Origin of the sequence: Burkholderia sp. JKS000303, assembly GCF_002563755.1 — a bacterium.
Classification (GTDB): Bacteria; Pseudomonadota; Gammaproteobacteria; order Burkholderiales; family Burkholderiaceae; genus Burkholderia; species Burkholderia anthina_B.
Genome location: NZ_PDBZ01000004.1, coordinates 402,309 through 458,034 on the forward strand (window position 1 = coordinate 402,309; position 55,726 = coordinate 458,034).

Sequence of the window (55,726 nt, forward strand, 5' to 3'; positions counted from 1 at the left end):
TGGCCGCCGGCGCTGGCGCCGGCATGGCCCGCGTGCTGCGCGCTGTCGTCGCGGACCGCGAGGGACAGCGGTGCGAGCGAGGCGTTGAGACGCGCCTCGATCAGCGCGATGCGCTCGTCGGGCGATGCGTGGAGAAAGGTGTCGCTCATGTTACTCGTCCTTCAGGTACTTCGTGAGCCACAGGCTCTGCAGAATGATGAACACGACCATGGCGCCCGTCGTGCCGAACAGCTTGAAATTCACCCACTGCGATTCGGTGTAGTTGCGCACCACGTACAGGTTCGCGACGCCGAGCACCGCGAAGAACAGCGCCCACGCGACGTTCAGCTTGTCCCACACGGGATGCGGCAGCGTGAGCTGCTTGCCCATCATCTTCTCGATCAGGTTGTTGCCGAACGCATAGCGCGCGGCGAAGAGCCCGATCGCAAACAGCCAGTACAGCACAGTCGGTTTCCATTGAATGAATTTTTCGTCATGCAGGACGAGGGTGGCGCCGCCGAACACGACGATCACGCCGAGGCTGACCCACAGCATCGTGTCGACCTTCCGGTGCCGGAAGGCGACCCAGGCGACCTGGGCCAGCGTCGCGACGATCGCGACGGCAGTGGCGGTGAAGATGCCCCAGACCTTGAAGGCAGCGAAAAACAGGATGATCGGAAACAGATCGAACAGGAATTTCATGGCGCTCGCAGCTGCGTGAAAGGTCGCATCGCGCGGCCTTTCACCGTTGTAGGGACCCGCCAGGCGCCACCGTCGCGGATCGCGGCAGCCGGGGAGGCTGCCGTCGGATCCGTCCGGCGCCGCTTATTCGTTTTCGGGTCGGGACTCGAAGTTTAACGCAGCCGAATTGATGCAGTACCGCAAACCGGTCTGGTCGCGCGGGCCATCCTCGAACACGTGGCCGAGATGCGCGCCGCAATGGTTGCAGCGGACCTCGACACGCACCATCCCGTGCGAGCGGTCGATCTTCTCGTCGATCACTTCGCCGTTCAGCGGCTTGAAGTAGCTGGGCCAGCCGCAACCCGAATGGAATTTGGCGCCGGATTCGAACAGCGGGGTGCTGCAGACGACGCATTTGTAGATGCCGGCGTCTTCCGTGTCGGTGTATGCGCCGGTGAACGCGCGCTCGGTCGCCGCGTGCTGCGTGACTTCATACTGCATCGGCGTGAGGCGGCGGCGCAGTTCGGTGTCGTCCTTCTGGTACGGGAAGGTCTTGTCGTCGGAATCGTGTGACATGTGGGGGTTCTCCTGATCGGTCGGTCGGGTCGCGCGGGTCACGATGAGCAGCTCACTTCGAGCGACCCGGCCCAGTCGGGCGGCAATGCCGCATACGCTTCATGTTCCGGTTGTTCGTCGAACGGGCGGCGCAGCACCTGCGCGAGTCGCTCGACTTCGGAAAAATCCTTCTCCTTCGCGCGCCGGATCGCGACTTCGGCCAGATGGTTGCGCAGCACGTATTTCGGGTTCACGCGGTTCATCGCGGCGGCACGTGCCGCGTCGTCGCGCGTTTCGTCGGACAGCCGCGCGCGGTAGAGGTTCGCCCACGCATCGAACGCGTCGCGATCAATGAACAGGTCGCGCACCGGCGCGTCGCGGCTCGCATCGTGTTTCGACAACTGCGCGAGCCGGCGGAACGTCAGCGTGAAGTCCGCGTGGCTCGTGTGCATCGTTTCGAGCAGCTTGTTGGCGAGCTCCGCGTCGTTCTCGCGTTCGAGTTCGAGGCCGAGCTTCGCGCGCATCAGGCGCTCGAGCGCGGGGCCGAAGCGCTCCGGAAACTTCGCGAGCACGGCCTGCGCGTCTTCGACCGCACGCTCGGCGCGTGCATCGTCGTCGGCGATGCCGTGCTGCAGCCCGATCAGCGGCAGCAGCGCCTGCGCGAGGCAATAGCAGTTCCAGTGCGCGATGCGCGGCTGCATCCGGTACGCGTAGCGGCCGCTCGTGTCGGAGTGGTTGCAGATGTGATTCGCGTCGAACGCATCGACGAAACCGAACGGGCCGTAGTCGATCGTCACGCCGAGGATCGACATGTTGTCCGTGTTCATCACGCCGTGGCAGAAGCCGACCGCCTGCCATTGCGCGACGACGTCGGCCGTGCGGAACATCGCGGCTTCGAGCAGCGCGAGGTACGGATCGTCGGCCTCGCGGCACGCCGGATAAAAGCGGTCGATCACGTGATCGGCGAGCTGGCGCAGCAGGTCGGGGCGATCGTTCGAGAAGAAGTGCTCGAAGTGGCCGAAGCGCACGAAGCTCTCCGACACGCGCGTGACGACCGCCGACGTCTCGATTTCCTCGCGCACCACCGGCTGGTCGGAGCCGATCACCGTGAGTGCGCGCGTGGTCGGGATGCCGAGGTGATGCATCGCTTCGGAACACAGGAATTCGCGGATCGACGAGCGCAGCACCGCACGGCCGTCGCCCATGCGCGAGTAGGGCGTGCGGCCGCCACCCTTGAGCTGCAGTTCGTAGCGCCGGCCGTCGGGGGCGGGAAGCTCGCCGATCGTCAGCGCGCGGCCGTCGCCGAGCTGGCCGGCCCAGACGCCGAACTGGTGGCCGGAATACACCGACGCGTACGGCATCGCGTTCGCGGGCCAGTCGCGTGTCGGGTTGCCGGCGAACAGCTCGGCGAAGCCGGGCTGCGCGACGATCGATGGCGGCAGGCCGAGCAGTTGCGCGACTTCGTCGGAAAAGCCGACGACGTACGGCGCGGGCAGCGGCGCGGCCGGCAGCCGCGTATGAAACGCATCGCCGAGCGTGACGAACGCGCCTTCGGCGGGCGCGCCGAGCGTGGCGGCGAGGTCGGGGAGAGTGTCAGCCGCATCGGCTGCGCTTCGGGAAAACGACATGTTGAGCGCCTCTGGGTAAGTCGATATTGTAAGGCGGCGCCGCGCCGCCCGCATGGCGGCCCGCGCGCCTTGCGCCAGGCCCGTCCGGGCCGTGGATGGGTCGTACGCTGGCGGACTGCTTCGAGGCGGGTCACCGATTCGCGTCCTTCCGGGAGAACAAGACGATGGGTAAGCCGTTGCTGGGCCAGATGATGGACATGCCGTTGCTGGTGTCGTCGCTGATCGCGCATGCCGCGCGGCATGCGGGCGACACGGAGATCGTGTCGAGGCGCGTGGAAGGCGACCTGCATCGCTACACGTACCGCGATTGCGAGCAACGCGCGAAGCGGCTCGCACAGGCGCTTGCCCGGCTCGGCGTCGAATCGGGCGAGCGGGTCGGCACGCTCGCGTGGAACGGCTACCGGCACCTGGAAGCGTATTACGGGATCGGCGGGATGGGCGCCGTGTGTCACACGATCAACCCGCGGCTCTTTCCCGAGCAGATCGCGTACATCGTCAATCACGCGGAAGACCGCTACGTCTTCTTCGACCTCAATTTCGCACCGCTCGTCGATGCGATCGCGCCGCAGTGCCCGCACGTGAAGGGCTGGATCGCGATGACGGACGCCGCCCACCTGCCGTCCGGCGCGACGCCGTACCTGTGCTACGAAACGCTCGTCGACGCCGAGGACGGCCGCTACGACTGGCCGCGCCTCGACGAACTGCAGGCGTCGGGCCTTTGTTATACGTCGGGCACGACCGGCAACCCGAAGGGCGTGCTGTACTCGCATCGCTCGACGGTGCTGCATGCGTACGGCGCCGCGCTGCCCGATGCGATGAACCTGTCGGCGCTCGATGCCGTGCTGCCCGTCGTGCCGATGTTCCATGTGAACGCGTGGGGGCTGCCGTACGCGGTGCCGCTTACCGGCGGCAAGCTGGTGCTGCCCGGCAAGGATCTCGACGGCAAGTCGCTGTACGAGCTGATGGAAGCCGAGCGCGTGACGTTTTCCGCGGGCGTGCCGACCGTGTGGCTCGGGCTGCTGAACTACATGCGCGAGGCCGGCGTGCGTTTCTCGACGCTGAACCGCACGGTGATCGGCGGCTCCGCATGCCCGCCCGCGATGCTGCGCACGTTCGAGGACGAATACGGCGTGCGCGTGATCCACGCATGGGGGATGACCGAGCTGTCGCCGCTCGGCACGCTCGCGAAACTGAACTGGGCGCAGTCGCAGCGCTCACCCGACGCGCAGCGCAAGCTGCTGGAAAAGCAGGGTCGCGTGATCTGCGGCGTCGACATGCGGATCGTCGGCGACGACGGGCACGAGTTGCCGTGGGACGGCGTCGCGTTCGGCGAGCTGCAGGTGCGCGGGCCGTGGGTGATCGACCACTACTTCAGGAGCGATACGTCGCCGCTGTCGGATGGCTGGTTCCCGACCGGCGACGTCGCGACGATCGACCCCGACGGTTTCCTGCAGATCACCGACCGCAGCAAGGACGTGATCAAGTCGGGCGGCGAATGGATCAGCTCGATCGACATCGAGAACGTCGCGATCGCGCATCCGGGCGTCGCCGAAGCGGCCTGCATCGCCTGCGCGCACCCGAAATGGACCGAGCGGCCGCTGCTCGTCGTGGTGCAGCGCGAAGGCGCGAACCTGACCCGCGAAGCGCTGCTCGCGTTCTACGACGGCAAGGTGGCGAAGTGGTGGGTGCCCGACGACGTCGTGTTCGTCGACTCGCTGCCGCACACCGCGACCGGCAAGCTGCAGAAGCTCAAATTGCGCGAAACGTTCCGCGACTACGTGCTGCCGACGGCGGTCTGCGAGTTGTAAGCCCCCGCGGCCGGAGACGGCCTGCCGCACGGTTGCCCGATCCGGCCCCCGGATCGGGAAAAATTCAAATTGAACGACCGTGCTTTTTCGTTGTATGCTGCCTCCGTTCGATCCGGACATGCGGCCGTTCGACCGCGCACAATGAAGCGCAGCCACCCTGGCGCGCGATGCATGGAGGCAGGCAGATGGCAGTGGATTACTCGACTCGCGACGGCGTGGCCGTCATCACGCTCAACAATCCGCCCGTCAACGGGCTCGGCCTGTCGACCCGGCTCGGCGTCATGGACGCGCTCGAGCGCGCCGCGCAGGATCCGTCGGTCACGGCGATCGTGCTGACCGGCGCGGGCCGCGCGTTCTCGGGCGGCGCCGACATCACCGAATTCAATACCCCGAAGGCCCTGCAGGAGCCGACGCTGCACACCGTGATCCGCGCGGTGGAGGCGAGCGCGAAGCCGGTCGTCGCGGCGCTGCACAGCGTCGTGATGGGCGGCGGTCTGGAACTCGCGCTCGGTGCGCACTATCGCATCGCCGCGCCCGGTACGCAGGTCGCGCTGCCCGAAGTGAAGCTCGGCCTGTTGCCGGGTGCGGGCGGCACGCAGCGGCTGCCGCGTGCGGTGGGCCTCGAAACCGCGCTGAACATGATCGTGTCGGGCACGCCGGTGCTGTCGGAGCACCTCGCGAAAAGCGGGCTGTTCGACGCGATGGCCGACGGCGACCTGCTCGACGCGGCCGTGGCGTTCGCGCAGAAGGCCGGCGCGCAGAAGGGGCCGTATCCGCGCGTGCGCGATCGCAAGATCGTCCACGAGAATGCCGCGGGCTTCATTCAGTTCGCGCGCAATTCCGCGCGGGCCGCCGCACCCAATTTCCCCGCGCCGCACAAGTGCATCGACGCGATCGAGGCCGGCGTGCTGAACGGTTTCGACAAGGGCAGCGTTGCCGAGCGCGACGGCTTCGTCGCGCTGATGATGACGCCGGAAAGCCGCGCACTGCGGCACACGTTCTTCGGTGAACGCGCAGCGAGCAAGATTCCCGACGTGCCGTCGGACACGCCGGTGCGCGAGATTCGCCGCGTCGGCGTGATCGGCGCCGGCACGATGGGCGGCGGGATCGCGATGAACTTCGTCAACGCGGGCCTGCCCGTCACGCTGCTCGAGACGAAGCAGGACGCGCTCGATCGCGGGCTCGCCACGATCCGCAAGAACTACGACGCGCAGGTGAAGAAGGGCAAGCTCACGCAGGAGAAGCTCGACGCGCGCATGGCGCTGATCACGCCGACGCTGTCCTACGGCGACCTGAAGGATGCGGACCTGATCATCGAGGCCGTGTTCGAGGAACTCGGCGTGAAGGAACAGGTGTTCGGCCAGCTCGACGCCGTGGCGAAGCCCGGTGCGATCCTCGCATCGAACACGTCGACGCTCGACGTCGACAAGATCGCCGCGTTCACGAAGCGTCCGCAGGACGTCGTCGGCATGCACTTCTTCAGCCCCGCGAACGTGATGAAGCTGCTCGAGGTCGTGCGCGGCGCGCAGACCGCGAAGGACGTGCTCGCCACCGTGATGGCGGTCGCCAAGAAGATCCGCAAGACGGCGGTGGTGTCGGGCGTATGCGATGGTTTCATCGGCAACCGGATGATCGAGCAGTATATCCGCCAGGCGCTCTTCATGCTCGAGGAAGGCGCGCTGCCCGCGCAGGTCGATCGTGCGATCGAGAAGTTCGGTTTCGCGATGGGCCCGTTCCGGATGAGCGACCTCGCCGGCAACGACATCGGCTGGGCGATCCGCAAGCGCCGCTATGTCGAGCAGCCCGACCTGCAGTACTCGAAGATCGCCGATCGCCTGTGCGAGCTGGGCCGCTTCGGCCAGAAGACGGGCGGCGGCTGGTACGACTACGTGCCGGGCGAGCGCAAGGCGAAGCCGTCGGCGCTGGTCGACGACATGGTCGTCGCGTATTCGAAGGAGCGCGGCGTCGAGCGGCGCAAGATCGGCGACGACGAGATCGTCGAGCGGCTCGCGTTCGCGCTCGTCAACGAAGGCGCGAAGATCCTCGAGGAGAAGATCGCGTCGAAGGCGTCCGACATCGATATGGTCTATCTGACCGGTTATGGCTTCCCGCTGTGGCGCGGCGGCCCGATGCTGTACGCGGACATGGTCGGCCTCTACAACGTCGAGCGCGCGATTCGCCGCTACGCGGCGGCGCCGAACGGCGACGCGTGGCAGCTTGCGCCGTCGATCGTCGAGCTGGCCCGAGCCGGGCGCGGGTTCAACGGCTGACGACGCCGCGTGACGGCGCGCTCGACCCCCTCAGGAGAAACGCAATGAAACGCACCGACGACGTGCTGCTCGTGATCGACGTGCAATACGACTTCATGCCGGGCGGCGCGCTCGCGGTGCCGGACGGCGACGCGGTCGTGCCGGTGATCAACGCGCTCGCGCAGCGTTTTGACCAGGTCGTGCTGACGCAGGACTGGCACCCGCGCGAGCACGTGTCGTTTGCCGCGAACCATCCGGGGCGCGAGCCGTTCTCGACGCTCGCGCTGCCGTACGGCGAGCAGGTGCTGTGGCCCGCGCACTGCGTGCAGGACACCGAAGGCGCGGCGCTGCATCGCGACCTCGACATCCCGCATGCGAGGCTCGTGATCCGCAAGGGCGGCGATGCGCAGGTCGACAGCTATTCCGCGTTCGTCGAAGCCGACCGCACGACGCGCACGGGGCTTGCCGGCTATCTGCGCGAGCTCGGCGCGAAGCGCGTGTGGTGTTGCGGGCTCGCGACCGACTATTGCGTCGCGTGGTCGGCGCTCGATGCGCGCGCGGCGGGCTTCGACGCCGCAGTAATCAACGATGCGTGCCGCGCCATCGACCTGAACGGGTCGCTCGCGCACGCATGGCAACAGATGCAGGCGGCGGGCGTCGCACACGTGACGTCCGCGGGCGCGCGCCCGACGGCGTAGCGCATTCCCATCCGATTCAGCAGGACCGAAGGAGACTCGCATGACCGAAGCCGTAATCGTATCGACCGCACGCACGCCGCTCGCAAAATCGTGGCGCGGTGCATTCAACATGACGCACGGCGCGACGCTCGGCGGCCACGTGGTTGCCGCCGCGCTCGAGCGCGCGAAGCTCGACCCCGCGCGCGTCGAGGACGTGATCATGGGCTGCGCGAATCCCGAAGGCGCGACCGGTGCGAACATCGCACGCCAGATCGCGCTGCGCGCGGGGCTGCCGGTCAGCGTGCCGGGGATGACGGTGAACCGTTTCTGCTCGTCAGGGCTGCAGACGATCGCGCTGGCCGCGCAGCGGATCATCGCGGGCGAGGGCGACGTGTATGTGGCGGGCGGCGTCGAATCGATCTCGTGCGTGCAGAACGAGATGAACCGGCACATGATCCAGGAAGGCTGGCTCGTCGAGCACAAGCCCGAGATCTACTGGAACATGCTGCAGACGGCCGAGAACGTCGCGAAGCGCTACGGGATCGCGAAGGACCGGCAGGATGCCTACGGCGTGCAGTCGCAACTGCGCGCGGCGGCCGCGCAGGAAGCCGGGCGTTTCCGCGACGAAATCGTGCCGATCACCGTGCGTGCGGGCATTGCCGACAAAGCGACGGGGCGGCTGTTCACGCAGGACGTGACGGTGTCGGCCGACGAAGGCATTCGGCCCGACACGACGCTCGAAGGCGTGTCGAAGATCCGTTCGGCCGTGCCGGGCGGCGTGATCACCGCCGGCAATGCGAGCCAGTTTTCCGATGGTGCATCGGCGTGCGTCGTGATGAGCGCCGATGTCGCGCAGCGCGAAGGGCTGCAGCCGCTCGGCGTGTTCCGTGGTTTCGCGGTCGCTGGCTGCGAGCCGGACGAGATGGGTATCGGCCCGGTGTTCGCGGTGCCGAAGCTGCTAAAGCAGGCGGGGCTGAAGGTCGACGACATCGGCCTGTGGGAATTGAACGAAGCGTTCGCAGTGCAGGTGCTGTATTGCCGCGACACGCTCGGGATTCCTGACGAACGCCTGAACGTGAACGGCGGCGCGATCGCGGTTGGCCATCCGTACGGCGTGTCGGGCGCGCGCCTGACGGGCCACGCGCTGATCGAAGGGAAGCGCCGCGGCGTGAAATACGTGGTGGTCACGATGTGCATCGGCGGCGGGCAGGGCGCGGCCGGCCTGTTCGAAATCGTCTGATCTTTGTCCGCCGGCGACCGCGGCTTGGTAGGATGGAAACCGCGGCCGCCGCGCGAATCCGCGACGGTCGGGCGCAATTCGTAACGAAGAGACGATAAACGGCGTCCGCCGGGTGATGCCGTTTCCCCTTACTTGTCAAACGAATTGCCGCCCCTATACTTGCTCTGTCATTTGTCTTTCGGCGGGATGGGCCCGCGCGTGCGTCGCTCCGACGTACGCGACGCGTTCCCGGCAGCCGGCGCAGATGCATCGTGCGTTTCCGGCGCCGTGGACGTTCGAACCACGCAGCAGACCGAACGGGGACCGAATTGAGTACGACCTATGCCGCCGGGGAACCGCCGCGCGTCGTAAGCGCGGCCGCGAGGCTCTACGCAAAATGCCTGCTGGTCGGATTTGCCTTGCTGCCGGCCTATCTGATCGCCTATCTGTGGTTTTTCAGCGACCCGCGCGTCGTGTTCGAGAGCCATGCATTCCATGAACTCGCGATCGCGGCCGCGACCCTCGAGGGCGCGTTCGTCACCTACGTGACATGGGTCTGCTACCGGTCGTCCGGCGAGCCGTTGCTGCGCTGGCTCACGCTGGGCTTTCTCGGCTTCGCGATGATCTACGCGTTGCACGGTGCGTTCACCGGGATGGCGCACCACAATATCTGGTTGTTCCTGCTGTACGGGCCCGCGTCGCGGCTCGTGATGTCGATCCTGCTGCTGACCGGATTGCTGTCGTATTCCCAGCCGCCCGATCGCATCGAGAAGCGCACGCGGGCGCGCACGTGGCTGCCGTGGATCGTGTTCTTCGTGATCGTCAACCTGGCGGTCGCGTACATCGCGTATTCGCCCGTCGCCGGCGCGCTCGGGACGCGGATGTCGATGGAAGGCGGCGCGCTCGTGTTTTCCCTGCTCAACGTCGGCGTGCTCCTCGCGCGGCGCATCCGTTCGCCGCTGATGGTGATCTACGGCGTGTCGATCATGGCGTTCGCGCTGTCGTCGCTCGCGTTCATTCTCGGTAAGCCGTGGAATCACATGTGGTGGCTCGCGCATGCCATCTTCGCGGGCGGGTTCTTCCTGCTCAGCTACGGCGTGGTGCAGGCGTTGCAGACGACGCGTTCGTTCTCCGCGATCTACAGCCAGGAAGACCTGATGAGCCGGCTGTCGGAATCGATGGCGCGCACCGAGAGCGCGCTGCAGGAACTGCGGCGCACCAACCAGAAGCTCGAATACATGGCCGCGACCGATCCGATGACGGGCGCGTCGAACCGTCGCCAGTTCATCGCGCAGGTCGAGCGCGAGATCGTGCGCGCGGAACGCGACGGCACGCCGTTCTGCCTGCTCGCGCTCGATCTCGACAATTTCAAGAACATCAACGACGCATACGGGCATCAGATCGGCGACGAGGTGCTGCGCGGCGTCGTGCGCCAGTGTCTCGAGGCGATTCGTCCGGCGGGGGCGCTCGCGCGGGTCGGCGGCGAGGAGTTCATGGCGCTGTTGCCGGAGATGCCGCTCGAAGGGGCGCGCATGACGGCCGAACGCGTCCGCTCGTCGATCGCGAGCTCGCCGTTCGGGCTGGATTTCAAGCGCGTGCAGGTGACGGTCAGCGTCGGCGTGGCGCAGTACGGCGTCGACGGGAGCACGGTCGATGCGTTGCTGAGGGTGGTCGACGAGCGGTTGTATCAGGCGAAGCGGGACGGACGGAACCGGGTCGTGTCGCGGTGAGCCGCGCGGGCCGATGCTGCGGTGTGGCGGTGTGGCGCTTCTTGGACCGTATCATGTTGGTCTGACGAGACCGGACATGCTGTATGAGAGACAAGAGCAAGCCTGACGACAACCCTATCGCGAATGTCGATACCGGATACGCCCAGCGCGACGCCGGGCAACGCAGGGCACGCAGGACTTCAACACCTCACCCTGCCGATGTGGGCGCGGCCGGCGCGACACGCGCATCGACATGCCGACGCGTGAACGGGTTCTTGCTGGTCGGCGTTGCTCTTCTGCTGAGTGCCGCCGTCTGGGTCTATGCGTCAATCTCGGCGACGTCGCGCATGACGGAGACCGAAGCCGTCGTCGTCGGGTTTTCACACGACGGCTACGACGTCGGCCACTACCGGACCGTCTATCGGTTCGTCACCGCGAGCGGCGAAACCGTTGACGTGACGGGGCGGCTGGCCACGACGTCGCCAAGCGCCGATCCGGGCGACAAGGACCGGCTCTACTACGACCCGGCTCATCCGGCCGACGGCGTGATATTCGCGGGTTTTTTCGAGCGATGGTTCGGCGTCGGGATCCTGACCATTCTGGGCACCGTGTTTGCCGGGATCGGCGTGCTGGTCGGGCGGGAGGGTTCGTCGTCGACGGAGCCCGGGCAAGCTGCCGGGCATGCGTCCGGTGCGAAATCCGGATCCGAAGCAATGAGCATGATGGCCGGGCTCGCGCTCTTCGCCGGATTGCCGTTGTTGCTGGGTAGCGGCCTGCTGGGCGGCGCGGGCGCACTTTACGTGCACAACCAGAAGCAGGTCCGCGATTACGTCCACACGACCGGACAGGTCGTCGAGATGGCAGAACGCAAGCGCAGCGATCGGGGCGCCGGCAGCATGTACTCGGCGATCGTCACGTTCCGGACGGATACCGGCCGGGCCGTCACCTTCGCGCAGGGTTCGTCGTCCAGCGATACGCTGAATACCGGGGACACCGTTCGCGTGCTCTACGATCCCCGCAACCCCGACCGCGCGGTCGTGCGCAGTTTCGGCGAGCAGTGGGGGGCCGTCCTCATCCTGTGCGCGATCGGATTGCCGTTTGTCGCGGTCGGCGTGGGCTTTGGCGGCTGTGCTGCACTGGACGCGTGGCGTTATCGCCGGAAGAAGCGCAAGGTCCACTGAGCGACGAAGCGGATTGCGGTTGGGCACGGCGGTACCGGTCCGGTGCGCGCCGTGCCGGTCGAGCGACAGTGCGTAGAATGTCAGCGCGGTGTCCGGCGCGGCGCCGGGCGGCACGCCGCACGATCGGCCCATCGGAGCCGTCAAGTTTGGTAGGCTTGGTGCCTGCCGTCGCTTGCCGGGCCGTGTCGCCGAATGTCGACGCGGTGAAAAACGCGTATCGTCGCCGGAAGACCGGACGACAGCCGGTTCCTGCCGGCTTCGCGCCGGCCGCCTGCGACCGCGGGCAAGCGGTGCAGACCGACAAATGACATGACGGGGGCGCATCGCCCGCCGGCCGCGGCGAGCCGGCGTCGCGAACCCCAACGAACAGGAGCAACGGAAGTGATCAGACACATTGTCATGTGGAAGCTGAAGGAATCGGCGGAAGGCGGCACGCGCGCGCAAAACGCACTCAGGCTGAAGGAAAAGCTCGAAGGTTGCCGCGATCTCGTGCCCGGCATCCTGCAGCTCGACGTCGGCGTGGCGACGCCGGGTCTCGATGCGACCAGCGACGTCGTGCTCGTGTCCGATTTCACGGACCAGGCCGCGCTCGATGCTTACCAGGTACACCCCGTTCACCAGGAAGTGAAGAAATTCGTCGTGGCGGTGGCCGAATCGCGCCAGTGCGTCGACTACCTGTCCGACAGCGCACGATGAGCGACGCGGCATCCCCGACGGACGGTCCGTCGATCGAAAGCCCGTTCGTCGACCTGCTCGGCGTGCGGCTGATATCCGCGAAGGACGGCGCGAGCGAGATCGTGCTGCCGCTCGACGAACGGCACATGAACACGTGGAGCATCGCGCACGGCGGCGTGACGATGACGCTGTCGGACATCGCGCTCGCGATGGCCGCGCGCAGCCTGACCGATGACGGCGTCGGCGTCGTCACGGTCGAGATGAAGGTGAACTTCATGCAGCCGGGGCGCGGCGAGTTGCGCGCCTACGGGCGCGTGATGCATCGGTCGACGACGATGGCGTACTGCGAAGGCGAAGTGCGCGACAGCGACGGCAACTTCGTCGCGAAGGCGCTCGGCACGTTCAAGTACATGCGGCGGCTCGCGGTCGGCCGCGACATCAAGCGGCAACGCACGCGCACGGTGCCGGACGCACAGCCAGGCCCGAGCGACGCGTAAGCGCTGCCGAGCGCGGCCCTGCCTGGTCACAGGCAGGGCCGTTTTGTTTTGGGGCGTGGAGGCGCGGGCTTGCGCCGCAGCAACGCCGGGTGAATGAAGCGAAGGAGGCAGCAATGAATACGGTCAACCGCCAGATCCTGCTCGTGTCGCGCCCGCAAGGTGCCGCGAGCGCCGACAACTTCCGGCTCGTCGAGACGCCGCTCTTGCCGCTCGCCGACGGTGAACTGCGCGTACGCAACCATTTCCTGTCGCTCGATCCGTACATGCGCGGACGGATGAACGACGCGAAGTCGTACGCGGTGCCGCAGCCGCTGAACGAAGTCATGATCGGCGGCACGGCGGGCGAGGTGGTCGAATCGCGGCACCCGGATTTCGCGGTCGGCGAACACGTGGTCGGCCAGTTCGGCTGGCAGGAATACGGTACGTCGAACGGCAGCGGACTGCGCAAGGTCGATACGTCGCGGGTGCCGCTGTCGGCATGGCTCGGCGTGACCGGCATGCCGGGCGTGACCGCGTGGGTCGGGCTGAACCGGATCATCGTGCCGAAGGCCGGCGACACCGTCGTCGTCAGCGCGGCGAGCGGTGCGGTCGGCAGCGTCGTCGGCCAGCTCGCGAAGCGCGCCGGGTGCCGCGCGGTCGGTATCGCGGGCGGCCCCGACAAGTGCCGTTACGTGATCGACACGCTCGGCTTCGACGCGTGCGTCGACTACAAGGCCGGCCGGCTGGCCGACGACCTGGCCGCCGCGACGCCGGACGGCGTCGACGGCTGCTTCGAGAACGTCGGCGGCGCGGTGCTCGACGCGACGATGGCGCGGATGAACGCGTTCGGCCGCATTGCCGTGTGCGGGATGATCTCCGGTTACGACGGCGCGGCCGCGCCGCTCGCGAATCCCGGACTGATCCTGCGTTCGCGGCTGACGATGCAGGGTTTCATCGTGTTCGAGCATCCCGACGCATGGCCGCCCGCGCTGGCCGAGCTGGGCGAACTCGTCGCGACGCGTCAGCTGCATTACCGCGAGACGATCGCACATGGGCTCGAGCGTGCGCCCGATGCATTCCTGGGGCTGCTGAAGGGCCACAATTTCGGCAAGCAGCTGGTGCAGCTCGTCTGACCCGCGCATGGCATCATGTGACGCTTGTCCGTTCACGGCGCCGAGTGCGCCGTCCTCACCGATGCCGCTGAATCCGAAGATCGCCCAGGTGCTCGACATGGTCGAGCGCGCGAAACGTCCGTCCTATCACCAGCAGACGCCGCAGCAGGCGCGCGCCGCGTACGAGAAGAGCGCGCCGATCCTCGACGTCGCGCCGGCGCCGATGCATTCGGTCGAAGCGTGCGTCGTGCCCACGCGCGACGGCCGCACGATCGGCGCGCGGCTGTACCTGCCGGTCGAGCCGAGCCTCGCCGAACCGCTGCCCGCGCTCGTCTACTACCACGGCGGCGGCTTCACGGTCGGCAGCGTCGATACGCACGACGCGCTGTGCCGGATGTTCGCGCGCGACGCGCAGTGCGCGGTGCTGTCGGTCGACTACCGGCTCGCGCCCGAGCACCGGTTTCCGACCGCGGTGAACGACGCCGACGACGCGTTGCGCTGGCTGCATCGCGAGGCCGCCGCATTCGGCATCGACGCCACGCGACTCGCGGTCGGCGGCGACAGCGCCGGCGGCACGCTGGCGACCGTCTGCGCGGTGCTCGCCCGCAACGCGGGCATCGAGCTTGTGCTGCAGATGCTGATCTATCCGGGCGTGACGGGCTACCAGGACACCGAATCGCACGCGCGGCTCGCGAGCGGCTACCTGCTGACGCAGGACACGATCCAGTGGTTCTTCGGACAATATGTCCGCGATCGCTCGGATCGCGACGACTGGCGCTTCGCGCCGCTCGACGGCAAGCGCGATGCGCCGTCGTTCGCGGGCGTCGCGCCGGCATGGATCGCGACGGCCGAATACGATCCGCTGAGCGACGAAGGCGCCGCCTACGCGGACAAGCTGCGCGCGGCCGGCAACACGGTCACGCTGGTCTGCTATCCGGGGATGATCCACGAGTTCTTCAAGATGGGCGGCTATGTGCCCGAAGTGCGGGCCGCGCATGCCGACGCGGTCGCGGCGCTCAAGGCCGCATTCGACGACGTTTGACGGCGGTGGCGCGTGTGCCGCGCGGAGGAAGCGATGACGGACAGCTGGGTGGAAACGGGCGACTGGACGGCGCTCGGCGGCGATGCCGCACGTATCCGCGATGCAGTGTTCGTGCGCGAACAGCGGATTCCGCCGGAATGGGAACTCGATGACGAGGATCTGCTGTCGTTGCATGCCGTCGCTTACCGGGTCGACACGGCGACCGGCGCGCGTCGCGCGATCGCAACCGGGCGGCTGTTGCCGTCCGGTACGATCGGCCGCGTCGCGGTGCTGGCCGACGCGCGCGGGCAGGGCACCGGGTCAGCCGTGCTGCACGCGCTGCTGGATGCGGCGCGGCACCGCGGCGAGCCGGTCGTGCGGCTCTATGCGCTGGATGCCGCGGTGTCGTTTTACGCGCGACACGGCTTCGCGGCCGTCGGCGAACCGTTCGTCGAAGTCGGCGTGCGGCACGTCGAGATGGCGCGCGCGCCGTAGCATCGCGCGCCGCGCTCAGCGCGGCTTCGTCGCGTCGATGTCGAACGTGAACGCGCGCTCGAACGTGCCTGGTCGCACGGTGCGGTGCGAGCCGTCGTCGTCGCAGCGCTCCTTGATGTCGACCGTCAGCCGCACGCCTTCCTTCATCGTCACGCGCAGCGCGGTCGTGCCGCGCGTGCCGTATTCGGGCGTTTCGATGAACGCGGCCGACAGCGCACGTTCGCGCTCGATCGGAATGCCCGTGTGCGGCAGCGCATCGTCGTCGGCGACGTGCGTGTCGCGCATCAGCTCGATCAGCTCGTCGAGCGACGGCGTCGGGTTGTCGGTCAGCAGCGTGCCGAGCTCCGCGCGCTTGCGCACGACTTTCGGCCAGGGCGTGTCGAGCCGCGCATTCGACAGCGCGTGCACGCCGGCGCCGATCGCCACCGGCGCGGCGACGCCGGTTTCGCCTTCGACCGCGCGGTTGCAGAACCAGGCGAGCTCGCGGCGCTTCCAGTCGCCGACGAGCAGGTTGAAGCCGTTGTACACGGCCGCATGCTCGGCCAGTTCGCCGAGGTAATCGAGCGGCGCGACGGACGGGCCGCCGAGGAAGTCGGAGACGAGCTTGCCGCGGGTCGGCGCGCCCGCGCGAATGTCGAACGGCGCGCGGTAGTTCGTCAGCGCCGCGAAGCGGCCGTCGCGCGACACGCCGAGCCACGTGCCGCCGGCCTCGAGATCGCGGCCGGCCAGTACGCCCGGCACGTCCTCCCACCATGAAAGCGGCGCACTCGTACGACGGAAGAACTCGTCGCGGTTGGCGGTGAGGGTAAAGACGGGACCGGCGGCGGCATCAGGCTGCCAGTCGAAGGCAATCAGACACATCGGGCGAATCTCTCGCAGGAAACATCGGGCGCCGGCTGCGACGTGCGAACCGGCGCGCGAACGGGTTATCAGTGCATCACACTTCCGTCGGCCACGCGTACGGCAGCGCGTCGAACGCGAGCGCCGGACCGTCGGCCGAACCGAGGTGCACCGTGCCGCCGTCGAGCGCGGCCAGCTTGATCTCGACGAGCGCATCGACGCCGCCCGCAGGCGCGGCCGCCGCGTTGACGATCATCCCGCACGGCTGGCCCGGATCGTCGCTGTGGAACAGCTCGATGCCGGCGTGCACGGTGTCGGTCTCGCCGGCGACGTGCGCGAGTGCAGTGCGGCGCTTGATCGTGCCGCGATACTGGCTGCGCGCGACGATTTCCTGGCCCGGGTAGCACCCCTTCCTGAAGTTAACGGCGCCGATCACGTCGAAGTTGACCATCTGCGGCACGAACTGTTCGACGGCCGGCTGCGTGATGCGCGGCTCGCCCGCGCGAACGTCGAGCCAGTCCCACACGGCGGGAGACACCACCGGCAGCGTGCCGGCGAGCGCGGCGAGGCGCGCGTCGACTTCCGCGCGCGGCCCGATCCACAGGTAGCGCTTGCGGCCAGCGGCATCCGGCACGCGAATCAGCGCGCCGGCCGGGCCGTCGACCTTCACGTGCACGCCGTCCGGCAGCGCGTCGAAGATGCCCGACAGCGCGTCGCGCACGTCGCCGGCGAAGCCGACCACCGCGAGCGTGTCGGTCGCGTCCGTGAGCTTCGCCTTGGCGCGCAGCACGAACATCGACAGCCGTTTCTGCACGGCAGCCTGCACGTCCTTCGAAACCAGCAGGCGCACGCCGTGACCGGCGCGCCACGTGAGGAACGATGCGAGCAGGCGGCCCTTCGGCGAGCAATAGCCGGACAGGCGCGCGCTCGCGGCATCGAGATGCTCGATGTCGTTGGTGAGCTGGCTGTGCAGGAACGTCGCGGCGTCGTCGCCGGCCACGTCGATCACGCCGAACTGCGGGAGCGGCATGCAGGCGCCCGGCGCATCGAAATCGGCGGCGGACGGGCGGGGGAAAACGGGGAGCGAGGCAGATGCGGCCTGGGCAGCCGGTGAAGCGAACGGTGTGCTCATGGAATGAGGGAACAGTCAACCCTGACTTTGACGAAGGCGAGCAAGTATTATATGGGTCTTACCTGAGTCACGTTTCCATGTCCCTACTGAAGAAATGCGCCGCGACTGTCGTGGCGCTGGCCGTCGTTGTGGCCGCTGCCGGCGCGGGCGGCGGGTATTACTGGGCGAGCCGGCCGTTGTTGCTGGGCGCCGCGTCGCTCGACGTCACGATCAAACCGCGCAGCAGCGTGAAAAGCGTCGCGGTGCAGCTCAAGCGGGGCGGCGTGCCGATCGAGCCGTTCGGATTCGTCGCGATGACGCGATTGCTCGGGCTGTCGAGCCGACTGAAGTCCGGCAACTATGAATTCAAGACCGGGATCACACCCTATGACGTGCTGCAGAAGATCGCGCGCGGCGACGTGAACGAATACGTCGCGACGGTGATCGAGGGCTGGACCTTCAAGCGGATGCGGGCGGAACTCGACGGCAATCCCGATCTGGTGCACGCGACGGCCGGCATGAGCGATGCCGAGTTGCTGCGCGCGATCGGCGCGTCGGACACCGCGATCCAGCGCGGCAGCGGCGAAGGGTTGTTCTTTCCCGACACCTACCTGTTCGACAAGGGCACGAGCGACCTGAACATCTACCGGCGCGCGTACCACCTGATGCAGACGCGCCTCGACGAAGCATGGGCCGCGCGTGCGCCGGGGCTGCCGTACAAGACACCTTACGACGCGCTGACGATCGCGTCGATCGTCGAAAAGGAAACGGGCCATGCGGCCGATCGTGCATTCGTCGCGGCCGTGTTCGCGAACCGGTTGCGCATCGGGATGCCGCTGCAGACCGATCCGTCGGTGATCTACGGCCTCGGCGACGCGTACGATGGCCACCTGCGCAAGCGCGACCTGCAGGCGGACACTCCTTACAATACCTATACGCGCCGCGGGTTGCCGCCGACGCCGATTGCCCTGCCGGGCGTTGCCTCGTTGCAGGCGGCGATCAATCCGGCCCCGACGAGCGCACTTTATTTCGTCGCGAAGGGTGACGGCACGAGCGTGTTCTCGGACACGCTCGGCGATCACAACAAGGCCGTGGACAAGTACATACGAGGTCAATAGATGGCGAGCGGTAAATTCATCACGTTCGAAGGCATCGACGGGGCGGGGAAGACCACCCACCTGCAATGGTTCTGCGAACGCCTGCAAGGCAAGCTGGCCGCGAGCGGCCGGCAGGTCGTCGTTACGCGCGAGCCAGGCGGCACGCAGCTCGGCGAGAAGCTGCGCGAGATCCTGCTGAACCAGCCGATGGATCTCGAAACCGAAGCGCTGCTGATGTTCGCCGCGCGCCGCGAGCATCTCGCACTCGTGATCGAGCCCGCGCTCGCGCGCGGCGACTGGGTCGTGTCCGATCGCTTTACCGACGCGACGTTCGCGTACCAGGGCGGCGGCCGCGGGCTGCCGCGCGACAAGCTCGAGACGCTCGAGCGCTGGGTGCAGGGCGGTTTCCAGCCGGACCTGACGGTGCTGTTCGACGTCGCACCGCAAATCGCGAGCGAGCGCCGCGGCGCCGCGCGCATGCCCGACAAGTTCGAAAGCGAGTCGGACGCGTTCTTCTCGCGCACCCGCAGCGAATACCTGCGCCGCGCGGAAGAGGCGCTGCACCGCTTCGCGATCGTCGACGCGACGCAGTCGATTCCCGAGATCCGCCAGCAGCTCGAACGCGTGCTCGCCGCGCTGTAACACGCAAGGAACGCACCACATGATCTATCCGTGGCAGACCGACGACTGGACCCGCCTGCAGCAACTGCGTGCGCAATGGCCGCATGCGCTGCTGCTGCACGGCCAGGCCGGGATCGGCAAGCTGCAGTTCGCGCAGCATCTCGCGCAGGGCTTCCTGTGCGAAGCGCCGCAGCCGAACGGCGAGCCGTGCGGCACCTGCGCGGCCTGTACGTGGTTCGCGCAAGGCAACCATCCGGACTACCGGATCGTGCTGCCGGAGGCGCTCGCGGGCGAAGCGCCGGGCGCGGCCGACGATGCAAAGGCAGCCGACGCGGACGACGGCGGCAAGAAGACGCGCGCACCCAGCAAGGAAATCAAGATCGAGCAGGTGCGGGCGTTGCTCGACTTTTGCGGCGTCGGCTCGCACCGCGGCGGCGCGCGCGTCGTCGTGCTGTATCCGGCCGAGGCACTGAACGTCGCTGCGTCGAACGCGCTGCTGAAGACGCTCGAGGAGCCGCCGTCGGGCGTCGTGTTCCTGCTGGTGTCGGCGCGGATCGACCGGTTGCTGCCGACGATCATCAGTCGTTGCCGCCAGTGGCCGATGACCGTGCCGGCGCCCGAGACGGCACAGGCGTGGCTCGCGGCACAAGGCGTGGCCGATGCACGTGCGCTGCTCGCCGAAGCCGGCGGCGCGCCGCTCGCCGCACTGGCGCTCGCGAGCGACGAGAATCGGCCGCTGCGCGACTTCACGCTCGGCCAGCTCGCGGCCGGCGCCGCGTGCGATCCGTTCGCGTGCGGCGAGGCGCTGCAGAAGCTGCCGATGCCGCTCGTGCTCGGCTGGTTGCAGCGCTGGCTGTACGATCTGCTCGCGCAGCGGATGGCGGGCGCGCCGCGCTACTTCCCGATGCACGCGACGGCGCTTGCGCGCTGCGCGGAGGCGGTCGACGCGAATGCGTTCGCACGCTTCATGAAGGCCGTGACGCGCCAGCGTGCCGTCGAGAACCATCCGCTCAACGCGCGGCTCGTATTCGAGGAACTATTTCTCGGTTATCGGGAAATGTTCGCGTGAGCGCGGATTGTTTCCGCCGGGTAGGGAAACGATTGCCGGCGAGCGCGTGAGCGCCTGCCTTACGTATTCAGGAAACATATGTTCGTCGATTCTCACTGCCACATCAATTTCAAGGGTCTCGCCGACCGTCTGCCGGCCGTGCTGGAGAACATGCGCGAGCACGACGTCACGCACGCGTTGTGCGTGTCGGTCGACTTCGAGACGCTGCCCGACGTGCTCGCGATCGCGCAGGCGCACGACAACGTCTACGCGTCGGTCGGCGTGCACCCGGATCACGAGGATGCACGGGAGCCGACGCTCGCGGAGCTGATCGAGCTGGCCGCGCACCCGAAGGTCGTCGCGATCGGCGAGACGGGCCTCGACTACTACCGGCTCGAAGGCCGTTCGATCGACGACATGGAATGGCAGCGCGAACGCTTTCGCACGCATATCCGCGCGGCGACCGCGACCATGAAGCCGCTGATCATCCACACCCGCTCGTCGTCGGAAGACACGCTGCGGATCATGGCCGAGGAGCGCGCGGCGGTGCCGGGCGGCGTGATGCACTGTTTCACCGAGCCGTGGCCGGTCGCCGAGCAGGCGCTTGCGCAGAACTTCCATATCTCGCTGTCGGGCATCGTCACGTTCAAGAACGCGACCGACGTGCAGGACGTCGCGCGGCGCGTGCCGCTCGACCGGCTGCTGATCGAAACCGACTCGCCGTACCTTGCGCCGGTGCCATATCGCGGCAAGCCGAATGAACCTGCGTACGTCAGCCATGTCGGACGCTTTATCGCATCCGAACGCGGGATCGCCGTCGAGGCGCTCGCCGATGCGACGACGCAAAACTTTTTCCGGCTGTTCAAGATCGCCCGCTGACGACGCGCGGCACAGCCCATAACCCAGGGAAGGAGCCCACAACAATGACGAAGCCGACCACCTATCTGCCCAAACGCGCACTCGTCGCCGCCGCGCTCGTCGCGAGCGGCCTGTTTGCCGCCGCCGGCGCCCACGCCGAGTCGCTCGACGCTGTCGTCAAGGCGGTCAAGTTCGACGACATCGCCGACATCGGCCAACAACTGAAGAGCGGCAAGCTCGATCCGAACACGCTCGCGCCGAACGGCGACCCGCTGCTCGTGATCGCCGCGCGTGAAAAGTCCGACAAGGTTGCCGCCGCGCTCGCCACGACGCCGAACGTCGACCTCGAGAAGGAAGACAAGGCCGGCGAGAACGCGCTGATGCTCGCGTCGCTGAACGGCGACGTCGGGCTCGTCAAGCTGCTGATCGACAAGGGCGCGGAAGTCAGCAAGAAGGGCTGGGCGCCGCTGCACTACGCGGCCACCAACGGCCAGGACGCGGTCGTCAAGATCCTGCTCGACCACGACGCCTACATCGACACCGCGTCGCCGAACGGCACGACGCCGCTGATGATGGCCGCACGCGGCAACCATGCATCGACGGTCACGCTGCTGCTCGACCAGGGCGCCGATCCGCAGGTGAAGAACCAGCTCGGCATCACCGCGCTCGATTTCGCGAAGCACTACAAGGCGCCGGACGCAATCGAGATCCTGACCAAGCGGACGGTGCGCATCGGCGCGTCGACGCCGGCAGATGCGCAAAAGAGTGCAAAATGACGGTTTCGGCGCGACGGCGGGGCGCGCCCGGCCGGCCGGAAACCGGCCGGCAGCGGGCGTCCGGCCGTCGCGCCGGTCAGCGCAGTGAGCGGCCTTCGGGCCGCATTGACATAAGGAACACCATGTTGCGGGCTATGTTTTGTGCCGCGGCGTTTGCCGTGCCGTTGTCGGCGGCGGCGTTCACGGGCGCGGATCTCGACCGGCTGTGCGCGAAGACGGACGTCAAGTCGCGCGCGTCGTGCGCGGCCTACATCGAAGGCGCCGCCGATGGCGTCTACAACACCATCGACGCGATCGGCGGCACCACCGGGCCGCGCGTCGGGCAGTATTTCTGCCTGCCGCCCGACATCCGGGCGCAGCAGATGACCGACGCGGTGCGCAAGTACATCGCGGAGAATCCGAAGCTGGCCGACTACAACGCGAGTACCGCGGTGTCGCTCGGTCTCGGCAAGGCGTTTCCCTGCAAGGGCGGCAACTGATTTGACGCCGCGTCCGGGTGCGTGCGACGCCCGGACATCGCCGACGCATCCAGGACGAGGCCGACGCGCCTCATAACCGAAGCATCCCGGGCGCCGATGATTTCAATCGAGGAATTGCAGCGCATCGCCGATGCGCCGTTGCATTCGTGGCTCGGCACGCTGTTCGTGTCGGTCGTCGTCGTGCTGGTCGTCTTGATCGTGCATCGGCTCGGTGCACGCATCGTCAAGCGTATCGCGCAGCCATATCCGCTGATGAGCGTGATCCTGCGCTACATCGACAAGCCATCGCTCGTCACGCTCGCGCTGCTCGGGCTCGAGTTCCTGTGGGTCCAGTCCGACGACGGCATGTCGTTCGTGCGCGGGATGCGCACCGCGGCCGCGGTCGGCTCGATCATCTCGCTGACCTGGCTGCTGGTGCGGCTCGCGGCCGGCGTCGGCGACGCGATCATTCAGGCCCATCCGATGGATACGGCCGACAACCTGCACGCACGGCGCGTCCATACGCAGGCCAAGGTGCTCGTGCGGACCGTCATGGTGCTGATCGTGATCATCGGCACGGGCGCCGCGCTGATGACGTTCCCGAACGTGCGCCAGGTCGGCGCGAGCCTGCTGGCGTCGGCCGGCGTCGCGGGCCTCGTCGCCGGTATCGCCGCGCGGCCTGTGCTCGGCAACCTGATCGCCGGGCTGCAGATCGCGCTCACGCAGCCGATCCGGCTCGACGACGTCGTCGTGATCCAGGGCGAGTGGGGCCGCATCGAGGAAATCACCGGCTCGTTCGTGTCGGTACGGCTGTGGGATCAACGCCGGCTCGTCGTCCCGCTGCAGTGGATCATCGAAAACCCGTTCACGAACTGGACGCGCAGCAGCTCGGAGATCATCGGCACGGTGTACCTGTCGGTCGACTACCGCACGCCGCTCGCGCCGCTGCGCGAGGAGCTTGCGCGGCTCGTCCATGCGGCGCCCGAGTGGGACGGCCGCGTGCAGGTGCTGCAGGTGACCGACGCGACCGAGCGCGCGATGCAGTTGCGCGCGCTGGTGAGCGCCGTCGATTCGTCTGCGTGCTGGGATCTGCGCTGCCGCGTGCGCGAGGGGTTGATCGCGTACCTGCAGGCGCGCTATCCGCAATGCCTGCCGCGCAGCCGGATGGAGCTGTATCCGCACGAATCCGCGCCGGACGAGCCGAATCCCGAACGGCCGCATGCGCGACCGCCCGCCGCCAGCACGGCGGCCAATACCGCGGCCGACCCGAAGGCCACCGAAGGCCGCTGAACGCGTGCCGGAACCTCTTTCCCATGACCGCGCTGAAGACGCTCGCCATCGCCAACTACCGCTCGCTGCGCGAGCTGATCGTGCCGCTCGCGGCGCTCACCGTCGTCACGGGGCCGAACGGCAGCGGCAAGTCGAGCGTATACCGCGCGCTGCGGCTGCTCGCCGATACCGCGCAGGGCCGCGTGATTCCGTCGCTCGCGCGCGAAGGCGGGCTGCCGTCGACGCTGTGGGCCGGCCCCGAGCGCTTTTCGCGTTCGATGCTGGCCGGCGATACGCCGGTGACCGGCACGGTGCGCAACGGGCCCGTGAGCCTCAAGCTCGGTTTCGCCTGCGACGATTTCGGCTATGCGATCGATCTCGGCCTGCCGGTCCCGAGCCGTTCGCAGTTCGCGCTCGATCCCGTCGTGAAGCGCGAATGCATCTGGGGCGGCGCGCTGCTGCGCCCGTCGACGCTGCTGGTCGACCGGCAGGGCGCGCAGATTCGCGCGCGCACCGCGTCGGGCGATTGGCACACGGTGCCGCAGCCGGTCGCGAGCTTCGACAGCATGATGACCGAGTTCGCCGATCCGGTCGGCGCGCCGGAGATGATCGCGGTGCGCGAGCGGATCCGCTCGTGGCGCTTCTACGATCATTTCCGGACCGATGCGCAGGCGCCGGCCCGGCAGTCGCACATCGGCACGCACACACCGGTGCTCGCGGACGACGGTGCCGACCTGGCCGCCGCGCTGCAGACGATCCGCGAGATCGGCGACGCCGCCGCGCTCGATGCGGCGATCGACGACGCGTTCCCCGGTGCATCGATCGACATCGACAATCCGGGCGGCCGCGGCCGCTTCGACGTGCTGATGCGCCAGCCGGGGCTGCTGCGGCCGCTGTCGGCGGCCGAACTGTCGGACGGTACGCTGCGCTACCTGTTGCTCGCGGCCGCGCTGCTGACGCCGCGCCCGCCGGCGCTGATGGTGCTGAACGAACCGGAAACGAGCCTGCATCCCGACCTGCTGCCGGCGCTCGGCCGCCTGATCGCGCAGGCGGCACAGCGTTCGCAGGTGCTGGTCGTGTCGCATGCGGCGCGGCTCATCGCGACGCTCGAGCGCGAGACAGGCTGCGAGTCGCTGGTGCTCGACAAGCGGCTCGGCGCGACCGTGCTCGTCGACGCGGACACGCGCGACCTGCCGCCGTGGAAGTGGCCGTCGCGCTGACGGGCGTTGTCAGGCTGGCCGGGATCGCCGCGGCAGGCAGAGCGGGCCGGGCGGTGTACCCGCATTGGCGCCACCCGGGCGGACACACGGCCGAATGTATCCTGTCTGTAACAACCCCCATAAAATGCAAGACCGGCGCTTCCGGGTATCAGGATCGCGAATAATAATGAGATATCCGGCCGGCGCGATGCCGGCCCGCTCTGCACGGGATGGGGGCGCGCGCGAGCGCGGCTGCCGATCCCCGACCGAGGACACAGGAGACGTGGATCATGAGAATTGCCCAGATCGCCCCGCTGACCGAATCCGTGCCGCCGAAGCTGTACGGCGGCACGGAGCGCGTCGTGTCCTACATCACCGAGGCGCTCGTCGATCTCGGTCATGACGTGACGCTGTTCGCGAGCGGCGATTCGACGACGCGGGCGAAGCTCGAACCGGTATGGCCGCGCGCGCTGCGGCTCGATTCGTCGATCCGCGACCGGGTCGCGCCGCACATGCTGCTGATGGAGACGGTCGCACGCCGCGCGAAGGACTTCGACGTGCTCCATTTCCACATGGACTACTACTCGTTTTCGGTCTTCAACCGACAGGAAACGCCATTCGTCACGACGCTGCACGGCCGGCTCGACCTGCCCGAGCAGCAGCCGGTGTTCGACACCTTCAACACCGCGCCGGTGATCTCGATCTCGAACGCGCAGCGCCAGCCGCTGCCGCAGGCGAAGTGGCTGACGACCGTCTACCATGGGCTGCCCGACACGATGTACCTGCCGCAGCCCGTCGAGCCGCGCTATCTCGCGTTCCTCGGCCGCATTTCGCCGGAGAAGCGGGTCGACACGGCAATTCGCATCGCGCGCCAGTGCGGGCTGCCGATCCGGATCGCCGCGAAGATCGACGCGGCCGACCAGGAGTATTTCGAACGCGAGATCAAGCCGCTGTTCGCGCTGCCGCACGTCGAGTACATCGGCGAGATCGCCGACGACCAGAAGGCCGAATTCCTGTCGGGCGCGCATGCGCTGCTGTTTCCGATCGACTGGCCGGAGCCGTTCGGGCTGGTGATGATCGAGGCGATGTCGTGCGGCACGCCGGTGATCGCGTTCAATCGCGGCGCCGTGCCGGAAGTGGTGGACGAAGGCGTGTCGGGCTTCATCGTCGAGGACGAGATCAGCGCGGTGGCCGCCGTGAACCGGCTGCACCTGCTGCCGCGCGCGCGCGTGCGGCAGCGCTTCGAAGCGCGCTTCACGTCGCGCCGGATGGCGCAGCAGTACGTCGACGTGTACCAGTCGCTGATTCGCGCGCAGAAGCGCTCGCGTTTCAAGGTGATCGACTCGACGACCTGAGCCGCCGCGCGCACCCATGAAAAAACGGCGATGCCCGCCAGGACATCGCCGTTTGTCTGCCGCCCGCGCGCGGGGCGCACGGGCGAGGCTGCCGCGGCGTCAGATCTTCAGCTTCGTGACCTTCGTGCCGTTGATCGACACGTCGCCCATCAGGCCGGCGTTGGTCAGCACGATGACCTGGACCGGTGCGGTGGCCGTGGTCGTGTCGACCGCGCCGTTCGCGCCCATCTTCACGAGCGCGACCGAGGCGCCGGCACCCGCTGCCCAGCCGTCCGAGCCGCGGAATTCGTCGAGCGCGTCCTGAGTCATGAACAGGAACACGATCGCCTTCGACTGCGCGCCGGCTTGCAGGCCGACCGACAGCGACGACGTGTTGTAGTACCCGACGGTGCTGCCGCCGACGCGCAGCGAGCCGTTGCCGGACTGGCCGCCGACGATGAAGCCGGCCTGGATCACGTCCGGGAAGACCAGCACGCCGCGCGACTTCGCGACGAGTTCACGCGAACCCTTGACCGTGGAGTACATGCGCGACAGCGTGGCGTCGACGCTCGAATCGATCGCCTGACGCTTCGACGCGTTGGTCGCGGCGTTGTCGGGCTTGTCGGGGGTGGTGGTGCAACCGGTGAGCGCGAGGCTACCGACGATGAGTGCAGCGGCGGCTTTCAGCACAAGATTCCGTTTTTGCATCGTTCTTCTCCATCGGATGATGTTCGGAGTGAGTCTCGCTCAAGGAGCGGATCACGTCGGCAGTTATATCACAGCGGATTACAACCCCTTTTCGTCCGGGCGTGAAAAAGCGTCAAATCGTTTTGGGGTGTCGCGGCACGCCAACGGACGGGCCGGCGCACGCGCGCCGACGCGTCGCGCGTGCGGTCGGCGGCGGGGGGAACGGCAGGGAACGGGCAGGGTTCGCAGTGTCAGTGCGGGACGGGCGGCACCGGCGGCTTGATCGGCGGGCGCCGCAGTGCGCGGCGGATCAACGCGATCACCACACCGCATGCGAACAGGAACGCGGCCGGCACGACCCAGTAGCCGACGAATGCATGCCACAGGTAGCCGGCGAGCGTGTTGCGGCGCACCACGTATTCGTCGCGGGCCGCCTGCTGGCGTGCCGCGTTGGCCGTCAGCACCTCGGCCGGGCAGCCGGCCGCGTGCGCTTCGTCAGGATCGCCATGGCATTTCGCGGCGGCGCCTGCCGCCTGCTGCGCGTCGGTGAGTTGCCAGGTGGTCAGGGCGAGTTGCAGGTCGGCCTTGTTGTACGCCATTTCCTCGCGGATCTCGCGCACGGCGACGATCGCGACGGGCACGGCCCAGAACACGATCACGATCACCCAGCGACGGAACCAGCGGTGTTGTCTCCATGCCATCCATGCCTCCGTTTGACGCGGTGTGCGCGTTCGTCTGAGGGCGGCCCGATGGCGCGTCTTGTACTTGGGTGGGCCGCGTTGCAGCCATCATAGAAGAAAACGCGGCGAATTGCCGCATCGTGTGTCGGCATCCGCACGGTGTGCCGGGGAAGCGGGGCGGGAGGGCGGCAGCGTGCGGGCTGGCGTGTGCGGCGGTGCGGTTGTCGCGGGCCGGCCGATGCGACGACGCATCCGTTGCCCGGTCGCACGCGTCGATGTGCGAGCAACGAAAACAAAAATGCCGCGCCCGCCGAAGCGGTGCGCGGCATTCGAGACGGGAGCGCCGGGACTCAGGCGGCCGGCTGGCTGCTCAGGCAGCTCTTCATGAACGCCTTGCGGTCGTCGCCCTTCTTGTCGGTTGCCTGGGCGTTGCAGGCCTTCATCTTTTCCTGCTGCGTCATCTTCTTCGCGGGCTTGGTCGACAGGCAGTCCTTCATGAACGCCTTGCGTTCGTCGCCCGTCTTGCCGGCTGCCTGGGCGTTACAGGCCTTCATCTTGTCCTGCTGGCTGTTCGCGGCGAAAGCCGGGGAAGCCAGCATGCCGCCGAGAAGCACTGCGGCTACGAGCGATTGAATTTTCATTTCGACACTCCCATGGGATGAATTGCGTTTTATATCGACGCCGTCACGAAACGCGGCGCAACGGGAACAGGGCCGCATCGCGCCGCGCGCTCCGATTATGGCAAATCAATGTGAAAACACCAAAACGGCCTTCCTATAACGCCGCGGGTGGCGCCATCGTTGACGGCGGGCGCGTGCCGGCGATCGGGACAAACCATGACGCGGGGCGGGCGCCAACGATACTGCATGCGGCACCTACCGGATGCCGGCCGTGAGCCATTACAATCGCGGCCATGAATACTCCGAACCCCGCATCCCCCCCGTCCGCGGCGGCTTTGCCGCGCATCGCCGTACTCGCCACCGGCGGCACGATCGCCGGCGCCGCGCCGGACGCGACCAGCACCGCCGGCTATCAGGCCGGCGCGCTCGGCGTCAATTTCCTGCTCGACGCGGTGCCGGCGCTCGCATCGGTCGCGCGCATCGACGCGGAGCAGATCGCCAGCATCGACAGCAAGGATCTCGCGCTGCCGCTGTGGAATACGCTTGCCGCGCGCATCGCGGCGCTGATGGCCGATCCGGACATCGACGGCATCGTGATCACGCACGGCACCGACACGCTCGAGGAAACCGCGTACGCGCTGCATCTGGTCGTGACCGGCGACAAGCCCGTCGTGCTGACCGCCGCGATGCGGCCGGCCACCGCACTGTCGCCCGACGGCCCGCTGAACCTGCTGAACGCGGTGACGGTCGCCGCGCATCCGGCCGCGCGCGGGCAGGGCGTGCTCGTCGCGTTCAACAACCGGATCCACGGCGCGCGCGACGTCGTGAAGACGAGCACCTATGCGGTCGATGCATTCCAGACGCCGGAGCTCGGCGCGCTCGGCTGGGTGCAGGACGGTCGCGTCGAATTCGCGCGCCGCGTCACGCGTTCGCGCGATACGCAACTGGCGATCGCCGCTGCGTGGCCGCCGGTCGAAGTCGTCACGAGCTATGCAGGCGTGACGCGCACGGCCGTCGATGCGCTTGTCGCGGCCGGCGTGCGCGGGCTCGTCGTCGCGGGCACCGGCAACGGCTCGATCCATGCGACGCTGCAGGCGGCGCTCGCCGATGCGGTGAACGCGGGGGTGGCGGTGGTGCGCGCGTCGCGCGTCGGCTCGGGCCACGTGATGCGCAACGGCGCGGCGAGCGACGACGCACTCGGCTTCGTGAGCGCCGGGTCACTGAGCCCGTTCAAGGCGCGCGTGCTGCTGATGCTCGCGCTGGCGAACGGGATTCACGCGCGCGACGCGCTGCAGCGGGTATTCGACACGCTGTAACCGATGGCCGCCGATCGGGGCGGCATGCAGCGCATACGAAAAAGGCAGGCCACGCGGCCTGCCTTTTTTACGTCAGTGCTGCGCGAATGCTCAGGACTGCGGCGGAATCACGAGCTTCTGGCCCGGGTAGATCCGGTCCGGGCTCGACAGCATCGGCTTGTTCGCCTCGAAGATCACCGGGTACTTGTTCGCGTCGCCATACACTTCCTTGGCGATCGCCGACAGCGTGTCGCCCGACTTCACGTCGTGGTACTGAACTTGCGGATCGTCCGGCTGCAGATCGTCGTCGTTCACGCCCGCGACGCCTTGCACGTTGCCGGCCGCGACCTTGACCTTCGCCTTCGTGTCCAGATCGGCGACGCTGCCCGACAGCGTGACCGTGCGCGAGGCACCGTCGAACGCGACGGTCAGGTTCGACGTGTCGAGACCTTGCGTGCTGATGTAGTTCTTGATGGCATCGGCCGCGGTCTGGTTCGCGGCATTCGGATCGGCTGCCGCTTGCTCGTCGGCATGACCCAGCAGTTTTTCACCCGCCTCTTTGATAAACGAAAGAAGACCCATCGCTGCACTCCCTAGGTGGTTGAAAAGAAAACGCGCCGTGAAGTGGCGAAAAAAACACCGCGCTGGACGCGGTCACCGAAGGTGAGCGCAAGCGCGGCGGATTTCTCGAAAGGCGTGGCGAAAGTGTAGGCGTTCATCGCGACGATTGCATGAAAAATCGCATGCGCGAACGTAAAGAAGTGTAATACGCGAAATCCGACAGGCGGACACCCAACGACGACGTCTGACCGACCAAGGCTTCCCCGGCGCCGCCGGGTGCCGCTGCGGACCCCACCACGCCGCTCTCAGCCCAGAGCGGCGTTTTTCGCCCCGTCGCGCATGCGTTTGGCATGCGCGGCGGGGCGCCCCACCGTGATGCGCGCGTGCACGCGCATCGCTGCGACCGGCCGCGAGCCGGTTCGCGTGTATTCGTCGCGCGCGTTCGCCATTGCGGCGAAACGCGCGTCATGACATCCGCGTTACGCGGCCGGCGTCTGGCCGATTTCGAAGTTCGACATGATCTCGAGCGCACGCACGAGTGCCGAGTGATCCCATGCCTTGCCGCCGTGCGATGCGCACACGCTGAACAGCTGCTGCGCGCTGGCCGTGTGCGGCAGGGCGAGACCGAGCTTGCGTGCGCCGTCGAGCGCGAGGTTCAGGTCCTTCTGGTGCAGCTCGATGCGGAAGCCCGGATCGAACGTGCGCTTGGTCATGCGCGCGCCGTGCACTTCGAGGATGCGCGATGCGGCGAAACCGCCCATCAGTGCCTGGCGCACGCGCTCCGGATCGGCGCCCGAACGTGCGGCGAACAGCAGTGCTTCGCCGACAGCTTCGATGTTCAGCGCGACGATGATCTGGTTCGCGACCTTGCAGGTTTGGCCCGCACCGTTGTCGCCGACGAGCGTGATGTTCTTGCCCATCTTCTCGAACAGCGGCTTGGCGCGCTCGAATGCCGCTTCCGGGCCGCCGACCATGATCGTCAGCGACGCTTCGCGTGCGCCGACTTCGCCGCCGGACACCGGCGCGTCGAGGTAGTCGCAGCCGAGGGCATTGATCTGTTTCGCGAATTCCTGCGTGTCGAGCGGCGAGATCGAGCTCATGTCGATCACGAGCTTGCCGGCCGTCAGGCCCTTCGCGACGCCGTCGTCGGCGAACAGCACGTTACGGACGTCGGGCGTGTCCGGCACCATCACGACGATGACGTCCGCGTTCTTTGCGACTTCGGTCGAGTTCGCGACGACCTTGGCGCTCGTGCGCAGGTCGTCCGGGATCGGGAACGCACCGTTCACGACGAGTTGATGATCGCCCTTGAGCAGGTTGCGCGCCATGTGCGCGCCCATGATGCCGAGGCCGATGAAACCGATGGTTGCCATGTGAAAGTCTCCTATAGGGCTGAAAACGGGAAGGGGGATCTCAGGCGGCGCGACGCGCCGAGCCCGGCGCGCAGCCGGCGACGCTTTGCAGCCAGCCGAGCCCTTCCGTCGTGGTGGTGCGGGGCTTGTATTCGCAGCCGATGTAGCCGGCATAGCCGAGCCGGTCGAGCAGGGCGAACAGGAACGCGTAGTTGATCTCGCCCGTGCCCGGTTCGTTGCGGCCCGGGTTGTCCGCGAGCTGGACGTGGCCGATCGACGCGAGGTTGCGTTCGATCGTCGCGGCCAGTTCGCCTTCCATCCGCTGCATGTGATAGATGTCGTACTGCAGGAACAGGTTGTCCGAGCCGACCGCGCGGATCACGTCGAGCCCTTCGGACGAGCGGTTCAGCGCGAAGCCCGGGATGTCGAAGCTGTTGCACGGCTCGACGAGCAGACGGATGCCTTCGCGCTTCAGTGCGTCGGCGGCGAAGCGCAGGTTGTCGACGATCGTCACGAAGGTCTTGTCGCGCGCCGTGCTGGCCGACGGGATGCCGACCAGGCAGTTCAACTGCGGCACCTTCAGTGCCTTCGCGTATTCGATCGCACGACCGACGCCTTCCTGGAACTCGCCGACGCGATCGGGCAGGCACGCGATGCCGCGCTCGCCCTGGTCCCAGTTGCCGGCGGGCAGGTTGTGCAGCACGAGGCGCAGGCGGTGCGTTTCGAGCCGCTCGGCGAGTTCCTCTTTCGCGTACGGGTACGGGAACAGGAACTCGACGGCGTCGAAGCCCGCGTCGGCGGCCGCCTTGAAGCGGTCGAGGAACGGCACTTCGTTGAACAGCATGGTCAGGTTTGCAGCAAACTTCGGCATGAGCTAAGCCTCTTCGGTCGGTCAGTCAAAAAATGGCGTGCGGATCAGTCGAGCATCGAGATCGCGGTCGGCGCGTGCTCGGCCTTTTCGGCGAGCTCTTCGAATTCGTTGATCGCATCGATCTCGGTGCCCATCGAAATGTTCGTCACGCGCTCGAGGATCACTTCGACGACCACCGGCACGCTGAACTCTTCCGCGAGCGTTTGCGCCTGACGCAGCGCCGGCTCGATCTCTTCCGGCTTGAACACGCGCAGCGCCTTGCAGCCGAGGCCTTCGGCAACCGCCACGTGGTCGACGCCATAGCCGTTCAGCTCCGGCGCGTTCACGTTGTCGAATGCGAGCTGCACGCAGTAGTCCATGTCGAACGCACGCTGTGCCTGGCGGATCAGCCCGAGGTACGAGTTGTTCACGACGACATGCACGTACGGCAGCTTGAATTGCGCGCCGGCAGCGAGCTCTTCGATCATGAACTGGAAGTCGTAGTCGCCGGACAGCGCGACGATCGGACGGCGCGGATCAGCCGCGCGCACGCCGAGCGCGGCGGGGATCGTCCAGCCGAGCGGGCCGGCCTGGCCGCAGTTGATCCAGTTGCGGGCCTTGAACACGTGCAGGAACTGTGCGGCGGCGATCTGCGACAGGCCGATCGTGCTGACGTAGCAGGTATCGCGGCCGAACACCTTGTTCATCTCTTCGTACACGCGCTGCGGCTTGACCGGCACGTTGTCGAAGTGGGTCTTGCGCTGCAGCGTGCGCTTGCGCTCCTGGCATTCCGAGACCCATGCGCTGCGGTCCTTCAGCTTGCCGGCGGCCTTCCATTCCTGTGCGACGGCGACGAACAGCTCGAGTGCTGCCTTCGCGTCGGACACGATGCCGAGATCCGGGCCAAACACGCGGCCGATTTGCGTCGGCTCGATGTCGACGTGCACGAACTTGCGGCCCTTCGTGTAGACCTCGACGCTGCCCGTGTGACGGTTCGCCCAGCGGTTGCCGATGCCGAGCACGAAGTCGGACGCGAGCATCGTTGCGTTGCCGTAGCGGTGCGACGTCTGCAGGCCGACCATGCCGGCCATCAGCGGGTGGTCGTCCGGAATCGCGCCCCACGACATCAGCGTCGGGATCACCGGCACGCCGATCGTTTCGGCGAACTGCACGAGCAGGTCTTCGGCTGCTGCGTTGAGCACGCCGCCGCCCGACACGATCAGCGGCTTGTCCGCGTCGTTGAGCATCGCGAGCGCCTTCTCGACCTGCGCGCGGGTGGCCGCGGGCTTGTAGACCGGCAGCGGTTCATACGTGTCGATGTCGAATTCGATTTCGGCGAGCTGCACGTCGATCGGCAGATCGACCAGCACCGGGCCCGGACGGCCCGAGCGCATCAGGTGGAAGGCTTGCTGGAACACGCGCGGCACGAGTGCCGGCTCGCGCACGGTGACGGCCCACTTCGTGACGGGCTTCGCGATCGACTCGATGTCGACGGCCTGGAAGTCTTCCTTGTACAGGCGGGCACGCGGCGCCTGGCCCGTGATTGCGAGGATCGGAATCGAGTCGGCCGACGCGGAGTAGAGACCGGTGATCATGTCGGTGCCGGCGGGGCCCGACGTGCCGATGCACACGCCGATGTTGCCCGGTGCGGCACGCGTGAAGCCTTCGGCCATGTGCGACGCGCCTTCGACGTGGCGAGCCAGCACGTGGCTGATGCCGCCCGACTTGCGCATCGCGGAGTAGAACGGGTTGATTGCTGCGCCCGGCACGCCGAATGCAGTCTGGATGCCTTCTTTCTCGAGCACGAGTACGGCTGCGTCGACGGCTCTCATCTTGGCCATGAATGTCTCCTTGAATGGTGGAATCTTGCGAATCGGTCTGTTGGGGACACTTTAGGGTTGCAGGAAAGGTTTGATAAGATCAGCCGAAGTCGCTTATTTCGAAACTAAAAGTATGGAATGACGGGCGGACGGGGTTTCCCGCCGGCGTCGGAACCGGGATGGAGACAGCAGATGGATCGCTTCAAGCAGATCGAGACGTTCGTGCGGGTCGCGGACGCGGGCAGCCTCGCGGCAGCCGCGCTCGAGGAAGGCGTGTCGCCGGTGGTGCTCGGGCGGCGCATCGACGCGCTCGAGAAGCGCCTCGGCGTGAAGCTGATGTACCGCTCGACGCGGCGGCTGGTGGTCAGCGAGGAGGGCGCCGCGTTTCTCGAGCGCTGCCGGGGGCTGCTGTCCGAATGGGACCAGGCCGAAAACGAGCTGGCTGCCGGGCGCCGCGCGGTCAGCGGGCACCTGATCGTGTCGGCGCCGGCCGCGTTCGGCCGAAAGCACGTCGCGCCGCACGCGCCCGGGTTCCTGGTCGACAAGCCCGAGATGCAGCTGTCGTTCAACCTGACCGATCGCGTCGTCGATCTCGTGCGCGAGGGCTACGACCTGTCGATCCGGATCGGCGGCTCGGTCGATCCGAACTTCGTCGCGGTGAAGCTTGCGTCGAACCGGCGCGTCGTGTGCGGCACGCCCGAGTATTTCCGCAAGCACGGCAGGCCGAAGTCGCTCGACGACCTGCTCAAGCACAACTGTCTCGCCTTCAACCTGCAGGGCGGCCAGAACCGCGGCTGGTATTTCCAGCGTCACGGCAAGATCGCGACGATGCGCGTGGCCGGCAATCTCGACTGCAACGACGGCGAGCTGCTGCACCGCTGGGTGGTCGAAAGCCTCGGGCTCGGCTGGCGTTCGACCTGGGAAATCGCCGCGCAGCTCGAAACGGGCGAACTCGAGACGGTGCTCGACGAATACGCGCTGCCGGACTACGACATCCTCGCGGTCTACCCGCAGCAGCGCTACGTGCCCGCGCGCGTGCGCTACTTCATCGACTACCTGCGCGATGCCTACGCGCGCCCCGGTTACTGGAGCACCACGCCGTAACGGCTGCGGCAACGCCGGCTTTTTTACGCTTCATCGGCTTTTCGCGGGAATAAACTCGATGCGACGGCGGTAAGGTCATCAAGCGCGCACGCGGCCGGCCCGTCCGGGCGTCGTGCGGGAGCGGGCGCGGCGTCGGCCGCGGGGACCAGGGAGGCCATGTGGGGCAAGTCGGACAGGCGGTCGATGAGCGGGCGGACGATGCGCTGGCGCGCGCCGAGCGGTTTCGCGCGCTCGTGCTGCCTCATCTTGACGCCGCGTACAACCTGGCGCGCTGGCTGAGCGGCAATGCGGGCGACGCCGACGACGTGGTCCAGGACGCGTGCATGCGCGCGCTGCGCTTCGTCGACGGGTGCCGCGGCGACAACGCGCGGCCGTGGCTGCTGACGATCGTGCGCCACACCTGGTACACCGAGTGGCGCCGCCGGACCCACGCACACAAGGTCGCGCTGCCCGACACGCTCGACGACACCGATGTTCCCGACGACTGGCAACCGGCGACCGAGGATCCGCTCGCCGAGCTGCTGCGCGGCGAAAATGCACGGCGCGTGAATGCGGCGCTCGCGCAGCTGCCGCCGGAATACCGCGAGGTGCTCGTGCTGCGTGAGATGGAGGATTTGAGCTACCGCGAGATCGCGGCGATCGCGGACGTGCCGGTCGGCACCGTGATGTCGCGCCTCTCGCGCGGTCGGCGCCGGCTGGCCGCAGTGCTGGGCGACGAGCGATCGCCGGCGTGCGCGAGCAAGCCGGCGCGGGCGTCGACGGGCGGAACCGCAGCGGAGGCGAGCGATGGACTGTAACGAAGCGCGAGCGTTGCTGGACGCGGATGTCGACCGCGAGCTGTCGGCACCCGATGCGTTGCGCGTCCAGCGGCACGTCGACGGTTGCGACGCGTGCCGCCGCGAACGCGAACGGATCGTCGCGTTGGGGCGCGCCGTGCGGCAGGCCGACTATCACCGGGCGCCGAATACGCTGCGGGCGAGCATTCTCGCCGCGCTGCCGGCAGCGGGCGACGCGGCGGTGCGCGGGCCGTCCGGTACTGAGCCGGAGCCCGACGCTGCGCGGCGGCCCCGGCCGAGCGGGCGGCGCTGGTTCGCCTGGCCGGACGGACGCGGAGAATCGGCGCGGCCGGCACGACCGGCGGCTGCCGGCACGGGGCCGCGCGTCGCCGCGCTACCCGGGCTCGGCTGGGGCGTGGCACTGCTGGTCGCGCTCGCGGCTGCCGGCGGGATGGCGCTGTCCGCGCGGCATGCGCAAACGGACCGGACGGTCGACGAACTGGTCGCGAGCCATGTGCGTGCCGGATTGTCGACGCGCGACATCGACGTGATCTCGACCGACCGGCATACCGTCAAGCCATGGTTCAACGGCCGGCTCGACTATGCGCCGCCGGTCGAGGACCTGTCGGCGAGCGGGTTTCCGCTTGCGGGCGGGCGGCTCGACTACGTCGGGCGGCGCCGCGTCGCGGTGCTCGTCTACCGTTACCGGCAGCACGTGATCGACGTCTATGTGCGGCCGGCCAGCGTTGGGCCGGCATCCGCACCGTACGCGACCGTGTCGCAGGGCTATGCGCTCGATCGCTGGGACGCGGCGGGGATGACGTGGTGGGCGGTGACCGACGCCGAGCCGTCGGCGCTGACGGCGTTCCGGACGGCGCTCGACGCGCGGCTGGGCGGGGCGCGCAGCGAGTAACGGCAGGGGTTGGCGGCCGGCCTCGAATTGCGCGCGTGATGTTCCATCCCCGCTTTTTTGCGGGTGCACGGGCTGCCGTGGCGCTCCGTTGCCCGTTCAAGTCTTTGAAAACATGGCCGAATCCGGTCGGAAAGCGTCGATCGGTGTTGCGCGCGCCCCATATCCGCGTTAGAATCTTCGGCTTCTCACTTGCCACACCGGTACAGACGCCCGGGTGGCTTTAATCCACAAGGAGTGTGTAATGCGTCATTACGAAATCGTATTCATCGTGCACCCGGATCAAAGCGAGCAAGTGCCCGCGATGATCGAGCGTTACAAGACCACGATCACGACGCACGGCGGCCAGATCCACCGTGTCGAAGACTGGGGCCGTCGCCAACTGGCCTACATGATCGAGAAACTCGCGAAGGCTCACTACGTCTGCATGAACATCGAGTGCGACCAGACGACGCTCGACGAACTCGAACACGCGTTCAAGTTCAACGACGCCGTGCTGCGCCACCTCATCGTCAAGATGAAGAAGGCCGAAACCGGCCCGTCGCCGATGATGAAGGAAGTTCAGCGCGAAGAAGCCAAGAAGGCGGCTGCAGCTCAGCCGACCGAAGCGCAGGCTTAAGTTCGTCACTTATTAAGCCATCAAGGAGCGCGGCACTCACGTGAACAGGTTGCAATTGACGGCGAGCGTCGTTGAACGCGCACCGGTGCGATATACGCCGGCAGGTGTTCCGATCGCAAGCGCCACGTTGCATCACCGCACGGAAGTCGTCGAAGCAGGCATTCCCCGTCAGGTCGAAATGACGATCGAGGCGGTGGCGGCCGGTGAGGCGAGCGGCAAGCTGGAAAGTCGTGAAATGGGCGTCGAAACGCTGTTCACGGGCTTCCTGGCAAAGAAAAGCCGCAACGCGAGAACCTTGGTGTTTCACATCACAGCATTGCAGGACATTGGAAAGGACTGAAATCATGCCCCGCCCGACTGGTAAGAAATTCGACAAGCGTCGTCAGCAACAAAACCCGCTCTTCAAGCGCAAGAAGTTCTGCCGTTTCACGGCCGCCGGCGTCGAGCAGATCGACTACAAGGACACGGAAACGCTGAAGGACTTCATCGGCGAAAACGGCAAGATCACGCCGGCTCGTCTGACGGGTACGAAGGCGCACTATCAGCGTCAGCTGGACACGGCAATCAAGCGTGCGCGTTTCCTCGCGCTGCTGCCGTACACCGATCAGCACAAGGCGTAATCAGGCGACGCAATAAGGAGAATTCGAATGCAAATCATTCTGTTGGAAAAAGTCGCCAATCTGGGCAACCTCGGCGATATCGTCAAGGTCAAGGACGGTTACGCTCGCAACTTCCTGATCCCGAACCGCAAGGCTCGCCGTGCAACGAAGGAAGCGATCGCTGAATTCGAAGTTCGCCGCGCTGAACTCGAAAAGATCGCCGCTGAAAAGCTGGCAGCATCGCAGGCAGTCGGCGAGAAGCTGAACGGCCAGTCGTTCGAAATCACGCAGAAGTCGGGCGTTGACGGCCGTCTGTTCGGCTCGGTCACGAACGGCGACATCGCGGAACTGCTGAAGAAGGCAGGTTTCGAAGTCGAGAAGCTGCAAGTTCGTCTGCCGGAAGGCCCGCTGAAGATGATCGGCGAGCACGTCGTTCAAGTCGCGCTGCACACGGACGTCGTCGTCGACGTCACGATCAACGTGATCGGCGACCACGCGTAAGCGTACGCAAGCTTGCCGGGCGGCTTCCGCCGTCCGGACAAGGGCAGGCGCCCGGGCAACCGGGGCCTGCCTTTTTTATTGCCGCATCGCTGGCGGCCGGTATGGCGTCGTCCTGTGTAATTCGCGATAATCCCAACCCATGAACGCGCCGCAAGATCCTCAAATCGAATCGCTGAAAGTCCCGCCGCATTCGGTCGAAGCCGAGCAGTCGGTGCTCGGCGGCCTGTTGCTCGACAACGCGGCCTGGGACCGGATTGCCGACTTCCTGTCGCAGGGCGACTTCTATCGCTACGATCACCGGATCATCTACGAGCACATCGGCCGGTTGATCGCGTCGACGCGCCCGGCCGACGTCGTGACCGTGTACGAAGCGCTGACGACGTCCGGCAAGGCCGACGACGTCGGCGGGCTCGCCTATCTGAACGCACTCGCACAGAACACGCCGAGCGCTGCGAACATCCGCCGCTATGCGGAGATCGTGCGCGATCGCGCGGTGCTGCGCCGGCTCGTGTCGGTCGCCGATGAAATCTCGGCCGATGCGTTCAATCCGCAGGGCAAGGAAGTGCGCCAGCTGCTGGACGAGGCCGAGTCGAAGGTGTTCTCGATCGCCGAAGACGGCGCGCGCGGCAACCAGGGCTTCCTCGAAATCGGTCCGCTGCTCACGCAGGTGGTCGAGCGCATCGACACGCTGTATCACACGGCGAACCCGAGCGATGTCACGGGTACCCCGACGGGCTTCGTCGACCTCGACCGGATGACGTCCGGGATGCACGGCGGCGAACTGATCATCGTCGCAGGGCGTCCGTCGATGGGTAAGACAGCGTTCTCGATGAACGTCGGCGAATACGTCGCGGTCGAGTACGGGCTGCCGGTGGCGGTGTTCTCGATGGAAATGCCGGGCACCCAGCTCGTGATGCGTATGCTCGGCTCGATCGGCCGGCTCGACCAGCACCGGATGCGTACCGGTCGCCTGACGGACGAGGATTGGCCGAAGCTGACCCATGCCGTGCAGAAGATGAGCGAGGCGCAGATCTTCATCGACGAGACGGGCGGCCTGAACCCGATGGAATTGCGCTCGCGTGCGCGGCGTCTGGCGCGTCAGTGCGGCAAGCTCGGCCTGATCATCGTCGACTACCTGCAGCTGATGTCGGGTTCGTCGCAGGGCGAGAACCGCGCGACCGAAATCTCGGAAATTTCGCGATCGCTGAAGAGCCTGGCGAAGGAACTGGACGTGCCGGTGATCGCGCTGTCGCAGCTGAACCGAGGGCTGGAACAGCGTCCGAACAAGCGACCGGTGATGTCCGACTTGCGCGAATCTGGCGCAATCGAACAGGATGCGGACGTGATCCTGTTCATTTATCGTGACGAGGTTTACAATCCCGACAGCCCGGACAAGGGGACGGCCGAGATCATCATCGGCAAGCAGCGTAACGGCCCGATCGGGCCTGTTCGACTCACGTTCCTGGGGCAATACACGAAGTTCGATAACTTTGCGGGGGCGCAGAACTTCTACGGCGAGTAACGCCGGATGTAAACCCTTATTTTGCCAGCGTTGTATCCCATCCCGGCGCGCGCAGATGCGCGCGTCGCGTCGCGACCGGAAACGGTACAATGTCGCCCGTTTTCGTGACAGTCGTTTGACAATCTCTCAGGAATCCCATGTTCGGTCGATTCATGCCCACCGAGGGCAAGTTCTTTGAACTCTTCAACGCGCACGCGAAGCACATCGTTTCCGGTGGCCGCGAGCTCGAACTGCTGATCGACAATCTCGCTGACGCCGAGATTCACAAGCAAAACGTGCAGACCGCCGAGAAGGCCGCAGACAGGCTGACGCATGAAGCGATCGATCTGCTGCACAAGACCTTCATCACGCCGCTCGATCGCGACGAGATCCACAAGCTGATCACGACGATGGACGACATCCTCGACCTGATGGAAGACGTCGCGACGGCCGTGTCGCTGTACGACGTGCGATCCGTCACGTCCGAGGCGAGCCAGCTCGCGCACATCGTCACGCAGTCGGCGCAACACGTGCAGCAGGCTGTCGGGTTGCTGTCCGACATGAAGCAGTCGGCACAGATCCTCAAGCAATGCGAGGAGATCGACCGCTGGGAGTCGGAGGCCGATCGCGTGCTGCGCGCGGCGATGTCGAAGCTGTTCCGCGAGGAAGACGACGTGAAGACGCTCATCAAGCTGAAGGCGATCTACGAGCTGCTCGAAGAGATCACCGACAAGTGCGAGGACGTCGCGAACATCATCGAAGGCATCGTGCTGGAAAACGCCTGAGCGGACCACGATGCATTCGATACAACTCGCCCTATGGATGGTCGCGACGCTGGTGCTCGTCGCGCTCGTATTCGACTTCATGAACGGCTTCCACGACGCGGCGAACTCGATCGCCACCGTCGTGTCGACCGGGGTGCTGAAGCCCCAGCAGGCCGTCGTGTTCGCGGCGGCGTTCAACGTCATCGCGTATTTCATCTTCCACCTTAAAGTCGCGCAGACCGTCGGCAAAGGCACGATCGATCCCGAGATCGTCGACCACTACGTCGTGTTCGGCGCGCTGGTCGGTGCGATCGGCTGGAACGTGATCACCTGGTACTACGGGATTCCGTCGAGCTCGTCGCACGCGCTGATCGGTGGTCTCGTCGGCGCGGCGCTCGCGAAGTCGGGCTGGAGCTCGCTGAATATCGACGGGCTGCTGAAGACGATCGCGTTCATCTTCATTTCGCCGCTGCTCGGTTTCATCCTCGGTTCGCTGTTCATGCTCGGCGTGTCGTGGCTGTACTTCCGTACCGCGCCAAGCAAGGTCGACCGGCGTTTCCGCCGGTTGCAGCTGCTGTCGGCCGGCCTGTACAGCCTGGGTCACGGCGGCAACGACGCACAGAAGACCATCGGGATCATCTGGATGCTGCTGATCGCGTCGGGCTATGCGTCCGCGACGGCCGATGCGCCGCCTGCCTGGGTGATCGGTGCGTGCTACCTGTCGATGGGTCTCGGCACGCTGTTCGGTGGCTGGCGCATCGTGCGCACGATGGGCCAGAAGATCACGAAGCTCAAGCCGGTCGGCGGTTTCTGTGCCGAAAGCGGCGGGGCGATCACGCTGTTCATCGCGTCGTTCCTCGGCATTCCGGTGTCGACCACGCACACGATTACCGGTGCGATCGTCGGTGTCGGCGCAACGCAGAAGCTGTCGGCCGTGCGCTGGGGCGTAGCCGGCAATATCGTGTGGGCGTGGGTGCTGACGCTGCCGGCGGCCGCACTGTTCGCGGCCGGCGGATGGTGGCTCGGACACCAGATCTTCTGACTCCCTGATTCCGGCACGGCCGGATCGACATGAAATGCGCCGCAAGCCGAAAGGCTGCGGCGCATTTTCTTTTGGGGGTCCGCAACGGCGACTGGCCGATGCAGGGTGGGGACGCGCAGGGAGTAAGCGGCGGGCTAGTAACTGCCGTTCGCGAAGCGGGCGATCGGATCGTCGGCCGTGCCGGTACGCGCGCTGGCGGGCGCGGATTGCGTGGCGGCGCGCAGCACCTGGACGGGCTCGGTACTGCGCGGCGACGGTGCGGCGGCTGCGGAGGGCGGTTCGGCATCGAACGCGGCAGCCTGTGCGGCCGTCAGCGCCGTCGTCGGAATTTGTGAGCCGGTTTCGGCCGGGCTGGCGGGCGCGGCATCGGCCGTCATGGCGTTCATGTCGCCATTCGTCGCGGTTGCCTGTTGCTGAGCGGCCTGCATGCGCGGCGGCGGCGGCTCGTACGGATCGGCTGCCGCAGCGGCCGGAGCAGCCACAGCGGCAGCCACGACGGGTGCGGCCGGCATGATCGGGGCAGGCGGCGTCGCACCGGCCTGCGGCGCGGCATAGGCCGGCTGTCGCGGCGCGGCGGCCGTTACGACCGGGGCGGGAGCCGGGGTGGCCACCGGCGCATCGCGCCGTGCCTCGTAGGTCGGCGCATCGAACGGTGCCGGCGTCGCACGCGGCGGCGCGACGCGGCGAATGCCGTCGAAGCGTTTCGCCCAGTACGGGTTCGTGAGGTAGTCGAGCCGCACGGTGCCGCCGGTCGACGGCGCATTGACGAAGCGCAGCTTGCCGACGTAGATCCCGACGTGCGAATGCGGCCGTCCGGTCGTATTGAAGAAGATCAGGTCGCCCGGCGCGACCTGGTCGGGATCGATCGACATGCCGCGGCTGCTCATGTCGGCGGTCGTGCGGGGCAGGTTTACGTCGGCCGCGCGACCGAGCACGTAGCGCACGAGCCCGCTGCAGTCGAAGCCGCTCGTCGGCGTGTTGCCGCCCCAGCGATACGGCACGCCGACGAGGCTCATGGCCTGAATCGAGATTTCTTCCTGGCCGACGCTGTGGTCGACGAATTTTGGGAAATTGGCGGGGGCAGGGAACGCGCGCGGCGTCGTGATCTTCATGCCCGACGTGCGCGAAGCCGACTGCGGCGGCACGCTGGAGCAGGCCGCAAGCAGTGAAACGACGGCGACGGGAACGCAGATTCGAAGCATGACAAGGCGGACGAGCGCGACGCGCTCGCGAATCGTATGACAACAGACAGACCCGATGGTAGACGCACCGGCGGGGCTTAAGCAACCATTCCTGAGAATTTACTTGAAGTTTCGTGTGTAAGTGACGCTGTTCGGTAACGAAGCGTGACCAACGTTTCAGACCCCAAAATAAAAACGGCGCTCCGGGAATGGAGCGCCGTGAGGCGTCGACAGCCGGCCGGCGGGTCGCGTTACAGGATGTCCGACGCGTAGTCGGCCAGGCGCGAGCGTTCGCCGCGCGCGAGGGTCACGTGGCCGCTGTGGCCCCAGCCCTTGAAGCGGTCGACGACGTAGGTCAGGCCCGAGCTGCCTTCGGTCAGGTAAGGCGTGTCGATCTGCGCGATGTTGCCGAGGCACACGATCTTCGTGCCGGGGCCCGCGCGCGTCACGAGCGTCTTCATCTGCTTCGGCGTCAGGTTCTGCGCTTCGTCGATGATCAGGTACTTGTCGACGAACGTGCGCCCGCGCATGAAGTTCATGCTCTTGACCTTCAGGCGCGAACGGATCAGTTCCTGCGTGGCCGCGCGGCCCCATTCGCCGGCTGCATCGTCGGTCTTCTGCAGCACTTCGAGGTTGTCGTCGAATGCACCCATCCACGGCTGCATCTTCTCTTCCTCGGTGCCGGGCAGGAAACCGATGTCCTCGCCGACGGGCACGGTCGCACGCGTCACGATGATCTCGTTGTAGCGCTTGTCGTCGAGCACCTGCGCGAGGCCGGCCGCGAGCGCGACGAGCGTCTTGCCGGTACCGGCCTGGCCGAGCAGCGTGACGAAGTCGATCTCGGGGTTCATCAGCAGGTTCAGCGCGAAATTCTGCTCGCGGTTGCGCGCGGTAATGCCCCACACATTGTTCTTGTGATGGCTGTAGTCGCGCAGCGTCTGCAGCAGCGCCGTCTTGCCGTTCAACTCGCGCACGATCGCGTGGAACGTCGGCTCGCCGTTCTGCGGCTCGAGATAGACGAACTCGTTGACGAGCATCGACGCGACGAGCGGGCCCGTCACGCGGTAGTACGTGGTGCCCGTCTTCGTGTCCTGCCAGCTCTCCATCCCCTTCGCGTGCTTGGTCCAGAAGTCCTGCGGCAATTCGCGCACGCCGTTATAGAGGAGATCCTTGTCCTCGAGTACCTGGTCGTTGAAGTAGTCTTCCGCCGGCAGGCCGAGCGCATGCGCCTTGATCCGCATGTTGATGTCTTTCGACACCAGCACGACCTGGCGATCCGGCCGGTCGCGCTGCAGCGCGCGCACGACACCGAGGATCTGGTTGTCGGCCTTGCCTTCGGGCAGGCCTTCGACCGGCGCGATGTCGGCCAGCTTGGTCTGGAAGTACAGGCGGCCGAGCGCCTCGCGGCTGCCGAGGCGTGCCAGCGGAATGCCGGCCGAGATCGGGCCGCCGTCGGCTACCAGCGCGTCGAGCGTACGGCTGACCTGGCGGGCGTTGCGCGCGACTTCGGACATCCCCTTCTTGTGATTGTCGAGTTCCTCGAGCGTCATCATCGGCAGATAGACGTCGTGTTCCTCGAAGCGGAAGAGGCTGCTCGGGTCGTGCATCAGCACGTTGGTGTCGAGCACGAACAGCTTCTGCTGTTCGACTTCGGCGGGCTTGCGGCTGCGCGACTTCGGCGCGGTGCCGGCATCGCGCGCGGGTGCGGCGGCCGGTTTGCCGGCGGCCGGCTTGTCGTTGCGTGCGACGACTGGCATTGCGGGGGCCGCGGGTGCAGCAGGTTCGACCGGCTGCGGCATCGGTTGCAGCAGGGCGGCGGTTTGTCTGGTCTTGCGGCCGCGTGCGGGTGTGCTCGCGGTGTCCTGCGCCGACGGCGCGACGGCGCGCAACGGCGCGGTCGTATTCGCGGCTTCGGTCATCGGTTGGGCCACGCTCGCCGGACCATAGTCACCGGCTGTGGATGCGTCCCCTTCGGCGGATTTCTTCGCGGCTTTCGTGGGCCGCGCTTTCGCCTTGTATTCGTCGGGCGGCAGAAGGCTGCCGAGCTTGCTGGGGGGAGTAGGCAAAGGCATGGTGTCCCTCGGGAGGAATCGTGTCGCATGAAGTGCGCCGCTGATCGCATCCTGCGTGACGTAGACGCATGCAGTTTGCGCGCGGTGGCGCACAGGAATTTCGTCTAGCCGGTTCGCCTAAGTGTCGGTCAACTCCTTGACGGGGTGAGCACCGGACCGAGAGCCGGCACCCAATCCATAAAAAAAGCCGCTGCCCCGTGGACCGGGACATGCGGCTCGGCTGATACCGTCGTGATGCGCGTCAGGTGCCGGCAAGCATCGCAACGGGCACCGGCGCAGCTACGAGAAATATGGGGCGAACTGGCATTCATTGCGGCCCAATATAACGCGGCTCAAAGCGCTTGTACAGCACTTAGCACGTCGTCCACGTGACCCGGCACCTTGATGCCGCGCCATGCCTGGCGAAGCACGCCGTCGGCATCGATCAGGAAGGTCGAACGCTCGATTCCGCGCACTTCCTTGCCATACATTTTCTTCATTTTGATGACATCGAACAGCGCGCACAGCGCTTCGTCGGCGTCCGAAATCAGCGGGAACGGCAGTTCGAGCTTGGCCTTGAAATTGTCATGCGAGCGCAGGCTGTCGCGCGACACGCCGATCACTTCGGCGCCGGCCTTCTTGAACTTCGGATAGAGATCGCGGAACTGCAGGCCTTCGGTGGTGCAGCCCGGCGTGTTGTCTTTCGGATAGAAATACAGAACGAGCTTCTTGCCCTTCAGGTCGGACAGCGAAATGTCGCCGCCCGTCGCTGGTGCGGTGAAATCGGGAACTTGACGGTCAACTTCGACGGACACGTGTTTCTCCTGTTGTTATGGAAAGGCGCCGCCGCGGCGGCGCGGTTCGGCAGCGCGTCGCGGCGGCACGCCGCGAGAGCGGAGGGCGGCGCCGGCTCGCGCGCGAACTCAGTCGGGCTGGACGATCAGTTCGCCGGAGCGGCCGGGGATCTCGCCCCACGTGACAGGGTACGATGGCAGCGAGTCGCGGTCCAGCGTCGCGTGGTAGTCGCCCATCGTCGCAAACGTATGGCCTTGCGCACGCCAGCCGGCGAGCAACTGCTCGAACACCGGTGCGAGTTTCTGGCCTTCCAGTTCCGCATGCAGCGTGAACACCTGATCGTGCGGATTGGTTTCGGTGAACCGGAGGATGTGCGCGGCGACGTTGTGCGTGTCGACGCCGTCGACGCCGAGCACCTCGTCGAGCGTCGGCAGCGTGGTCGGCATCTGCACATGCGACAGCGTGCGGCCGCCGACCACCGGCAGGTACGGCGAATGGCCGCGGCCGTCGGATGCGTAGCGCATCCCCCACGCGTCGATCTGCTCGAAGGCGGAGTCGTTCATCTGCCAGCCGGCCGCGCCGTGCGTGACGGGCGGCGCGCCGAAGACCTCGGCGAAGCGCGCGTGGCTCTTCTGCATTTCACGCGCGGTCCAGTCGCGATCGCGCACGCGCACGTTGTCCTGCCAGTACACGTGATCCCACGTATGGATCCCGCATTCGAAGCCGGCTTCGTGGATCGCGCGCATGTCGGCGATCGCGCGGCGGCCGATGTCGGGGCCGGGCAGCAGCACGCCGTACATCAGCTGCTTCACGCCGTAATGCTCGACCACCGACGTGCGCGATACCTTCTTCAGAAAGCCGGGGCGGAACACGCGCCGCAGCGCCCAGCCCGTGTGATCGGGCCCGAGGCTGAAGAGGAAGGTCGCGCGCGCGTTGAAGCGGTCGAAGATGCGCGCGAGGTTCGGCACGCCCTCGCGCGTGCCGCGCAGCGTGTCGACGTCGATCTTGAGGACGATACGAGCCAAGCGAACGTCCCGTCAGTTCTGCTGTTCGACGAGCGCACGCGCGTCGCCGACATGGCCGCGATACGCTTCGAAGATCTTGCGCAGTGCTTCGTCGAACGTCGACTGCGGTGCCCACGCGAGTTCCTGCATCGTGTTGTCGATCTTCGGCACGCGGTTCTGCACGTCCTGGTAGCCGTTGCCGTAGTAGGCGCCCGACGTCGTTTCGACGAGCTGAACCTGCTTCGCGGAGTCGGCGTATTCCGGGAATTCGGCGGCCAGTTCGAGCATCTTGTGCGCGAGCTCGCGAACCGAGAAGTTGTTCTTCGGATTCCCGATGTTGTAGATCTTGCCCGACGCGACGCCGTCTTTGTTGTCGATGATCTTCATCAGCGCGCTGATACCGTCGTCGATGTCGGTGAACGCGCGCTTCTGCGAGCCGCCGTCGACGAGGCTGATGTTTTCACCGCGCACGATGTGGCCGAGGAACTGCGTGACGACACGCGAGCTGCCTTCCTTCGGCGTGTAGATCGAGTCGAGGCCCGGGCCGATCCAGTTGAACGGGCGGAACAGCGTGAAGTTCAGGCCTTCCATCCCGTAACCCCAGATCACGCGGTCCATCAGCTGCTTCGAGCACGCGTAGATCCAGCGCGGCTTGTTGATCGGGCCGTAGGTGAGTGCCGATGCATCCGGGTCGAACTGCTCGTCCGAGCACATGCCGTAGACCTCGGAGGTCGACGGGAACACGAGGTGCTTGCCGTACTTGACGGCCGAACGCACGATCGGCAGGTTCGCCTCGAAGTCGAGCTCGAACACGCGCAGCGGCTGCTGGACGTAGGTGGCGGGCGTCGCGATCGCCACGAGCGGCAGGATCACGTCGCACTTCTTCACGTGATACTCGACCCACTCCTTGTTGATCGTGATGTCGCCTTCGAAGAAATGCATCCGCTCGTGGTTGACGAGGTCGCCCAGCCGATCGGTCTGCATGTCCATGCCGAACACTTCCCAATCGGTGGTTTCAAGAATGCGCTTCGACAGGTGATGGCCGATGAAGCCGTTCACACCCAGGATCAGGACTTTTTTTGCTTTCATGAATGACGGGAAGAATGAATGAACTGCGCGAATTCCGCGGGCGTCACGACGGTTTCGCTGCCGTCGCGTTGCTGCCACAGCTCGAGAATGGATAGGGCGCGGCTGTCGCCGCAGACGCCGAATAGCGCATTATCGCTTACGTGCAGGCCGGGCGGCAAATCTGCCGCGGCCGCGGCAGCCGGGCTGCCGGGCGCCGCCAGGCGCGCGCGGGCGATCACGAAGCGCGTGCCGCCGACGTCGGCAAACGCGCCCGGATACGGGGGCGCGACCGCGCGCACCAGGTTGTAGACCTGCGCGGCCGGCTTCGACCAGTCGATGCGGCCGTCCTCCGGCTTGCGCCCGCCGTAGTAGCTGCCCGTCGACAGATCGTTCGGCAGATGCGGCGCCTCGCCCGCGAGCAGCGCGGGCAGCACGCGCCAGAGCGTCTGCTCGGCGGCGACCGTGACTTTGTCGAACACCTGCGTGGCCGTATCGTCCGGCAGGATCGGCACCGCGGTCTGGCCGATGATCGCGCCGGCGTCCGGCTTCGCGGCCATCTCGTGCAGCGTCGCGCCGGTTTCCGTTTCGCCGTTCAGCACGGCCCAGTTGGTCGGTACCCGACCCCGGTATTTCGGCAGCAGCGAACCGTGCATGTTGTACGCGCCGCGTGGCGCGATCGCGAGCAGGTCCACCGGCAGCATGTGGCGGTAGTAGAACGAGAAGATGAAGTCCGGCTGCACGTCGGATACCGCGCGGCGCAGCGCCGGATCGGCGGGGTCGGCCGGCGTGAGAACCGGGATCCCGTGTTCGGCGGCAACCGATGCGACGCTGCCGAACCAGATGTTCTCGTTCGGGTTGTCTTCGTGCGTGACGACGAGCGCGACGTCGACGCCGCGCGCCAGCAGCACCTGCAGGCAACGCACACCGACGTTGTGATACGCGAAGACGACGGCGCGCGGCTTCATTGCGTCGTCCCCGTGCGGTGAGCGCCGCCTGGCACTGCGGGCATGCCTTCGTGCTGTTCGAGCACCGCCTGGATCAGGTAGCGCGGCCGAGCGCGCACCTGCTGGTAGATGCGGCCGACGTATTCGCCGAGCAGGCCGAGCGCGAACACGATCACGCCGAGCATGAAGAACGTGATCGCGAACAGCGTGAACACGCCTTGCACTTCCGCGCCGACGATGAAGCGACGCACGAGCAGCAGCACGAACAGCCCGGCCGAGCCGAGCGACAGGATCACGCCGATGAACGACAGCCACTGCAGCGGCACGACGGAAAAGCCGGTCACGAGGTCGAAGTTCAGCCGGATCAGGCTGTACAGCGAATACTTCGACTGGCCCGCGAAACGCTCCTCGTGCGCGACCTCGATTTCGGTAGGGTTCTGTGCGAACGTGTACGCGAGCGCCGGGATGAACGTGTTGACTTCGCCGCACACGTTGATCGTGTCGATGATGCGGCGGCTGTACGCGCGCAGCATGCAGCCCTGGTCGGTCATCTTGATCCGCGTGATGCGCTCGCGCAGCCGGTTCATCACCAGCGACGCCTTGCGTCGCCACAGGCTGTCCTGACGCTGCTTGCGGATCGAGCCGACGTAGTCGTAGCCCTCGCGCATCTTCGCGATCAGCTTGCCGATTTCCTCGGGCGGGTTCTGCAGGTCGGCGTCGAGCGTGATGACGATCTCGCCACGCGACTGCGCGAAGCCGGCGAGGATCGCCATGTGCTGGCCGTAGTTGCCGTTGAGCAACACGACGCGGGTCGTGTCGGGGCGCACGTGGAACTGGTCGGCGAGCATGGCGGCCGAGCGGTCGCGGCTGCCGTCGTTGATCAGGATCACTTCGTACGACGTGCCGAGTGCGTCGAGTGCCGGGTACAGCCGCGCGAACAGCGCGGCCAGGCCATCTTCCTCGTTGTACACGGGGATGATGATCGATACTTCCGGATTCGCGGCGCCCGGATGCCCGGCGCGTGCTTCAAGGTGACTCATGTACGCTTATTTTCCGTATTGTTCGAAAATCTGGTTGATGGCGTCGGCTACGCGACGCACGTCGTCTTCGGTCATCTGCGTGAAGAGCGGCAGCGTGACGGTCGACGCGCCGTAACGTTCGGCGTGAGGGAACATGCCCTCGGCAAAGCCGCGCGCACGATACAGCGTGAACAGGTGGATCGCCGGGTAGTGCACGCCCGTGCCGATGCCGCGTTCCTTCATCTGCGCCATGAAATCGGCGCGCGAGATCGACAGCCGGTCGAGCGGCAGCGTGACCTGGAACATGTGCCAGTTGCTGTTCTCGAAATCGGCGACGGGCAGGCCGAGCCCGAGCTTCACGGCCGGGCCGCCGTCGAGCGCGGCGAAATACGCGCGTACGAGCGCACGGCGCTGCGCGGTGAAACGCTCGAGGTGCGGCAACTGGCCGAGGCCGACGCGCGCGGCGACGTCGGTCAGGTTGTACTTGCCGCCGAGCACGTCGCAGTCCATTCCGTCGAAGCCGGTGCGCGTGATGCCCTGCAGCCGGTACTTCTGCGCGAGCGTCGCCTCGTCCTCGTTGTTCAGCACGAGCGCGCCGCCTTCGATCGTCGTCAGGTTCTTGTTCGCGTGGAAGCTGAACGACACGATATCGCCGATCGCGCCGATGCGCTTGCCGTTCCACGTCGAGCCGAGCGCCTGCGCGGCGTCCTCGATCACGCGCAGGTTGTGCGCGCGTGCGATCGCGTACAGGCGATCCATGTCGACCGGCAGGCCGGCCAGATACACGGGAATGATCGCCTTGGTGCGCGGCGTGATCGCCTGCTCGAGCTTGTCGAGGTCGATGTTGCGCGTGATCGGGTCGATGTCGGCGAACACGGGCGTCGCGCCCGTCTCGAGGATCACGTTGCTGGTCGAGACCCACGATGCCGGCGTCGTGATCACCTCGTCGCCGGCGCCGACGCCCGCGATGCGCAGCCCGATCTCGAGCGTGCAGGTGCCCGAATTGAACGCACGGACCGGCCGGCCGCCGCAATACTCGGACAGCGCGGCTTCGAATTTCTGGCTCTGCGGGCCGGTGGTGATCCAGCCCGAGCGCAGCACTTCGACGACGCCCTGGATGGTTTCCTCATCAATCTCGGGGCGGGTGAACGGCAGAAACGGAGCGGTAGTCTGGCTCATGAACGCTTTGGCTCGTAATGGCGTGTAATAAAGGGGTCGGGCGATCCGGCCCGAAACCGGCATTAAACACCGGTTGGCGGATTCGCACCGTGATTTTTTGTAGGCGGACGCTTAATGTACGCCGGGCCCGCCGGGGCCGCTCAACTGCGCGCGAGCACGACCACGCCGATCAGGATGATGCCGATGCCGATCAGCCGCTGGACCGACATCACCTCGCCGAACAGGTACCAGGCCGCGAACGCGTTGACCACGTAGCCGAGCGACAGCATCGGGTACGCGATCGACACGTCGACCCGCGACAGCCCGAGAATCCACACGACGACGCTCAGCACGTAGCAGCCGAGGCCGCCGATGATCGGCAGCTGGGTCGCGATCTTCAGCCCGACCGGGACGATGTTCGACGGCGTGAATTCAAAGTGCCCGACAGCGTTGACGCCGGCTTTCAGCAGAAGTTGCGCACAGGCGTTGAGCATCACGCCGGTGACGATACAGATGAGCGAAACGGGATTCATGCAGTGCGGGTCCTTACGATTGCGGTTTTTCGACGATCACGCGGCGGTTGTCGCGCGCGATCACGCGCATCGGTACGCCTTGCTTGACCAGCGTGTCGTATTCGTTCGGCGACATGATCGCGAGCGCATGGGTTTCCTGGTTCCAGCGCGTGATCCATTCGTCGACGGTCGGGATCCATTTGTTCGGCTCGACCGAGATCCCGAAGGCGAGTTCGTCCTGGCGGTGGACCATGATCGTGGTGTGGCCGACATAGAACGGGAACGTGTGATCGAGCATGTCGACCGAGTAGAACGGCGTGTCGGCCGGCAGTTTGGCCAGCTCCGCGCGCACGGTCGGCGCGAGCAGCGCGCCCGAGCTGTAGCGGCCGAACTCGTCGTGGCCGGTGCCGCCGATCGTGCCGAACGCGAGCCATGCGGCGCCGAACGCGGTGATCGCGGCGGCGACGCCCGTGCGGCGGTTCAGCCACGCGGCGGCGAGCGTCAGCACGGCCGCGACGGCGAGGCCCGCATACAGCCACAGCTGGAACGCGCGATACAGCGCGTTCGGCGTGCGGGCGTCGCCCTGGTAGGCCAGGAAGATGATCCCGAACGCTGCCACGACGAGGAACACGAGGTAGCCGAGCAGGTGGCGGCGGAACCGGTCGGCGCTCATCAGCGGCAGGTACGCGCCGATCATCAGTGCGAGCGCTGGTGCGACCGGCAGCACGTACGAGATCAGCTTCGAATGCGACGCGCTGAAGAACAGGAAGATGAATGCGCTCCAGATCAGCAGCACGAGCATCGGCGCGAAGCCGTTGGGCTGGCGCGGCATGCGCAGCGCATGACGCAGGCTCTGCCACGCGACCGACAGCCACGGCAGGAAGCCGACCAGCAGCACCGGCACGAAGTAGTAGAACGGGCCCGGGCGGTTCTGTTCCGGAGTCAGATACCGGCGGAACTGCTGGACGATGAAGAAGAAGTTGAAGAATTCGGGGTTGCGTTGCTGGACGAGCACGAACCACGGCGTGACGATCGCGAAGAAGATCACCAGGCCGCTCACCAGATACAGGCGCTTCCACAGCGCCCAGTCGCGCGCGATCAGCGTATAGAGCACCAGCACGGCGCCCGGCAGGATCAGGCCGACGAGCCCCTTGGACAGCACGGCGAACGCCATCGCGGCCCAGCACGCCCACATCCAGCCGCGCACGGCGCCAGCACGCAGGCCGGGCCGCTGCGCGAGCAGCAGCGAGCAGAGCGACAGCGCCATCCAGAACGCGAGCCCCATGTCGAGCGCGTTGAAGTGGCCCATCAGGTTCCAGTACGGCGAGCACGCGAGCACGACGGCCGCGAGGAAGCCGGACAGCGGGTTGAACAGGCGTGCGCCCGTGAAGCCGACCAGCAGCACGCCGGCGAAGCTGGCGAGCCCCGTGTAGAGGCGCGCCTGCCATTCGCCGATGCCGAACCACGCGAACGTCAGCGCATTCAGCCAGGTCTGCAGCGGCGGCTTCTCGAAGTATTTGTAGCCGTTGTAGCGCGGCGTGATCCAGTCGCCGGTGACGAACATTTCGCGCGCCATCTCGGCGTAGCGGCCTTCGTCGCTCGGGATCAGGTGGCGCAGCCCGAGTGGCGCGAACCAGACGATCGCGAGCGCGACGAGCAGGAGGACGAGCGTGATGCGATTGAGCGGTAGCCTCGACGGCGTATCGTTCATGGGTTTTCAGCCTGTTGGTTGTTGTGACGGGCCGCCGGCGCGTTGCGCCGGCGGCGGGCGGCCTGCCGGGTGTCGATCCGGGGATCGATCGGTGCGCCGGCCCGAGTTTTACTGCATCGGCGATTAACGTTCAATTAAGAGCGCGGCGGCGACTTTGCGGCCCTCGGCCATCAGGATGTTGTAGGTGCGGCAGGCGGCCTGGAAATCCATCGTCTCGACGCCGATCCGCTTGGCCGTGAGCGCGGCCACGAGGCGCGGATGCGGGAAGCGCAGCCGTGCGCCGCTGCCGAAGATGACGAGTTCGGGCGCCGGCTCGAGCAGCATCGCGAAATGCTCGGGCGTAAGCGCGTCGAACGACGACACGGGCCATGGCCGTACCGGCGCGCCGGGCAGCACGATGACGCTGCCCTCGTGACGCTCGAGGTTGACGTCGACATAATCGGGGCCGTAGCCGGTGACGGTGTTGAGCGCGCCGCTCGCGTCCTGGTGCAGTTTCAAATCGTTATTCCGCGTTCCGTAGGGGGAATGTCTGGCAAGGGCCGCACGGCCCCGGGCGGCCGATTTCGCGCGCCGGCACGTGCGGGGCGCCTGACGGCGCGGGCCCGGAGCGGCTATGGTGCATTGCGAAAGTCGGCCAAAATCCGCTAAATTATAACTTTTTGGTTGCCCCCGGGCGCCACTTGCGTCGAGCGTCGCCACAAGCCGCGTCCGACCGCCCGCTTTTTCCCCAGTCTAGACAGCGCGCACAGACCGGCCGCTCTCCAGTTTTGATCCCGTCCCCCCGGCCGCGAGGCCAACCCAGGAACCGTGTCGTCGTGAAACCGATTCAGAAGTCGAACAAGCTGCTCAACGTGTGCTACGACATCCGTGGCCCGGTGCTCGAGCACGCGAAGCGCCTCGAGGAAGAAGGCCACCGCATCATCAAGCTGAACATCGGCAACCTCGCGCCGTTCGGTTTCGACGCGCCGGACGAGATCATCCAGGACATGATCCGCAACCTGCCGGCATCGTCCGGCTATTCGGATTCGAAAGGCGTGTTCTCGGCCCGCAAGGCCGTGATGCACTACACGCAGGAAAAGGGCGTCGTCGGCGTCGGTCTGGACGACATCTACATCGGCAACGGCGCGTCCGAGCTGATCGTGATGGCGACCCAGGCGCTGCTGAACGACGGCGACGAAGTGCTGCTGCCGGCGCCCGACTACCCGCTGTGGACGGCCGCCGTGAGCCTGTCCGGGGGCACGCCCGTACATTACGTGTGCGACGAGCAGAACGCGTGGATGCCCGACCCCGACGACATCCGCCGCAAGATCACGCCGAACACCAAGGCGATCGTCGTGATCAACCCGAACAACCCGACCGGCGCGCTTTATTCCGACGAATTGCTGCTCGAGCTGCTCGAGATCGCGCGCCAGCACGGGCTGATCGTGTTCGCCGACGAGGTCTACGACAAGATCGTCTACGACGGGCTCGAGCACACGGCGCTGGGTTCGCTGTCGGAGGACGTGATCACGGTCACGTTCAACAGCCTGTCGAAGAGCTATCGCTCGTGCGGCTATCGCGCGGGCTGGATGGCCGTGTCGGGCCTCGGCGGCGACAACCGCCGGCACGCGAAGGACTACCTCGAAGGGCTCGGGATCCTGTCGTCGATGCGGCTGTGCGCGAACGTGCCGGGGCAGTTCGCGATCCAGACGGCGCTCGGCGGCTACCAGAGCATCAACGAGCTGATCGTGCCGAGCGGGCGCCTGTACAAGCAGCGCGAACTCGCGTACGACATGCTCACGTCGATTCCCGGCGTGACCTGCGTGAAGCCGCAGGCCGCGCTGTACATGTTCCCGCGCCTCGATCCGAAGCTCTACCCGATCCAGAACGACCAGCAGTTCATCCTCGACCTGTTGCTCGAGGAGCGCGTGCTGCTCGTGCAGGGCACGGGTTTCAACTGGGCGGCGCCGGATCACTTCCGCGTGGTGTTCCTGCCGAACCTCGACGACCTGACCGATTCGATCAACCGGATCGCACGCTTCCTCGACGGCTACCGCAAGCGCCATTCGGCCTGAGCGGACAGGATTACACGGCATTCCCTCATTTTCTAATCTCAATCATCGATCACACGCAGCATGGAACCGATCAAAGTTGGCTTGTTGGGCTTCGGCACCGTCGGTAGCGGCACCTTCACGGTGCTGCGCCGCAACCAGGAAGAAATCAAGCGACGCGCAGGGCGCGGCATCGAGGTGGCGCGCATTGCAGTGCGCAACCCGGCCAAGGCGCAGGCTGCGCTCGGCGGTGACGCCGCCGTCGCGCAGATCACCGACGACTTCAACGCGGTCGTCGACGATCCGTCGATCGCGATCATCGCCGAGATGATCGGCGGCACGGGCATCGCACGCGAGCTCGTGCTGCGCGCGATCGCGAACGGCAAGCACGTCGTGACGGCGAACAAGGCGCTGCTCGCGGTGCACGGCACCGAGATCTTCGAGGCCGCGCGCGCGAAGGGCGTGATGGTCGCGTTCGAAGCGGCCGTCGCCGGCG

The 55,726-nt window shown here is 66.7% G+C and carries 58 protein-coding genes and 1 pseudogene (2 of these 59 only partly in view); 34 read left to right on the forward strand and 25 right to left on the reverse strand.

Annotation, left to right across the window (positions count from 1 at the left end; translation table 11 throughout):
- The 4 genes from BX604_RS35090 to BX604_RS35105 form a co-directional block, all read right to left on the reverse strand.
- A protein-coding gene (locus tag BX604_RS35090; protein ID WP_098556066.1) for a BolA family protein crosses the window boundary here: on the reverse strand, positions 1-149 show its 5' portion. It extends 160 nt beyond the left edge of the window; 149 of the gene's 309 nt are visible here — the first part of the coding sequence; its start codon is at positions 147-149; its stop codon lies off the left edge, out of view.
- Position 150: 1 nt separating this feature from the next.
- Positions 151-681 (reverse strand): septation protein A, encoded by a 531-nt coding sequence (locus BX604_RS35095; RefSeq protein ID WP_098556068.1) that lies wholly within the window; start codon positions 679-681, stop codon positions 151-153.
- Between the two features lie 123 nt (positions 682-804).
- Entirely contained in the window at positions 805-1,236 is a 432-nt protein-coding gene (gene msrB / locus BX604_RS35100; protein WP_098556071.1) for a peptide-methionine (R)-S-oxide reductase MsrB, read from the reverse strand.
- 38 nt (positions 1,237-1,274) lie between these two features.
- On the reverse strand, positions 1,275-2,843 hold the full coding sequence (locus tag BX604_RS35105; protein ID WP_098556073.1) for a protein adenylyltransferase SelO: 1,569 nt from the start codon (positions 2,841-2,843) through the stop codon (positions 1,275-1,277).
- A 164-nt stretch (positions 2,844-3,007) separates the two neighbouring features.
- On the opposite strand from BX604_RS35105, the gene BX604_RS35110 reads away from it, so the two are divergent.
- From BX604_RS35110 to BX604_RS35160, 11 genes are all read left to right on the forward strand, one after another.
- Positions 3,008-4,651 carry a 3-(methylthio)propionyl-CoA ligase gene (locus tag BX604_RS35110; protein WP_098556076.1) on the forward strand — a complete coding sequence of 548 codons (1,644 nt, stop codon included), beginning with the start codon at positions 3,008-3,010 and terminating at the stop codon, positions 4,649-4,651.
- Between the two features lie 185 nt (positions 4,652-4,836).
- On the forward strand, positions 4,837-6,921 hold the full coding sequence (locus BX604_RS35115; RefSeq protein WP_098556078.1) for a 3-hydroxyacyl-CoA dehydrogenase NAD-binding domain-containing protein: 2,085 nt from the start codon (positions 4,837-4,839) through the stop codon (positions 6,919-6,921).
- 44 nt (positions 6,922-6,965) lie between these two features.
- Complete coding sequence (gene pncA, locus BX604_RS35120) at positions 6,966-7,598, forward strand: bifunctional nicotinamidase/pyrazinamidase (protein ID WP_098556080.1); 633 nt, start codon at positions 6,966-6,968, stop codon at positions 7,596-7,598.
- 40 nt (positions 7,599-7,638) lie between these two features.
- Positions 7,639-8,817 (forward strand): acetyl-CoA C-acyltransferase, encoded by a 1,179-nt coding sequence (locus tag BX604_RS35125; RefSeq protein WP_098556083.1) that lies wholly within the window; start codon positions 7,639-7,641, stop codon positions 8,815-8,817.
- Between the two features lie 308 nt (positions 8,818-9,125).
- Complete coding sequence (locus BX604_RS35130) at positions 9,126-10,526, forward strand: sensor domain-containing diguanylate cyclase (protein WP_098556085.1); 1,401 nt, start codon at positions 9,126-9,128, stop codon at positions 10,524-10,526.
- Between the two features lie 83 nt (positions 10,527-10,609).
- Positions 10,610-11,686 carry a DUF3592 domain-containing protein gene (locus tag BX604_RS35135; RefSeq protein ID WP_098556087.1) on the forward strand — a complete coding sequence of 359 codons (1,077 nt, stop codon included), beginning with the start codon at positions 10,610-10,612 and terminating at the stop codon, positions 11,684-11,686.
- Between the two features lie 381 nt (positions 11,687-12,067).
- Entirely contained in the window at positions 12,068-12,382 is a 315-nt protein-coding gene (locus BX604_RS35140; RefSeq protein WP_098556090.1) for a Dabb family protein, read from the forward strand.
- On the forward strand, positions 12,379-12,858 hold the full coding sequence (locus BX604_RS35145; protein ID WP_098556092.1) for a PaaI family thioesterase: 480 nt from the start codon (positions 12,379-12,381) through the stop codon (positions 12,856-12,858). Before BX604_RS35140 ends, BX604_RS35145 begins: the two co-directional genes overlap by 4 nt.
- Before the next feature lie 113 nt (positions 12,859-12,971).
- Positions 12,972-13,970, forward strand: coding sequence for an NADP-dependent oxidoreductase (locus BX604_RS35150; protein WP_098556094.1), 999 nt, complete (start codon positions 12,972-12,974; stop codon positions 13,968-13,970).
- Between the two features lie 61 nt (positions 13,971-14,031).
- Positions 14,032-14,991 carry an alpha/beta hydrolase gene (locus BX604_RS35155; protein ID WP_098556096.1) on the forward strand — a complete coding sequence of 320 codons (960 nt, stop codon included), beginning with the start codon at positions 14,032-14,034 and terminating at the stop codon, positions 14,989-14,991.
- Between the two features lie 33 nt (positions 14,992-15,024).
- Positions 15,025-15,465 (forward strand): GNAT family N-acetyltransferase, encoded by a 441-nt coding sequence (locus BX604_RS35160; RefSeq protein WP_098556568.1) that lies wholly within the window; start codon positions 15,025-15,027, stop codon positions 15,463-15,465.
- 15 nt (positions 15,466-15,480) lie between these two features.
- On the opposite strand, the gene BX604_RS35165 is transcribed toward BX604_RS35160, so the two are convergent.
- A complete protein-coding gene (locus tag BX604_RS35165; RefSeq protein WP_098556098.1) occupies positions 15,481-16,326 on the reverse strand; it encodes an NRDE family protein in 846 nt (281 codons plus the stop codon).
- A 76-nt stretch (positions 16,327-16,402) separates the two neighbouring features.
- Complete coding sequence (gene ygfZ, locus BX604_RS35170) at positions 16,403-17,437, reverse strand: CAF17-like 4Fe-4S cluster assembly/insertion protein YgfZ (RefSeq protein WP_098556101.1); 1,035 nt, start codon at positions 17,435-17,437, stop codon at positions 16,403-16,405.
- 77 nt (positions 17,438-17,514) lie between these two features.
- Here ygfZ and mltG point away from each other — a divergent pair, with 77 nt between their 5' ends.
- The 9 genes from mltG to BX604_RS35215 all read left to right on the forward strand — a co-directional run bounded on the left by mltG (position 17,515) and on the right by BX604_RS35215 (position 26,097).
- Entirely contained in the window at positions 17,515-18,534 is a 1,020-nt protein-coding gene (gene mltG, locus BX604_RS35175) for an endolytic transglycosylase MltG (protein WP_098556103.1), read from the forward strand.
- Positions 18,535-19,155, forward strand: a complete 621-nt coding sequence (gene tmk / locus BX604_RS35180; RefSeq protein ID WP_098556106.1) for a dTMP kinase — start codon at positions 18,535-18,537, stop codon at positions 19,153-19,155.
- Positions 19,156-19,174: 19 nt separating this feature from the next.
- The gene (locus tag BX604_RS35185) at positions 19,175-20,203 is read left to right on the forward strand and encodes a DNA polymerase III subunit delta' (protein WP_098556108.1); all 1,029 of its coding nucleotides are present in this window, start codon (positions 19,175-19,177) and stop codon (positions 20,201-20,203) included.
- Positions 20,204-20,281: 78 nt separating this feature from the next.
- Positions 20,282-21,061, forward strand: coding sequence for a TatD family hydrolase (locus BX604_RS35190; RefSeq protein WP_098556111.1), 780 nt, complete (start codon positions 20,282-20,284; stop codon positions 21,059-21,061).
- 44 nt (positions 21,062-21,105) lie between these two features.
- On the forward strand, positions 21,106-21,816 hold the full coding sequence (locus tag BX604_RS35195; protein ID WP_096503081.1) for an ankyrin repeat domain-containing protein: 711 nt from the start codon (positions 21,106-21,108) through the stop codon (positions 21,814-21,816).
- A gap of 122 nt (positions 21,817-21,938) precedes the next feature.
- The gene (locus tag BX604_RS35200) at positions 21,939-22,295 is read left to right on the forward strand and encodes a Rap1a/Tai family immunity protein (RefSeq protein WP_031399254.1); all 357 of its coding nucleotides are present in this window, start codon (positions 21,939-21,941) and stop codon (positions 22,293-22,295) included.
- A 96-nt stretch (positions 22,296-22,391) separates the two neighbouring features.
- Positions 22,392-23,564, forward strand: coding sequence for a mechanosensitive ion channel family protein (locus BX604_RS35205; RefSeq protein WP_098556113.1), 1,173 nt, complete (start codon positions 22,392-22,394; stop codon positions 23,562-23,564).
- 23 nt (positions 23,565-23,587) lie between these two features.
- A complete protein-coding gene (locus tag BX604_RS35210; protein ID WP_098556114.1) occupies positions 23,588-24,763 on the forward strand; it encodes an AAA family ATPase in 1,176 nt (391 codons plus the stop codon).
- Between the two features lie 269 nt (positions 24,764-25,032).
- A complete protein-coding gene (locus tag BX604_RS35215) occupies positions 25,033-26,097 on the forward strand; it encodes a glycosyltransferase family 4 protein (RefSeq protein ID WP_098556117.1) in 1,065 nt (354 codons plus the stop codon).
- Between the two features lie 99 nt (positions 26,098-26,196).
- Here the strand turns inward: BX604_RS35215 and BX604_RS35220 are convergent, their stop codons facing one another.
- From BX604_RS35220 to BX604_RS35230, 3 genes are all read right to left on the reverse strand, one after another.
- Positions 26,197-26,784, reverse strand: a complete 588-nt coding sequence (locus BX604_RS35220; RefSeq protein WP_098556119.1) for a BPSL1445 family SYLF domain-containing lipoprotein — start codon at positions 26,782-26,784, stop codon at positions 26,197-26,199.
- A 230-nt stretch (positions 26,785-27,014) separates the two neighbouring features.
- Positions 27,015-27,464, reverse strand: a complete 450-nt coding sequence (locus BX604_RS35225; protein WP_175800325.1) for a hypothetical protein — start codon at positions 27,462-27,464, stop codon at positions 27,015-27,017.
- 329 nt (positions 27,465-27,793) lie between these two features.
- On the reverse strand, positions 27,794-28,084 hold the full coding sequence (locus BX604_RS35230; protein WP_098556122.1) for a PsiF family protein: 291 nt from the start codon (positions 28,082-28,084) through the stop codon (positions 27,794-27,796).
- 272 nt (positions 28,085-28,356) lie between these two features.
- On the opposite strand from BX604_RS35230, the gene BX604_RS35235 reads away from it, so the two are divergent.
- Entirely contained in the window at positions 28,357-29,379 is a 1,023-nt protein-coding gene (locus BX604_RS35235; RefSeq protein WP_098556125.1) for an asparaginase, read from the forward strand.
- 90 nt (positions 29,380-29,469) lie between these two features.
- On the opposite strand, the gene lysM is transcribed toward BX604_RS35235, so the two are convergent.
- The 5 genes from lysM to gcl form a co-directional block, all read right to left on the reverse strand.
- Positions 29,470-29,940 carry a peptidoglycan-binding protein LysM gene (lysM, locus tag BX604_RS35240; RefSeq protein WP_096503069.1) on the reverse strand — a complete coding sequence of 157 codons (471 nt, stop codon included), beginning with the start codon at positions 29,938-29,940 and terminating at the stop codon, positions 29,470-29,472.
- Positions 29,941-29,951: 11 nt separating this feature from the next.
- On the reverse strand, positions 29,952-30,077 hold the full coding sequence (locus BX604_RS39855) for a hypothetical protein (protein ID WP_257146502.1): 126 nt from the start codon (positions 30,075-30,077) through the stop codon (positions 29,952-29,954).
- 321 nt (positions 30,078-30,398) lie between these two features.
- On the reverse strand, positions 30,399-31,292 hold the full coding sequence (locus tag BX604_RS35245) for a 2-hydroxy-3-oxopropionate reductase (RefSeq protein ID WP_098556127.1): 894 nt from the start codon (positions 31,290-31,292) through the stop codon (positions 30,399-30,401).
- Positions 31,293-31,332: 40 nt separating this feature from the next.
- Positions 31,333-32,142 carry a hydroxypyruvate isomerase gene (gene hyi, locus BX604_RS35250; protein ID WP_098556130.1) on the reverse strand — a complete coding sequence of 270 codons (810 nt, stop codon included), beginning with the start codon at positions 32,140-32,142 and terminating at the stop codon, positions 31,333-31,335.
- 44 nt (positions 32,143-32,186) lie between these two features.
- Entirely contained in the window at positions 32,187-33,962 is a 1,776-nt protein-coding gene (gene gcl / locus BX604_RS35255; RefSeq protein WP_098556132.1) for a glyoxylate carboligase, read from the reverse strand.
- 171 nt (positions 33,963-34,133) lie between these two features.
- Between gcl and BX604_RS35260 the strand changes: the two genes are divergently transcribed.
- From BX604_RS35260 to BX604_RS35305, 10 genes are all read left to right on the forward strand, one after another.
- Complete coding sequence (locus BX604_RS35260; RefSeq protein ID WP_098556135.1) at positions 34,134-35,045, forward strand: LysR family transcriptional regulator; 912 nt, start codon at positions 34,134-34,136, stop codon at positions 35,043-35,045.
- A 158-nt stretch (positions 35,046-35,203) separates the two neighbouring features.
- The gene (locus tag BX604_RS35265; protein WP_098556138.1) at positions 35,204-35,842 is read left to right on the forward strand and encodes an RNA polymerase sigma factor; all 639 of its coding nucleotides are present in this window, start codon (positions 35,204-35,206) and stop codon (positions 35,840-35,842) included.
- The gene (locus tag BX604_RS35270) at positions 35,832-36,734 is read left to right on the forward strand and encodes an anti-sigma factor family protein (protein ID WP_098556141.1); all 903 of its coding nucleotides are present in this window, start codon (positions 35,832-35,834) and stop codon (positions 36,732-36,734) included. Before BX604_RS35265 ends, BX604_RS35270 begins: the two co-directional genes overlap by 11 nt.
- 241 nt (positions 36,735-36,975) lie before the next feature.
- A complete protein-coding gene (gene rpsF, locus BX604_RS35275; RefSeq protein WP_006755436.1) occupies positions 36,976-37,350 on the forward strand; it encodes a 30S ribosomal protein S6 in 375 nt (124 codons plus the stop codon).
- Positions 37,351-37,390: 40 nt separating this feature from the next.
- Entirely contained in the window at positions 37,391-37,690 is a 300-nt protein-coding gene (priB, locus tag BX604_RS35280) for a primosomal replication protein N (RefSeq protein ID WP_006486250.1), read from the forward strand.
- Positions 37,691-37,694: 4 nt separating this feature from the next.
- Positions 37,695-37,970: a 30S ribosomal protein S18 gene (rpsR, locus tag BX604_RS35285; protein ID WP_006486248.1), complete on the forward strand. Its 276-nt coding sequence runs from the start codon at positions 37,695-37,697 to the stop codon at positions 37,968-37,970.
- Positions 37,971-37,997: 27 nt separating this feature from the next.
- Entirely contained in the window at positions 37,998-38,450 is a 453-nt protein-coding gene (gene rplI, locus BX604_RS35290; RefSeq protein WP_098556143.1) for a 50S ribosomal protein L9, read from the forward strand.
- A gap of 139 nt (positions 38,451-38,589) precedes the next feature.
- Entirely contained in the window at positions 38,590-39,972 is a 1,383-nt protein-coding gene (locus BX604_RS35295; RefSeq protein ID WP_098556146.1) for a replicative DNA helicase, read from the forward strand.
- A 137-nt stretch (positions 39,973-40,109) separates the two neighbouring features.
- Positions 40,110-40,736 carry a DUF47 domain-containing protein gene (locus tag BX604_RS35300; protein WP_098556148.1) on the forward strand — a complete coding sequence of 209 codons (627 nt, stop codon included), beginning with the start codon at positions 40,110-40,112 and terminating at the stop codon, positions 40,734-40,736.
- A gap of 10 nt (positions 40,737-40,746) precedes the next feature.
- Positions 40,747-41,757, forward strand: coding sequence for an inorganic phosphate transporter (locus BX604_RS35305; protein ID WP_096503049.1), 1,011 nt, complete (start codon positions 40,747-40,749; stop codon positions 41,755-41,757).
- 134 nt (positions 41,758-41,891) lie between these two features.
- Here the strand turns inward: BX604_RS35305 and BX604_RS35310 are convergent, their stop codons facing one another.
- Both BX604_RS35310 and BX604_RS35315 read right to left on the reverse strand, forming a co-directional pair.
- Entirely contained in the window at positions 41,892-42,959 is a 1,068-nt protein-coding gene (locus tag BX604_RS35310; RefSeq protein ID WP_098556150.1) for a C40 family peptidase, read from the reverse strand.
- Between the two features lie 230 nt (positions 42,960-43,189).
- The gene (locus BX604_RS35315; protein ID WP_098556153.1) at positions 43,190-45,010 is read right to left on the reverse strand and encodes a PhoH family protein; all 1,821 of its coding nucleotides are present in this window, start codon (positions 45,008-45,010) and stop codon (positions 43,190-43,192) included.
- Between BX604_RS35315 and BX604_RS39970 the strand changes: the two are divergent.
- Positions 44,906-45,150, forward strand: a pseudogene (locus BX604_RS39970) (hypothetical protein); the annotation flags it as partial. The gene BX604_RS35315 and the pseudogene BX604_RS39970 sit on opposite strands and share 105 nt — an antisense overlap.
- 192 nt (positions 45,151-45,342) lie before the next feature.
- Here BX604_RS39970 and BX604_RS35325 read toward each other — a convergent pair.
- The 9 genes from BX604_RS35325 to BX604_RS35365 form a co-directional block, all read right to left on the reverse strand.
- Positions 45,343-45,804 (reverse strand): peroxiredoxin, encoded by a 462-nt coding sequence (locus tag BX604_RS35325; RefSeq protein ID WP_006756046.1) that lies wholly within the window; start codon positions 45,802-45,804, stop codon positions 45,343-45,345.
- A 108-nt stretch (positions 45,805-45,912) separates the two neighbouring features.
- Entirely contained in the window at positions 45,913-46,809 is an 897-nt protein-coding gene (locus BX604_RS35330; protein ID WP_098556155.1) for a polysaccharide deacetylase family protein, read from the reverse strand.
- Between the two features lie 12 nt (positions 46,810-46,821).
- Complete coding sequence (locus tag BX604_RS35335) at positions 46,822-47,877, reverse strand: bifunctional UDP-4-keto-pentose/UDP-xylose synthase (RefSeq protein ID WP_098556158.1); 1,056 nt, start codon at positions 47,875-47,877, stop codon at positions 46,822-46,824.
- Positions 47,874-48,821: a formyltransferase gene (locus BX604_RS35340; protein WP_098556161.1), complete on the reverse strand. Its 948-nt coding sequence runs from the start codon at positions 48,819-48,821 to the stop codon at positions 47,874-47,876. Before BX604_RS35340 ends, BX604_RS35335 begins: the two co-directional genes overlap by 4 nt.
- Positions 48,818-49,840: a glycosyltransferase gene (locus BX604_RS35345; protein WP_098556164.1), complete on the reverse strand. Its 1,023-nt coding sequence runs from the start codon at positions 49,838-49,840 to the stop codon at positions 48,818-48,820. The genes BX604_RS35340 and BX604_RS35345 overlap by 4 nt, the downstream gene beginning before the upstream one ends.
- Before the next feature lie 6 nt (positions 49,841-49,846).
- The gene (locus BX604_RS35350) at positions 49,847-50,998 is read right to left on the reverse strand and encodes a DegT/DnrJ/EryC1/StrS family aminotransferase (protein ID WP_098556167.1); all 1,152 of its coding nucleotides are present in this window, start codon (positions 50,996-50,998) and stop codon (positions 49,847-49,849) included.
- A 140-nt stretch (positions 50,999-51,138) separates the two neighbouring features.
- Positions 51,139-51,510 (reverse strand): EamA family transporter, encoded by a 372-nt coding sequence (locus tag BX604_RS35355; RefSeq protein ID WP_096503033.1) that lies wholly within the window; start codon positions 51,508-51,510, stop codon positions 51,139-51,141.
- A gap of 13 nt (positions 51,511-51,523) precedes the next feature.
- Positions 51,524-53,200: a glycosyltransferase family 39 protein gene (locus BX604_RS35360; protein ID WP_098556170.1), complete on the reverse strand. Its 1,677-nt coding sequence runs from the start codon at positions 53,198-53,200 to the stop codon at positions 51,524-51,526.
- A gap of 123 nt (positions 53,201-53,323) precedes the next feature.
- A complete protein-coding gene (locus tag BX604_RS35365) occupies positions 53,324-53,698 on the reverse strand; it encodes an Mth938-like domain-containing protein (protein ID WP_098556173.1) in 375 nt (124 codons plus the stop codon).
- A gap of 317 nt (positions 53,699-54,015) precedes the next feature.
- Between BX604_RS35365 and BX604_RS35370 the strand changes: the two genes are divergently transcribed.
- Together BX604_RS35370 and BX604_RS35375 are read left to right on the forward strand one after the other, a co-directional pair.
- Complete coding sequence (locus BX604_RS35370; protein WP_098556176.1) at positions 54,016-55,254, forward strand: pyridoxal phosphate-dependent aminotransferase; 1,239 nt, start codon at positions 54,016-54,018, stop codon at positions 55,252-55,254.
- A 60-nt stretch (positions 55,255-55,314) separates the two neighbouring features.
- Positions 55,315-55,726 carry the 5' end (the start) of a homoserine dehydrogenase gene (locus tag BX604_RS35375; RefSeq protein ID WP_098556179.1) on the forward strand. 917 nt of this gene lie beyond the right edge of the window, so only the first 412 of its 1,329 coding nucleotides appear in the window; the start codon lies at positions 55,315-55,317; its stop codon lies off the right edge, out of view.

What these genes read in the sequence shown, in the direction of transcription:
- BX604_RS35095 (WP_098556068.1), bottom strand. Translation starts at nt 681, where the DNA reads ATGAAATTCCTGTTCGATCTGTTTCCGATCATCCTGTTTTTCGCTGCC.
- msrB (WP_098556071.1), bottom strand. Translation starts at nt 1,236, where the DNA reads ATGTCACACGATTCCGACGACAAGACCTTCCCGTACCAGAAGGACGAC.
- BX604_RS35105 (WP_098556073.1), bottom strand. Translation starts at nt 2,843, where the DNA reads ATGTCGTTTTCCCGAAGCGCAGCCGATGCGGCTGACACTCTCCCCGAC.
- BX604_RS35110 (WP_098556076.1), top strand. Translation starts at nt 3,008, where the DNA reads ATGGGTAAGCCGTTGCTGGGCCAGATGATGGACATGCCGTTGCTGGTG.
- BX604_RS35115 (WP_098556078.1), top strand. Translation starts at nt 4,837, where the DNA reads ATGGCAGTGGATTACTCGACTCGCGACGGCGTGGCCGTCATCACGCTC.
- pncA (WP_098556080.1), top strand. Translation starts at nt 6,966, where the DNA reads ATGAAACGCACCGACGACGTGCTGCTCGTGATCGACGTGCAATACGAC.
- BX604_RS35125 (WP_098556083.1), top strand. Translation starts at nt 7,639, where the DNA reads ATGACCGAAGCCGTAATCGTATCGACCGCACGCACGCCGCTCGCAAAA.
- BX604_RS35135 (WP_098556087.1), top strand. Translation starts at nt 10,610, where the DNA reads ATGAGAGACAAGAGCAAGCCTGACGACAACCCTATCGCGAATGTCGAT.
- BX604_RS35145 (WP_098556092.1), top strand. Translation starts at nt 12,379, where the DNA reads ATGAGCGACGCGGCATCCCCGACGGACGGTCCGTCGATCGAAAGCCCG.
- BX604_RS35150 (WP_098556094.1), top strand. Translation starts at nt 12,972, where the DNA reads ATGAATACGGTCAACCGCCAGATCCTGCTCGTGTCGCGCCCGCAAGGT.
- BX604_RS35155 (WP_098556096.1), top strand. Translation starts at nt 14,032, where the DNA reads ATGCCGCTGAATCCGAAGATCGCCCAGGTGCTCGACATGGTCGAGCGC.
- BX604_RS35160 (WP_098556568.1), top strand. Translation starts at nt 15,025, where the DNA reads ATGACGGACAGCTGGGTGGAAACGGGCGACTGGACGGCGCTCGGCGGC.
- BX604_RS35165 (WP_098556098.1), bottom strand. Translation starts at nt 16,326, where the DNA reads ATGTGTCTGATTGCCTTCGACTGGCAGCCTGATGCCGCCGCCGGTCCC.
- ygfZ (WP_098556101.1), bottom strand. Translation starts at nt 17,437, where the DNA reads ATGAGCACACCGTTCGCTTCACCGGCTGCCCAGGCCGCATCTGCCTCG.
- mltG (WP_098556103.1), top strand. Translation starts at nt 17,515, where the DNA reads ATGTCCCTACTGAAGAAATGCGCCGCGACTGTCGTGGCGCTGGCCGTC.
- tmk (WP_098556106.1), top strand. Translation starts at nt 18,535, where the DNA reads ATGGCGAGCGGTAAATTCATCACGTTCGAAGGCATCGACGGGGCGGGG.
- BX604_RS35185 (WP_098556108.1), top strand. Translation starts at nt 19,175, where the DNA reads ATGATCTATCCGTGGCAGACCGACGACTGGACCCGCCTGCAGCAACTG.
- BX604_RS35190 (WP_098556111.1), top strand. Translation starts at nt 20,282, where the DNA reads ATGTTCGTCGATTCTCACTGCCACATCAATTTCAAGGGTCTCGCCGAC.
- BX604_RS35195 (WP_096503081.1), top strand. Translation starts at nt 21,106, where the DNA reads ATGACGAAGCCGACCACCTATCTGCCCAAACGCGCACTCGTCGCCGCC.
- BX604_RS35200 (WP_031399254.1), top strand. Translation starts at nt 21,939, where the DNA reads ATGTTGCGGGCTATGTTTTGTGCCGCGGCGTTTGCCGTGCCGTTGTCG.
- BX604_RS35205 (WP_098556113.1), top strand. Translation starts at nt 22,392, where the DNA reads ATGATTTCAATCGAGGAATTGCAGCGCATCGCCGATGCGCCGTTGCAT.
- BX604_RS35210 (WP_098556114.1), top strand. Translation starts at nt 23,588, where the DNA reads ATGACCGCGCTGAAGACGCTCGCCATCGCCAACTACCGCTCGCTGCGC.
- BX604_RS35215 (WP_098556117.1), top strand. Translation starts at nt 25,033, where the DNA reads ATGAGAATTGCCCAGATCGCCCCGCTGACCGAATCCGTGCCGCCGAAG.
- BX604_RS35220 (WP_098556119.1), bottom strand. Translation starts at nt 26,784, where the DNA reads ATGCAAAAACGGAATCTTGTGCTGAAAGCCGCCGCTGCACTCATCGTC.
- BX604_RS35225 (WP_175800325.1), bottom strand. Translation starts at nt 27,464, where the DNA reads ATGGCATGGAGACAACACCGCTGGTTCCGTCGCTGGGTGATCGTGATC.
- BX604_RS35230 (WP_098556122.1), bottom strand. Translation starts at nt 28,084, where the DNA reads ATGAAAATTCAATCGCTCGTAGCCGCAGTGCTTCTCGGCGGCATGCTG.
- BX604_RS35235 (WP_098556125.1), top strand. Translation starts at nt 28,357, where the DNA reads ATGAATACTCCGAACCCCGCATCCCCCCCGTCCGCGGCGGCTTTGCCG.
- lysM (WP_096503069.1), bottom strand. Translation starts at nt 29,940, where the DNA reads ATGGGTCTTCTTTCGTTTATCAAAGAGGCGGGTGAAAAACTGCTGGGT.
- BX604_RS39855 (WP_257146502.1), bottom strand. Translation starts at nt 30,077, where the DNA reads ATGAACGCCTACACTTTCGCCACGCCTTTCGAGAAATCCGCCGCGCTT.
- BX604_RS35245 (WP_098556127.1), bottom strand. Translation starts at nt 31,292, where the DNA reads ATGGCAACCATCGGTTTCATCGGCCTCGGCATCATGGGCGCGCACATG.
- hyi (WP_098556130.1), bottom strand. Translation starts at nt 32,142, where the DNA reads ATGCCGAAGTTTGCTGCAAACCTGACCATGCTGTTCAACGAAGTGCCG.
- gcl (WP_098556132.1), bottom strand. Translation starts at nt 33,962, where the DNA reads ATGGCCAAGATGAGAGCCGTCGACGCAGCCGTACTCGTGCTCGAGAAA.
- BX604_RS35260 (WP_098556135.1), top strand. Translation starts at nt 34,134, where the DNA reads ATGGATCGCTTCAAGCAGATCGAGACGTTCGTGCGGGTCGCGGACGCG.
- BX604_RS35270 (WP_098556141.1), top strand. Translation starts at nt 35,832, where the DNA reads ATGGACTGTAACGAAGCGCGAGCGTTGCTGGACGCGGATGTCGACCGC.
- rpsF (WP_006755436.1), top strand. Translation starts at nt 36,976, where the DNA reads ATGCGTCATTACGAAATCGTATTCATCGTGCACCCGGATCAAAGCGAG.
- rpsR (WP_006486248.1), top strand. Translation starts at nt 37,695, where the DNA reads ATGCCCCGCCCGACTGGTAAGAAATTCGACAAGCGTCGTCAGCAACAA.
- rplI (WP_098556143.1), top strand. Translation starts at nt 37,998, where the DNA reads ATGCAAATCATTCTGTTGGAAAAAGTCGCCAATCTGGGCAACCTCGGC.
- BX604_RS35295 (WP_098556146.1), top strand. Translation starts at nt 38,590, where the DNA reads ATGAACGCGCCGCAAGATCCTCAAATCGAATCGCTGAAAGTCCCGCCG.
- BX604_RS35300 (WP_098556148.1), top strand. Translation starts at nt 40,110, where the DNA reads ATGTTCGGTCGATTCATGCCCACCGAGGGCAAGTTCTTTGAACTCTTC.
- BX604_RS35305 (WP_096503049.1), top strand. Translation starts at nt 40,747, where the DNA reads ATGCATTCGATACAACTCGCCCTATGGATGGTCGCGACGCTGGTGCTC.
- BX604_RS35310 (WP_098556150.1), bottom strand. Translation starts at nt 42,959, where the DNA reads ATGCTTCGAATCTGCGTTCCCGTCGCCGTCGTTTCACTGCTTGCGGCC.
- BX604_RS35315 (WP_098556153.1), bottom strand. Translation starts at nt 45,010, where the DNA reads ATGCCTTTGCCTACTCCCCCCAGCAAGCTCGGCAGCCTTCTGCCGCCC.
- BX604_RS35335 (WP_098556158.1), bottom strand. Translation starts at nt 47,877, where the DNA reads ATGAAAGCAAAAAAAGTCCTGATCCTGGGTGTGAACGGCTTCATCGGC.
- BX604_RS35340 (WP_098556161.1), bottom strand. Translation starts at nt 48,821, where the DNA reads ATGAAGCCGCGCGCCGTCGTCTTCGCGTATCACAACGTCGGTGTGCGT.
- BX604_RS35345 (WP_098556164.1), bottom strand. Translation starts at nt 49,840, where the DNA reads ATGAGTCACCTTGAAGCACGCGCCGGGCATCCGGGCGCCGCGAATCCG.
- BX604_RS35350 (WP_098556167.1), bottom strand. Translation starts at nt 50,998, where the DNA reads ATGAGCCAGACTACCGCTCCGTTTCTGCCGTTCACCCGCCCCGAGATT.
- BX604_RS35355 (WP_096503033.1), bottom strand. Translation starts at nt 51,510, where the DNA reads ATGAATCCCGTTTCGCTCATCTGTATCGTCACCGGCGTGATGCTCAAC.
- BX604_RS35360 (WP_098556170.1), bottom strand. Translation starts at nt 53,200, where the DNA reads ATGAACGATACGCCGTCGAGGCTACCGCTCAATCGCATCACGCTCGTC.